This window comes from Streptomyces sp. NPDC002669 (genome assembly GCF_042889165.1).
Classification (GTDB): Bacteria; Actinomycetota; Actinomycetes; order Streptomycetales; family Streptomycetaceae; genus Streptomyces.
The window spans coordinates 114,009-169,179 of the sequence record NZ_JBIAQQ010000018.1 but is presented as its reverse complement, the minus strand read 5'-3'; the positions used below and the strand labels follow the sequence as shown (position 1 = coordinate 169,179).

Here is a 55,171-nt window from a genome sequence, read left to right as displayed (position 1 = left end):
ACGTTGGTCCTGGATCCGGCGGAGATGCGGGTGAGGCCGCCGGGGATCTGCTTCCAGTGGTTGGGGTCGCCCTGGTCGCCGGTGTAGCGGTAGATGTTTCCTGCGGAGTTGACGCCCCAGACGGTGCCGTCGGCGGCTGCGCCGATGTCGGTGAGGCCGCCGGGGATCCGGACCCAGGGGTTGGCGTCGTCGTTGGTGTAGCGGTAGATGTTTCCGGCGGAGTTGACGCCCCAGACGTTGGTCCTGGATCCGGCCGAGATTGCCGAGAGCCCTCCGGGGATCTTCTGCCAATGAGCCATGTCGCCTCGTTCCCTTCGTCGTTCCTTCCCACGCGGATGTGCATCTGATGGGTCGGCGAAAACGAGGGCGGAAAAACGAGCAGATACCCCGACCGGTTCATAAAACGGTCTGAAAACCGACGTTTTGATTTTCGGTGCACAGCGGCCCCGTCGGGGCGGTACGGGGCCGCGGGGTCATGCATGGCCCGAAGGGCAGTCACACCCACGGGGAATTGCGGACGCGGCTCACTTGACCCGGAGCCGTACGGGGGCGTCGGTCAGGCGTGGGGCGGGCCCACGACCCGCTGGAGGCGGAGCTGCCCGATCTCCGCGACGTTCTTCATCAGTTCGGCGTTGACCCAGGCGATCATGTGGGCGACGGTGTGCCGGGGGTCGTCCTGCTGCGGGAACGCGGCGGTGGCCTCCAGGTCGGCACCGGTGAGCCGGTCCAGCGCCGCCAGCCAGTCCTCGCGCAGCGCGCGCAGCCACTCGACCGCCGGCTTCCCCGGGCCGGGCCAGACGACGTCCTCCCGCTCGCGGGGCACCCGCCCCCGGGCGTGATCCGCGGCCACGCCCCACCACCAGCCGATGTGCCAGCTCAGCCAGCCGATGGTCGGTACGGGCACGGGATCGGGCTCGGCGTCCGCCCAGTCCACCGTCCACGTCCCGTCGTCGGCCGGGTGGAGCGTCCAGCACTCCGCGGCCGGTTCCCAGAGGAAGTCGTCGACTTCGAGTCGCTCCAGGTGGTACTCGAAGAGCGACCACGTCAGGTCGAACTGCCAGCGCAGCAGGCCGAGTTCGGGGAAGGGGGCATGGTGGGAAGAAGTCATCGCACGACTCTCGCACGGGGCGGCTCCGGGAGAAAACGAATACCCGACGGGCCGCGTCCGAGCGCCCGCGTGTCCGGGCATTCGGGCGCCCGGGCATCCGGACGGCGGCGCACACGATCGGGTCGTGGGGGACGCCCGTCCGACTGCGTCCACGGGAATCGGCGGCGTATGGTCAGGGACGAAAAATTGCCACAGTGACAATTCCGGGGGACGACGATGAGCGCTGGACCGGGCCCGTGGGGACCGTACGGCGGTGGCCCGCAGCCGGCCGGAGGGCAGCCCGGGTGGCCGCCGCAACCACAGGGCCCGGGAGTGCCGCCGCAGGGTTGGCCGCCCGGCGGCGGCGGTCCGCAGCCGGGGTGGGGACCGCAACCGGGATGGCCGCCGGGCGGGGGCCCGCAGCCCGGCTGGGGGCCGGGCGGTCCGCAGCCCGGTTGGGTACCGCAGCCCGTGCCGCCGCGACCGCCGTCACGGCTGCGGCGGACGTTCCGGATGCTCAACCCGATCATGGCCGGACGCCAGGTGTGCAGGCCGTCGCGGCCCGACCGGGTGGACGACCCGACGGTGCGGAAGATCCAGATCCTGCGCATGGTGGTCGGCCTCGCCGCGATGGTGTGGATCCTGGTGGCGTACCGGATCGCCTCGGACACCAAGTCCGTGGCCATGCAGCGGCTCGATCAGGTCGCGGACTCCGCCGCCCTGCTGGCGGCCACGTTCCCGGTCGTCGTCGGTGCGTTCGTCGTCGCGAGCCGTCCGCACAACCGACGCCTGTACCTGCGGCGGGCGTTGAAACCGGTCGGGGCGCTGCTGGCCCTGGGCGGCACGCTCCTGTACTTCGTCCTGCTGACCGAAGGCACCCTGACCGGCGGCCCCTTCGGGCAGATGCCCGAGCACCCGGCCGGGAGCGACTACCTGAACCTCCTGTACCAGCTCCTCCTCCTCGTCGTGGCGCTGTGGGGGTTCGTGTTCGTGCCCTATGGCGCCGCGCTGTCGCTGACGCACGTGTTCCGCACCGCCGACATCCACGAGGTCCTGCCCCCGATCATCGCGACCGTCCTGGTCTGGGAACTCGCGATCGTGGACCTGGTCTCGGGCACCTACGACGGCGCCCCCCTGCCGGTGCGGCTCGCGGCGGTCCTCGGCGGCCCGCTGTCGGTCACGGCGGTGAGCCTCTGGGAACTGCGACGCCTCAGGACCCGCCACGGCCTCACCCTGCGCGACGCCCTCGGCCGCTGACCCGGTCCCGCCCGCGCTCCCGCACCCCGGCCCGGAACCTCACCGGCCGGGGTCTGGCCAGGTCGCCACAACGGCCGCCAGGCCCGGGAAGACCGGTCCGGAGACCATCTCCCGGCTCGGCGCGCCGTTGAGCCGGCACACCTGCTCGGGCCCGCCGTCACCGGTGTCGAAGAGGCAGCACACCCCGCCCACGGCGGCGGTGAGGCCGGTGAACACCTCCCTGACCCGGGCCGACCGCGCGAACACGCGGCTCATCGCCGATGCCGCCGCCCAGAACTCCAGTGACGCGTAACGGGGATGGGGCAAGGACTCGAACCGACCCGTCCGTCCTCCTCGGGCACATGGTCGCGCGCCTCCGCGTACGCGCGCACCACGTCGTCGGCGCCGAACAACAGGGACGTGTCGAGAGGGAGCGTCCCGCCCGCGGAACGGTCGACCGGATCGCTCCTGAAGTCCGACGTGAACGGGAGGACGACCCGGTCACCCCCGGGCAGCGTGACGTCGAGCGGCGGCACGGTCCGGCCCGGCGGCGCCGACGCCGCCAACTCCCTCAGCACCCCGGCGACGTTCCGGGGCGGCAGATGGATGTCGTAGCCGTAGGCCAGCCCCATGCTTCCCCTTCGCCGGACCGAACGGGGCCTGCGCCGGGACACCCCGCCCCTGCCGCGGCAGGGGCGCCGAGCAGGACGTGCCGGAAGCCGGGAACGTCGTCGGGGTCGGCCGGTTTACTCTTTCCGACCATGCGAGCCCTCTTCCCAGGATCCTTCGACCCGGTCACCCAGGGGCACCAGGATCTCCTCCGCCGCGCCTCCCCGCTGTTCGACGAGGTCGTCGTCTGCGTGATGTTCAATTCGAACAAGACCGGCCGCTTTCCCATTGCCGAACGGCTGGACCGGCTCCGCGCGGCAGCAACCGGCCTGAGCAACGTCACGGTCGACTCCCACACCGGCGGCTTGCTGGTCGACTACTGCCGTCGAGCCGGAATCGACGTCGTCATCCGCGGAATCCGCAACGTCCACGACCTGGAATACGAAACTCCGATGGCCCGTACGAACCGCGAACTGGCCGGATTCGAAACGCTCTTCATCGCTGCGGACCCCGCCCTGGCCCACGTTTCCTCCTCACTCGTCACCGAGATGAGCCGACACGAAGACCCGGGCAGGCTTCTTCCCGCAGGCGAGGGCCGCGGCGAGGGGGAGAGAAGCGGCGAACAGGCTGCCCCGCTGTAGTCGTCCGACCTCCGGCGGGAAGCGCTCGACCTCCGTTGCGACAGGTCAGCGGTTCCCCGGGTGGGCAGGGGCAGTTTCGCGGGCCGGGAGGACAACACCCCGTGGACCCATCGGCACGCGGACGAGCGCGGGGTACGTACGGCCGTACCGTACGTACCCCGCGCCCCGGGCCTTCGCCGCTATCGCGGCAACGTCGCCGGGCTTCCGCCGTTCGCCTCGTAGCCGGCCACTGCCAGGGCGCGGTAGACCGTGTACTCGGCGGCCGGGTCGGAGTCCTGGGTCCAGGGCAGGGCGCCCACGTGGCCGTCGATGTGGACGAGCTGGTGCATCGCCTCCGACCAGCGCTCCATCCGGACCAGGAACAGCACCAGCAGATGGCGCACGTGCGCGAGCATCGGGTCGTCGGGGCGGGCCGAGTGGACCGCGAACAGGGCGCCCTCGACCGCCTTGGTCACCGTCGCGCCCCGGTAGAAGCCCTGCACCAGATTGACCTCGGGCAGGTGCTCGTACAGCGCGAAGAGCGGCAGCGCGGCCAGCAGGGACCCCTGCGGGGCGCGGGCGGCGGCCGTCGTGGCGAAGCGCTCCGCCTCCTCGCGCGAGCCGTGCCACTTCTCGCACCAGTAGTGCAGGGCGGCGATGTGCGCGCCCATGTGGGCCGGGGCCCGGTCGATCACCTTCGCCCAGAGTCGGTCGAACTCCTCCTGGGAGTAGCCGAGACCGCGCCCCACGGCCAGTTCGACGATGTACGGCACCGGGTCGCCGGGCGCCAGCAGGGCCGCCTCGCCGCAGACCGTACGGGCCTCCTCCAGGATGATCCGGAAGTCGTCCGTCCCCGCGGTCGACGAACGCCACGCCTGCTGCACCAGGAACTCGGCGTGCACCGCCGCGCCGCCCGCGTCCTTCGGCGCCTCGGCCCGCCACGCGCGCAGCCACGCGCCCCCGACGCCCGGCTGCTGCGCCAGCTCCAGCGAGGCCGCGCCGGCGAACGCCTGCACCCGCTGCCACCGCACCTCGTCCTCCTTCGGCGTACCGGCCAGCAGCTGCGAGGCCGCCCGCCAGTCCTGGGAACGCTGCACGACCTCGATCACGTCCAGCAGATCCTGGTCCGGGCCCGGCAGCCGGATGTCCAGGTCCTCCTGCCGCACGAAGCCGTACGCGTCCGGGTCGGCGGCGTCCGGGGAACCGGGCGCGACCTGCCGGACACCGCCGCGCCGGCGCAGCGCGAAGGGGCCGAAGACCGCCGCGAGCATGCACAGTGCGATCAGGAACCAGAGAATCTCCATGCCCCCATTGTCACCGGACGGCCAAGTACTCCGGCCAGGGCCCTCCCGACGAACTACGCTCGGGCCCCATGAGCGACCAGCACAGCTTCGAAACCCTCGCGATCCACGCGGGAAACACCGCCGACCCCCTCACCGGCGCCGTCGTCCCGCCCATTTACCAGGTCTCCACGTACAAACAGGACGGAGTGGGCGGCCTGCGCGGCGGCTACGAGTACAGCCGCAGCGCCAACCCGACCCGTACCGCCCTGGAGGAAAACCTCGCGGCCCTGGAGGGCGGCCGCCGCGGACTCGCCTTCGCCTCCGGCCTCGCCGCCGAGGACTGCCTGCTCCGCACCCTGCTGTCCCCCGGTGACCACGTGGTCATCCCCAACGACGCCTACGGCGGCACCTTCCGGCTGTTCGCGAAGGTCGTCTCCCGCTGGGGCGTGGACTTCTCGGTCGCCGACACCTCGGACGTGGCGGCGGTACGGGCGGCGATCACCCCGCGCACCAAGGCGATCTGGGTGGAGACCCCGTCCAACCCGCTGCTCGGCATCACCGACATCGCCGCGGTCGCCGGTGTGGCCCGTGCGGCGGGCGTGCGCCTGGTCGTCGACAACACCTTCGCCAGCCCCTACCTCCAGCAGCCGCTGGCCCTGGGGGCCGACGTGGTGGTGCACTCCATGACGAAGTACATGGGCGGCCACTCGGACGTCGTCGGCGGCGCGCTGGTCGTCGACGACCCGGACCTGGCCGAGCAGTTGACGTACCACCAGAACGCCATGGGTGCGGTCGCCGGACCGTTCGACGCCTGGCTGGTGCTGCGCGGCATCAAGACCCTCGCGGTCCGCATGGACCGGCACAGCGAGAACGCCGCGAAGGTCGTCGACCTGCTGACCCGGCACCCCAAGGTGTCCCAGGTCCTCTACCCGGGGCTGCCCGAGCACCCGGGCCACGAGATCGCCGCCAAGCAGATGAAGGCGTTCGGCGGCATGGTGTCCTTCCGGGTCGAGGGCGGCGAGGAGGCGGCGGTCCAGGTCTGCAACCGGACCCGGCTGTTCACCCTGGGTGAGTCCCTCGGCGGCGTCGAGTCGCTGGTGGAGCACCCCGGCCGCATGACGCACGCCTCCGCCGCGGGCTCCCCGCTGGAGGTGCCGGCCGACCTCGTCCGGGTCTCCGTCGGCATCGAGAACGCCGACGACCTGCTGGCCGACCTGACGCAGGCGCTCGGCTAGCCGACGGAAGCAGAGCGGAAACGGGAGCGGGTGCGGCCGGTCGTCCGGGCACGCCCGCCCCTTTCCCCCGGGGCCCGTCGGCGTGCGCCGGTCAGGCGTGGGCCTTCTCGTCCTCCAGCGACGCCCGGATCTGCTCGCGCAGCTCGGGACCGTCGGTGTGCTCGTGGACGGAGACCGCGTGTTCCGCCGCGGCCCGTACGACTTCCTCCTCCTCACCCGCGATGGTGAGCGAGCAGTGCGACACGCTCGGGTGCTTGCGGCAGTCAGCGATTTTCCTGGTCATGGCAGCCTCCTCGGCCGGTCCCGCCGGTCCGCGTACCGCAGGTTCCAGGGTAGTCCGCCCCCGTCCGGCGCCCATGGGTCCGTCTCCCGCCCCCCGTGCTCACCAGCCCCCGCTCGGTGTGGTCTCCGCCGGGGGCACCTCCCACGGATGCACGATGGACGCCCAGACCGCGAAGGCCGCCACCGCGGCACACCCCACCAGGAACAGCACCCGGCGGGCGAACAGCCGCCGGCGCAGCAGCCTGCCGCCCCGCTCCGCCGCCCGCTGCGCCAGATCGGCCGGCACCTGCGGATGCGGGCCGTCCAGCATCCGCCGGACCTCTTCCTCGCGCTCGTCGCTGCGGCTCATGGCGCCACCCCCAGCGGGCCGGGCGGCAGTCCCCACCGCTCCGTGGGCCTGCGGGTGCCGCGCATCGTGGCCACCGCGCGGTTGCAGACCGCCCGTACCCGCTCCACCGGCAGGCCGAGCAGCGCCGCGGCCTGCTCCTCCGCGACCCCCTCGTACAACCGCAGCACGAGGACGAGGCGCTCCTGCGGGGTCAGCGCGTCCAGCGGGCCGCCGCGCGGCCGGTGGTGCCGCCAGACCTCGTGGGCGAACCGGACGACCAGTTCGCGCCGGGCGCGGTCGTACGGGTCCTCGCCGCGCAGCCGTTCCCACTGGGCGTAGGTGCGCGCCAGCGCGGCCGTGAGCATCCGCCGGGCGCGGGGATTGGCGCCGGGCGGTCGCATCGGCTCGGTGGTGAGCAGCGTGGCCGTGTGCAGCAGACGGCCGGCCGCGCCCGCCACGAAGGTCTCGAATTCCTGGGCGCGGCGCCGTTCCCGGCCCGTCTGGCGCTCTCGCACAGTCCACATACGAGCCGCTGCGGGGGGCCCGGGTCAAGAGGCGTGCACGGGTCGGCCGTGCCGGTTGCGGCAGCCCCGCGGCGGAAGCGCCGCGTCCGCCACGGGACTGCCGCGATCCGGCCGGTGGTGGCCGGCCGGGCGGGGCGCGTTCAGCCGGCCGGGGGCGCCTGGTGCGCGGCCTGGCGGGCGGCCAGCGAGGAGTTGAACCGGGTGAGCAGCGTGCAGAACGTCTCGCGCTCCTCGGCCGTCCAGCCGTCCGTCACCTGAGTCATGAGTTCGCGCCGGGAGCTGCGGACCTCGTCGAGCCGGGCCTGGCCGCGCGGCGACAGCTGGAGCACCACGGCCCGGCCGTCCTCGGGGTGCGAGGTGCGCTTGACCAGGCCGGTGTCGACGAGCGGAGCGACCTGCCGGGTGACCGTCGAGGAATCGATGCCCATGCCCGCGGCGAGTGCCTTGACGCCCATCGGACCTTCCTGGTCCAGCCGGTTGAGCAGCAGGTAGGCGGCCCGGTCCATGGAGTTGCGCACCTGGCCGACACCGCCGAGGCGGGTCTGCTCGGCACGGCGGGCGAATACCGCGACCTGGTGCTGCAGCGCATCGAGGACGCGGTCGGAACCCGTGGATTCGGGGGCGGCGCCCCCGGAAGGAGACGCAGCTGTCGTCATGTCCTGAGGGGGCATGGCCGGGGGCTCTCTTCGTGCGGTGTCGGATGGGTGGGGGACAGAGTACGCGGCTCCGGGGCAACGCGTACCGGCGCTGCGCAAACCCGTGGACCGTGTACCAGCGGCACGCAAACCCGGGACAACGGACCGGAAGGGGCCGGGACATCGGGGGCGGTGCCGGGGCGAGCTGCCAGACTTGCGGTATGAACTTCCGCGTCACCGGCCACTTCCCTCCCCTGATCCTCGACGACGTCCGGGGGGCGCAGAAGATGCTCTCCGGCGTGGCCAGGACGACCCCCATGGAGGGCAGCCGCCATCTGACCGGGCTGGTGGGCGCGCCGGTCCACCTCAAGTGCGAGAACCTCCAGCGGACCGGCTCGTTCAAACTGCGGGGCGCGTACGTACGGATCGCGGGCCTGTCCCCGGTGGAACGGGCGTCCGGGGTCGTCGCCGCGAGCGCCGGAAACCATGCGCAGGGTGTCGCACTCGCGTCTTCGCTGCTCGGCGTACGGTCGACGGTCTTCATGCCGGTCGGGGCGCCGCTGCCGAAGGTGGCCGCCACCCGCCAGTACGGGGCCGAGGTCCGGCTGCACGGCCACGTCGTCGACGAGACGCTCGCGGCGGCCCAGGAGTACGCGCGGGAGAGCGGCGCGGTCTTCATCCACCCCTTCGACCACCCCGACATCATCGCCGGGCAGGGCACGGTGGGCCTGGAGATCCTCGAACAGTGCCCCGAGGTGCGCACCATCGTCGTGGGCGTCGGCGGCGGCGGTCTCGCGGCGGGCATTGCGGTGGCCGTCAAGGCGGTCCGGCCCGACGTGCGGATCGTCGGGGTGCAGGCGGCGGGTGCGGCCTGCTACCCGCCGTCGCTGGCCGCGGGCCACCCGGTGTCGATCGACGGGCCGGTCACGATGGCGGACGGCATCAAGGTGGGGCGCCCCGGCGACGTGCCGTTCGAGCTGGTCAGGGAGCTGGTCGACGAGGTCCGCACGGTCACCGAGGACGAGCTGTCCAGCGCGCTGCTGCTCTGTCTGGAGCGGGCGAAGCTGGTGGTGGAACCGGCCGGGGCGAGCCCGGTCGCGGCGCTGCTGAGCGACCCGAAGTCGTTCCACGGGCCGGTGGTCGCGCTGCTCTCCGGCGGCAACGTGGACCCGCTGCTGATGCAGCGCGTGCTGACCCACGGCATGGTGGCGGCCGGCCGCTACCTGAGCCTGCGGCTGCGGCTGGCCGACCGCCCCGGCGCCCTGGCCGCCCTGCTGGCCGCACTCACCGAGGTCGACGCCAACGTGCTCGACATCGGCCACGTACGGACCGATCCCCGGCTCGGGCTCACCGAGGTCGAAGTGGAACTGCAACTGGAGACGAAGGGGCCGGAGCACTGCGCCGAGGTCTCGACGAGGCTGCGCGACGCGGGATACCTGGTGATGGGCTGAACAGCCCGCCCCGGCAGCTGCGCCGCCCGGCCCGGAACCCTGCGCCGCACATGCGGGGAGCCCCCGGTCCGTCGTCGGACGGCCGGGGGCTCCCCGCAGGTCGGTGGATGAGGGATCAGCCGGTGTACGGCTTCGCCGCGAGGATCTTCACCATGGCCATCTTGCCGTTCGGCAGCTCGTACTCGGCGTCGTCGCCCATCCGCTTGCCGTTCACGCCGGTGCCGAGCGGCGACTGCGGGGAGTACGTCTCGATGTCCGAGCTCGCGTACTCGCGCGAGGCCAGCAGGAAGGTCAGGGTGTCGTCCGGGTCGCCGTCGAAGGCGATCGTGACCACCATGCCGGGCTCGACCACGCCGTCGTCGGCGGGCGCCTCGCCGACCTTCGCGTGCTCCAGGAGCTGGGTGAGCTGGCGCACCCGGAGCTCCATCTTGCCCTGCTCCTCCTTGGCCGCGTGGTACCCGCCGTTCTCGCGCAGGTCGCCTTCCTCACGGGCCGCCGCGATCTTTACGGCGATCTCCGTGCGCGCGGGACCAGACAGGTACTCCAGCTCGGCCTTGAGCTGGTTGTACGCCTCCTGCGTGAGCCAGGTGACGTTTTCGCTGGTCTGGGTCACAGGGTGCTCCTCGTCGGTACTGGGAATACAAAGCATCGCCCTACCCGTAAGCATGTGCCCCTACGGGTGGGCGAAACCACGAGCCTAACAATTCACCGGGGAAAGGGGGAGAAGGTAAAACGCCGGGACCGCATATCCGCAGGTCAGAGCGGTCAGAGGTGATTCGGCGCCGGTGCGCGGCGGTCAATGTGCCGCCGCCGGGGGTCAACGCGACGCCCCACCGCCGGGGGTCAGTGCGACGCCCCGCCGTCCGTGGTGCATCCGAGCAGTTCGACGCTGGTCGCCCTGGCGGTGGTGCGCAGGGACACGACGCGGTCGATGCGGTCGGTGCTCTCGTCGAACCGGAAGTCCTTGCGGGCCACGTCGCTGCCGTCCTCGTGCTGGGCGCGCAGGGTGCAGTAGCCCTTGGCGTCCTTGTCCTTGCGGATCTCCAGGTGCACGTCGACCTGCTGGTCCGAGACGACCCGGCGCTTGATCACCTCGGCGCTGATGCCCTGACCGGTCACGTAGTCGTAGCCGATCCAGCCGACCACGCCGAGCAGGACGACGCCCAGCACCGAGCCGATGATCTTGAGCTTGCGGTCCGCCCGCTGGTCCGCGGAGCGGCCGTAGCGGTTCTCCGGAAGCGGCTCGCGCACCGCAGCCATGATCGTTCCTCCCGTGCCGGGGATCGAGGAATTTTCCACCCCCCGGTTCGGTCACTATAGAAGCCTGCCCATGTGCCGAATCACTGAGGATCGAGTCTTGACCGAGCAGCTGCGACTGATGGCAGTACACGCCCACCCCGACGACGAGTCGAGCAAGGGCGCGGCCACCATGGCGAAGTATGTGTCCGAGGGGGTGGACGTGCTGGTCGTGACCTGCACGGGGGGCGAGCGCGGCTCCATCCTCAACCCGAAGCTCCAGGGCGACTCGTACATCGAGGAGAACATCCACGAGGTGCGCAGGAAGGAGATGGACGAGGCCCGGGAGATCCTGGGCGTCGGGCAGGAGTGGCTCGGCTTCGTCGACTCGGGGCTGCCCGAGGGCGACCCGCTGCCGCCGCTGCCCGAGGGCTGTTTCGCGCTGGAGGACGAGGTGAAGGCGGCGGGCCGGCTGGTCCGCAGCATCCGCGCGTTCCGCCCGCAGGTCATCACCACGTATGACGAGAACGGCGGCTACCCGCACCCCGACCACATCATGACCCACAAGATCACGATGATCGCCTTCGACGGTGCGGCGGACACCGAGAAGTTCCCCGAGCCGGAGTTCGGCCCGGCCTGGCAGCCGCAGAAGCTCTACTACAACCAGGGCTTCAACCGGCCCCGCACGGTGGCCCTGCACGAGGCGCTGCTGGCCCGCGGGCTGGAGTCCCCCTACGGCGAGTGGCTGAAGCGCTGGACGGAGTTCGAGCGCGCCGAGCGCACGCTGACCACGCACGTCCCGTGCGCCGACTTCTTCGAGATCCGCGACAAGGCGCTGATCGCGCACGCGACGCAGATCGACCCGGACGGCGGCTGGTTCCGCGTGCCGATGGACATCCAGAAGGAGGTCTGGCCGACCGAGGAGTACGAGCTGGCGAAGTCCCTCGTCGATACCTCCCTCCCCGAGAGCGACCTCTTCGCGGGCATCCGCGACAATGCCTGATATGTACGCGACCCAGGCACTGACCGACCTCGTTCCGCTTGCCGCCGAGCTCGACAAGAACAAGGTGACCCCCGGCGTTCTCGGCTTCCTCGTCTTCGCGGCACTCGCCGTGGGCGTGTGGCTGCTCATGAAGTCCATGAACCGGCACATGGGCAGGGTCGACTTCGAGGAGGCCCCGGACCCGGACGCGGTGGCGGCCGACGCCGCCGTCGGGGCGGGGACCGCGAAGCAGAAGTAGGCACGGGGCGGCGCTCCCGCACGTCCGCCGCCCCGTCGCACCGCGCGGCACCGACCGCCCGCCCCGGGCCGGCCGGTGTCGCGCACACTCCTGCCCGGGGGCGTGTCAGGGGCATGCCGCCATCCGCCCGGCTCGCGTCCGGGCCGGCCCGCGCGGAACGGAAAAGCAGGATCTGCCCGGCCGGTACGCTTCCGGCGTGACGGAGCAGACCGGGCAGGGCGGACGGCGGCCCGCGAACGGCGGGCCGAAGGCTGCCGCCCGCAACCGGGCCGCTCTGGTCGCCGCCGCCCGGGAGATCTTCGCGGAGCACGGTCTGGACGCCCCGCTGTCCGCGATCGCGCGCCGGGCCGGGGTCGGGCAGGGCGTCCTCTACCGGCACTTCCCGGACCGGACCGCCGCAGTGGCCGCGGTGCTGGAGGAGAACGTGCGGCAGATCGAGCAGGTGGCCGGGGCCGGGGACGTGCCCTTCACCGGCGTGCTCGGTGTGCTGACCTGGCATCTGACCGAGTCGGCGGCCTTCATCGGCCTTCTGCACGCCGACCGGGCGGCAGGCCGCTCCGGCATCCGTGCCCACGCCCTGGGCCTGTCCGGGCGCGTGGAGCGCGCACTGCGCGGGCGACTGCCCGCCGACCACCGGCTGAGCGCCGCGGACGACCTGATGCTCTCGGTCGCCATGGTCTCCGCCGCCGTCACCGGCCCCACCCGCCAGGAGCGGGAGGACCGGGCGCTGGCCGCCTGGCGGCTGCTCGGCGTCGAGGTGGGACCGGTGCGGGCCTTCGGCGGCCGGGTGACCACCGGGTGACCACCGGCCGGCCGGAAGTCACCCGGCAGGTCTTGGGGCGGGGCAGGTGCCGGCCGCCGTCGCTTCCCCGGGGCGGCCCGCTCCGTACCGCATCCGGTGAGGGCCGGCGCGCCGATCGTGGTGAGCACGGCAAGGGACCGGGCCGGAAATTGCCGCAGGGGGATCACTCCTCCTGTCCGCCGCGAGGTCACGCCGGCCGGGACACACAACGTGCCGAAGGTACGAAAGCCACCCGGCCGAATGCCGTCGTGCCAACCGGACTACAACCGGACAGTATTGTCCGGTACTTGTTACGGTAACGGACCGCCGCCCGCCCGGGCGGTCCCGACGCCCATGATCGAGGCCCCACATGACGACCCCTCAGGATCAGGCTCCCCATGGACCCGCCGAGCTGAGGCGGCGCTACCGCCTCGAACGCGAGCGGCGCGTCCGCCCCGACGGAGCGGCCCAGTACCGCGACGCCGACGCCGAGTTCGGTTACTACGCCGCAGACCCGTACACGACCGGGCCGGACGGGCGCGAGCCCCTCCGCGATACCGTCGACGTCGCCGTGATCGGCGGCGGATTCGGCGGCATCCTCGCCGGGGCGCACGCACGGCGACAGGGTGTGGAGCGCATCCGGATCGTCGAACGGGGCGGCGACTTCGGGGGCACCTGGTACTGGAACCGGTACCCGGGCGTCCACTGCGACATCGAGTCCCACGTATACCTGCCGATGCTCGACGAGACCGGCTACGTACCGGAGTGGAAGTACGCCCCCGGCGACGAGACACGCCGCCACGCGGTGCGGATCGCGCGAAAGTTCGACCTCTACGCGGACGCGCTCTTCTCCACCGGGGTCACCTCCCTGACCTGGGACGAGGCATTCGGGACATGGATCGTGGCCACGGACCGCGGGGACGCCTTCAGGGCCACGTACGTCATCAACGCCACCGGCACCCTGACCGACCCGAAGCTCCCCGGAATTCCCGGGATCGAGGATTTCAAGGGCCACACGTTCCACACCTCGCGGTGGGACTACGCCTACACCGGCGGCACCCCGGAAGGAGGCATGACCGGCCTCGCGGACAAACGGGTGGGCATCGTCGGCACCGGTGCCACCGGCATCCAGGTCATCCCGATGCTGGCCGAGGACGCCGCGCACCTCTACGTCTTCCAGCGCACCCCCTCCACCGTGGACGTACGGGCCAACCGCCGCACCACCGCCCGGGACGTCGGCGCCGACCGTGAGGGCTGGGCCCGGAGGCGGCGCGAGAACTACCTCCGCATCGTCTCCGGCGAGCACGCCGAACAGGACCTCGTGGCGGACCGGTGGACCGAGTCGGCGGGCCTCCTGGAGAAGCTGCTGCCCAGCTTCCGGCGCGAGGGCGACCGGGAGGCGTTCGAAGCCGCCTACGAGGCCGCCGACGCCGCCAGGATGAACGAGCTCCGTGCCCGCGTCGACCGGACGGTCACCGACCCGGAGACGGCGCGGAAGCTCAAGCCCTGGTACCGCTACGCCTGCAAGCGCCCCACCTTTTCCGACCTGTACTACCCGGCGTTCAACCGTGACGACGTCACCCTGGTCGACACCGCGGACACCCATGGCATCGAGCGCGTCACCGCACACGGCGTCACGGTCGGTGGCATCACGTACGAACTCGACTGCCTGATCTTCGCCACCGGATTCAACGTCGGGACCTCCGGCATCCTCTCGGGCAAGCTCCCCGTCCACGGCCGGGACGGCGTCCAGCTGCTGGACCGGTGGGCCCGGCGGGGCCCGCGCACCCTCCACGGCTTCACCACCCACGGCTTTCCGAACCTGATCCAGATGGGCTCCCTCCAGAACGCCAGCAGCGTCAACTACACCCACATCCTGGACGAGCAGGCCGTCCACGCCGCCGCCCTCGTCGCAGCCGCCGAGGCCGGGGACGCCCTCATCGAACCGTCCCCCGAGACAGAGGACGCCTGGCTCGCCGTCCTGGCGGAGGGCGCCCCCGACCACGAGTGGTTCCACGCCGAGTGCACCCCCGGCTACTACAACCGCGAGGGAAGGGGCCGGCCCAACGGCCCGTCCGCCTACCCGCACGGGGCCGTCGCCTTCCACGAACTCCTGGGCCGGTGGCGCGACGAGTCCATGGGCGAAGTCCTCCGGGCCAGGACCGGACCCTCCCGGGCCGGATCCGCACGACCACCGCACCGGCCGCACGAGCACTGAGCCGGCAGGAACGCCCCGTTCGCACCCCACCCCGTGGCGCGCGGGTGTCGTGGGGGAGGGTGCGCGAGGATTGGACCCATGGCCAACCGACTCGCGCACGCCACGTCCCCCTACCTCCTCCAGCACGCCGACAACCCGGTCGACTGGTGGCCCTGAGCCCGAGCACGGTCGTCCGGGTTGAAGAACGACAGGCCGATTCGATCGAGTGGGCACCTGACCAGTACGTCGACATTCGCCAGAGCCTTGGTCAGGCCACTGCACGTGGGAGTGCCCGATAAGGGTGTGCGCTTTCCCGCCCTGCGGCCGAAGGTGTCGTACGCGTGCCTGGCGGAGGCTGGTGCTACCGCTCCGTACGACGCAGGAACTGCCAGCCCAATACGGCCAGGGCGAGTGTCTGCGCGCAAGAAGTGAGTACGAGCAGGGGCTGAACGGCGGGCGAGCACCAGAACGCGGCCGTACAGACCATGGGCAGGACCAGGTACGTGAACAGGTCCACCGCGGTTTGAAGTCGCTTGCGCGTGGTGCGGCCCGCAACGTTGCGGTGGTAGACCTCCCAGCCGAAGACCGGGGCGTGGGCGGAGGCGAGTTCCCCGAGGCGTGGTCCCAGTCGGTCGCGGACGTAGTAGCCGATCGTGGAGATCTTCTCGTCGTTGACCAGGTAGGTCCAGCCCAGGATCAGGCAGATCGCAGGAGCGGAGAGCAGCAGTCGGGACTGTCCGCTCTGGACGGTGACCGTCACGACAGCGGTGACAGCTGCGAGTGTGAAGTAGAGGAGATTGTCGCGGAACCCTATACGGGTCTTCTGTTCCTCCTTGAGGCGGTCGTACTCGGCCAGCAGTACCTTGCTCTCGGTGACGTCATCCATGGAGGTCACAGCCATTCCCCCTCTGTCTCGGGATCAGCCGGCGGTCTGGAAGGGCGCCAGGATGTCGGGGCTGTGCCGTTCGATCCAACCCTTCCCGTCTGCCGCGATTCCCTCCAGGAGACGGAAGGTGTGGGTGAACCCGGCCGCGCTGAGGCTGATCTCGGAAATCTCCTGAGCGTTCTCGTCCGGTGCCAGTTGATGGGCATCGGCATCCTTGACACGGATCTTGCGGGCCGGGCCGTTGGTGAGGACGAGTTCCAGGTCATAGCCGACGTCGGTGTTCTCCGTCACTTGCACGGAGGACAGCGCGTCGTACCGGTAGTTGCTCCGATGCTCGTTCTTGCGCGTTGCGTCGGAGAACGTGAATTCGGAGCTGATCTCACGGATGCCGTCCCGGGTGAACAGAAACAGGCGGATGACGTAGCGCGAGTACCTCCATGGGCCGCCCCGGACCCGGCCCCGTTTATAGGGAGCGGCCGGAGCCACCAGGATGGTGTGGGTGATCAGGTCGCGCCAGCTGAGCCGGTGGTGCCGGAGCGCCTCATCGACGAACGAAGTCCTGTCGCAGGTGAGCCAGGTCTCCATTTCCAGCTCGCTGGGGCGCGTCATCTCCAGGTGCGCCTTCCAGCGCTCGTGGGCGATCTGCCGTGCGGTCAGCTGTTCCTGATACTCCTGCGTTTCCCGGGCCACTCGGTACTTCTCACGCTGGACCTCCAGCCACAGGAAGGCGGCCGCCTGTCCGGACCAGGCCACACCGAGCAGGGCCAGGAATGCCCACAGCGGTCGCGGCTGAGCAGCGCCCGAGAGCGCCGTTCCGAAGATGTGCAGAGCCGCAGCGGCGAGAACGGCGAGGGCTACCACGGTCAGGGCCTTCGTACTTGCCGGGGCCCGATCCTGGCGGTGCTGATCGAACAGGGTGCCGTCGTTGTGGCGGTTCCGGGCGTCCTCGGCGAGGTACCGGATCAGCCAGGTGACCCGATCCACCCTGATCCGGCTCTCCCGGTAGAGGTCCGCGATCTCGGCGGCGAGGTCGCCGCGGATCTCAGTGGTGTGTGCGAGCCACTCATCCGCGGTGAACCCGTGGGGCGTGCGGACGCTGAAGTAGTGATCAAACTTGTTGCGGACCTGGTTGGTGAACCCGTCCTCGGCGGGTGCGGGATCCCGCGGACGCGGGACGCGGGCCTCGACCGCGAGACCCGGCCGGCGATCCCGCCCCCACCACTGGAGGCCGTATCGAGCCGCAGTACTGCCCGCGCCGAGTGCCACGAGTAACGCCACGATCGCCCGGCCCGGATCCGCGATCAGCGCCAGGGCCCCGAGGACCACGCTGCCGACTACGAACAGGACCACTCGAACCGGGAGGGCCGCCTGGGCAGCGGCAGCCTCGGCGCTGCTCGGGCGGGGCGGTACGGCCCGTGCCCCGATGGGGGTGGGCTCGAAGTAGGCCCAGACCCGTCGGCCCCGGTCGTTGCCGAAGCGCTCCGCCCCGGCCCGTTCCAGGGTCTCCGCCCACAGGTCGTCCTTCAGCCCTCCGGTGAGCATGAGGTCGAGGTGGCGGAGGATCGCGTTGTGCTGGCGGGGTGGCAGATCGTGCAGCTGCTTCAGCACGGGGCCGGTCTCTCCGCTCGCTGCGCTGAGCACTGCCAGCAGGTCGAAGGTGACGTGCAGGGCCTCCTTCCACTCGTCCTCGGCGTAGTTCCGTACGAGACCGGAGACGTGGTGCAGCCGCTGGACTTCTTCGGCGCTGAGGTCGTGGTAGGTGCGCGCGCTGAGCATGGCGAGCACCCAGTGGAAACGGACCTCTGCGAGGTCGTAGCCGTGAGCGATCGCATCAGTGATCATTTCGCGGGCCCGGCTGGGGACGCCGTCCTCCAGCAGCTGTACGCCGACTCGGTACTTCTCCTGCGGCGAGGCGTCCGGGTGGACGAAGTAGATGTTGGAGTCGTGTACGGTCTCGGCCTGGATTCCGATGGTGGAGTTGTACGCGGCCGAGCTGTACGCGGCACCTTCGTTGTGGCTCATGCCAGGTCACCGGCCGCAGCAACCATGGGAGCCAACATGGCTACCAGCGCGGGGCACTCCGCGACCAGTCCGCGCAGCCTCTTGAGCGTCATGACCGTCCGCTTCGACGATTCAGGGGTGCGTTCCCCGGCCGACCGGAGGGCGGAGTCCAGATCGGTCAGGGCTTCCCGGTAGCTGTCCTCGTCGAGGACGCCCTCGGTGCGGTGCCATCCCAGCTGATCGCGGAAACCGTTCAGCTCCGTGATCAGGTCCGTCGGGCCGGATGCCTTCGAGGCCGTGTTCATGTGGACACTGCTGCCCGTGACCGAAACGGCCATGATGCCCACAGTGCTGTTGTGGGCGGTGTTGCTGACGTGCCGGTCGAACCGGTCGGTCGAACGGGCCCTGTCGTCCTGGGGCATTGCGGCCTCCTCCTGCTCCAGTTCCACTGCCAACCGGATGGCGAACGCCGCCGCGTTCGCCGCTGCCCGCGGCTGCCAGTTGCGGTCCTCCGAACTGTTCTTCGTGCCGTCCGCCCGGTCGCTGATTCCTCGGACGATGGCCACCGGCGCTCCGCTGAGATGGCCGGCCTGGGCCACGCCGGCCGCCTCCATCTCGATGGCGAGCGCGTCGTTGTAGTGCTGCCGGATCCACTTCGCCTCGGCCGAGATCCTTGAGTTCTGGACGATCTCGCCGGCGGCGATCGCACCGAAACGCACCTGAGGCCCGTCCTCGTGACCGGGGGTGGGGTCCGCCCAGTCGTTCAAGCGGGCCAGGTGCGAGGCGAGCTGGCTGATGCCGTGCGGCGCTTCCCACACCCGGGGACGGGCTTTGAGCCCGTCGTCCTCGCTGGTCCCGCCGTGGTAGGCGTACACGTGTGACGCCATCACCACGTCACCCAGCCTGGTGGCGTCCCACAGGGCGCCGGCGACCCCGACGAACAGCACGGCCACCGGCGAGAACTCCTGGATCGCACGTTCGGCGATCACCGCGGCGGAATGATTCCCCTTGTTCGTCAGACCGAGCGCGACGCGGCACGATGTGCCCCGTACGGTTCCCACCTCGAACCGGGTACCGCGCTCATGGCGATGCACCAGAAGGTCCGCCAGCCTCTGGCGCACGGATTGATATTCAAGATTGAGGGCGGTGAGAATCACCACCGGGCCCTTCGGCATCTACTCCTCTTCCCCTCTCGTGTTTTCTTCCGTCGCAGAGGGCGCGGGCCGGATCAGCGGTGGGAACAGCACGGTTCTCGGGCCGGCCCGGTACAGCCGTGCGGGCCGTCCTCCCGTGGTCCTGCGGTCCGTGCCGACGGGGACGATGAATCCCTTCGCGGCCTGGACCTTCCGGTAGAAATTGCGGGTGTCGAGTGTGGTGCCCCAGACGGCCTCGTACACCTGCTGCAGCTCTGCGATGGTGAAGCTCTCCCCGCAGAACGCGGTGGCCAGTGCCGAGAATTCGATCTTGGTGCGTGCGCGTTCTATCCCGTCCGTGGCGATCCGATGGTGGTCGAAGGCGAGGACCACCTCGCCGGACAGGACAGCTTCTGCGGGAATCCACGCGGCATCGGTGGCATCCGTCCCCGCGACAGGGTCGGGCAGTCCCGGGGCGATCGCCAGGTGAGCCACGGAGACGACTCGGCCCCGCGGGTCGCGGCCCGAGCTTCCGTACACGGCCAGCTGCTCAAGGTGTACCCAACCTGAGGTCAGGGCTGTTTCCTCACTCAGTTCGCGGTGAGCGGCGTCCAGGATCTCCTCACCGTCGTGGCTCAGGAATCCTCCGGGCAGCGCGAGCATGCCCCGGAAGGGGTCTTCGCCCCGCTCCACCAGGAGGACGTGCAGACGACTGTCGCGCAGCGTCAGGATCACGAGATCGACCGTCAATAGGACAGAAGGTGGTGACCATTCGTCATCTTGCATGTCCTGCAAGGTACTTCAGTTACTGTCACTTGCACAAGAAGTAGGGTTTTGGGATCGGCGTACCGCCCGACCTCATGGCCGTGGTGTGTAGGGATGGTCAGCTGGTGGCCGAACATGTCGGCTTGCGCCTGCCCGCAATGCCGCGGTTCTTCAGCCCGCGACTGGCGCGCTCGGCGTCCTCGGTGTTCTCTTCTCCGAACGGCTCGCGACAAGCTGCTTCGGCTTCATGCTTCGCGAACGCGCCGTGCTGTTCCTCATGGGGCGCGATGATCTCGGCGAGTTCATGGCGAGCTGTGCCTGATGGCCTTGATGATTCCGACCCAGGGTGACTTCACTGCCACAGCGCAAGGCGGTCTCCATGGTGTGAAGGTGGCGTCTTGGCTTCCGCGCTCGCTCCGAAGCCGCCACCCTTGCGGTGACCTGCGTCACATGCCCCCTTGTTGCTGATGTCCTGTCGCAGTGGTTCCGCCAAGCGGGGCGACGGCCAGAGCTGCGGCTTGTACCGAGATAATTTGCGCAGTGATGCTGCGCATGTCGCCATTCCGGTGCTGTCGATGAGTTCCGCCCCTCCTGCTCTCGGGGCTTTGGCGGCTAATCTGGAGGCTACGCCGAACCCCGTGATGTTGGGGCCGGTAACTGGCGAGATGAGTAAATGATGCGCAGCAAGTCTGCGCAATGATATCTGCTGCGCGAACTTCATCAGTCAGGTGAGGGAGTGCGAGAAGAACTTCGAGGAAGAGACGCTCGATGATCGAAAAAACTGTGGATCCTGCGGCAGAGGTCGCCGACCGGCTGTGGCGGGCGTACGCGCCCTACCGGCGCGGCCGGGGCACGGTCGGTGACCTCGACGCGATGCTGACGATCCTGGTGATCGCCACCTTCGCGGAGGAGGAAGGCCAAGCCCAGGACGATTTTGTCAAGCGATGGAAACGTGCCTTGGCGGAGGCCGTAGTCGGCTTCTCCCCAGTGACCGAACTGCGGGGGGCCCTGCGAGAGGCGGCCCAGCGTCCGGGCTTTCCGCTCCTCTGGTCGGCCGACCTCGACCTCGACCTCGGGGGCGGGCTGGACGATGCCGCCTGGATGACGGCTTTCGTTGCGGCGCTGGGCCGGGGCCCCGGCCTCGGGGAGGTCGCCGTGGCCGACGTCTGCGAGCTGTTGCTCCAACGGCACGCAGAAGAAGAGGCTTTGCCGGGAGGAGAGTTCTACACGCCGCGCGGGGTCGCTGATCTGCTCGTGCGTCTGGCCGCCCCCCGTCCGGGAGACCGGATCATGGACCCGGCCTGTGGTGCCGGAAGCGTGCTCGGGGCCGCCGCTCGGTATCTGGCCGAGCAGGGGCCGGTCGGTGACAACTCGTTCGAGGCGTACGCGACGGATCGGGGCAATGTGCGCCCGGCGATGTTGAACCTGGCCCTGCACGGGGTGAGGGTGCCGCAGGTGGAATTGGCGGACCCGGCCAAGCTGCTGCGGGACCGGAACCTGGGACGCGTCGACCGGGTGCTGAGCAATCCGCCGTTCAATCAGCTGATCGATGGGTGGGGGCAGCGGCAGTTCATCGCACCACGGGAGTCAAGTGCCGCCTTCGCGTGGTTGCAGCTTGCCTGGTCCCAACTGAAGGAAGGCGGAATCGCGGCGGTCGTGATGCCCGCGCGGGCGGCCTGGGTGGGAGGAGCGGAGGCGCTGATCCGCCGGGAGATGGTGGCTCTTGGCGCGGTTCTCTCGGTGATCGCCCTACCGGCGTACCTCTTCGAGGGAACCAACATCGCCGTGCACATCTGGGTACTCGGCCGGGGGCGCCGGTCACGTCCGGCGCAGCGAGGCGAGTCCGTGATCCTCATGGATGCGCGCGGTGTGGGACGTCGGCCGTCGGAGCAGTCTCGTGTGTTGTCGAGCGAGGACGTTGGTCACATCGCGGAACGCTTTCGGCTCTGGTCCGAAACCTCGGAGGAGGTGGACGAGCCGGGATTCTCCCGATCGGTTGCCTACGCCGAACTCATCGAAAACGCCGGCAACCTGGATCCGCGGACCTACCTCAGGACGGAGAGCGGGCCGAGTGGATCCACGGACCTGAGTGCCATGCTGGCCGATTTCGAGCGGTGCAACCGCGAAACATCGGAGTTCGGAGCGGAACTGGCGCAGGTTGTCGGCGCACAGAACCAACTGGCGCAGGACGGCATCCGACACCAGAGCCTGGTGCTGAGGGACGTGGTGAGCGGAGAGGCGACGGTCGATGGTCGTCCCGTACGCCTGCTCGCGGGGCCTTCGGGAAGTCTGATCCGGGCTCAGGACTACGTGGAGGCCGACGGGGTGCCTGTGGTGATGCCGAAGGACATCACGGACATCGGCTTCACCGTGGACGGCATCAAGCAGATCTCCGAGCGGCATGCCGAACGGCTTGACCGCTTTCGGCTGCACCGGGGTGACGTCGTGGTCGCCCGCCGGGGTGACCTCGGGCGATGTGCCGTGGTCGGAGAAGAACAGCAGGGCTGGGTCTGCGGCACCGGCTGTTTCGTGATCAGCCCTCCCGGCAGCGTCGACTCCCGTTACTTGGCGGCGTTCCTGCGCAGTCCCGAAGCTCGGGAGTGGCTCGACAGCCATTCGACGGGGAGCCTGGCGCTGCGGACCATCTCGCTCGATGTGCTCGGGATGCTGCCGGTCATCCTTCCCGATCTCGACACCCAGCGGTCCATCGGTGAAGTCATGGTGAGCTTCGATGCCCATGAGCGTCGGCTACTGGACCAGTTGGCGACGACACGGGACATCCGCAGCAAGTCGCTGAACAGCTTCCTGGCGAGATGAGACGGCCGGACCCGCGTCCGCACGGGGCCCGGCAGGCGGCGCCGCTCCGGGCTCTTGCCGAACAGCTGCGGCGCCTGCAGGTCCCGAGTTCTGTCGGTGGTTCGCCGCCGCCTGTGTCGCAGGACAGCCAACCGGCGCCCAGCACCTCCAAAACTTCTCCTTAATCGCTCGTAAAGAGAGTTGAAGCAAGCTGCTCACAGTGCTTATAGTCGAAGCTAATCCAAGGTTTCCCTTTGGGGGCCGCCTACGTCAGGAGCGAACATGGCTACGCTGAGTATTCACTTCGACCCCGCCGTCATCGCCCGCCTCGTGAGCGCGAGCGGTGACGACACCATTCATGTCACCCTGTCCCTTGGTGAAGGGGCTGTCTCCGCGCAGGCCGCTCCGGTGATCCCCCGGGGCCCCCTGGCCGGACTGATGCGTGCCGGCCTGCTCGAACCAGGGACGGTGCTCACGTTCCGTCAGCGTCGCGCCAACAGGTCGGGCCGTGCTGTCGTCACTGCCGACGGCCAGCTCGTCGTCGACGGGAACTCCTCGCCCTTTCCTTCGCCCTCGAAGGCCGCGGAGGCCGTGACCGGCAACATCATCAACGGTTGGACCCTCTGGCAGACGCCTGAGGGGTCCACGCTGGATCAGCTGCGACAGAAGCTGGATGCCGAGCAGCCGTCCACATAGCCCCGAGTGCGGGGCTTCGAACTCTTCCTTGAATCAAGCCGTTTGCCTGTGCCTGCCGTCGAGGCGTCTCGTTCCGGCGGCGGGCTTCGAACCCGGGGGGCTCCTTGTACGTAACCTTTGACCTGATCACTGCCCTCGTCGTTTCCGGGGCTTCAACGGCCGGGGTGCTCGTTTACCGCCGGACCGCGCCGCCGGATGGTGCGGCGACCGCTCTGTCGAGAGGCGAACGGCTGGCGGTCGCCCTTGGCGCGGCGGCGACCGTCATCGTGATCGGCAGCTACCTCGGGAGCGGATTCCGGGGCATCGAGCACACCGTGAACACGCGGTCGGCGGGAGCCGTGGAAGCCCTGCCCCCCGGGGTCGGCCGGTAGACGGTGCTGCGACTGGAGGCGCTTTCGGGCGGAAAGCTTGCCCGGGGCCCCTCCGGCCGTCGTTTCGGCGGTTCTCCCGTTGCCCCGTCGTGAGCAGGGTGGCGTCACATGACCTCAAGGCCGTCCGTGACGGAAGGGTGCGGTGGCCTTCACCGTGCCGGTGAACATCTCGCCGTCCCTGTAAGCCTTGGTGGCGGGATCGAGAACGTAGGTGTAGATGATCGGGACCCCGGTGGCGGCCTGCTCGCCCCGTCAGTAGAAGGGGATGTCGGCCTTGGCGTTCCGGCCAGGGCCCACGGCGGCGTCCAGGGCATTGGCCAGTGCTCGAACCGGCCGGTCGTGCCGTTTGGAGGCGCTCGGGCTCACGACGGCCATCCCATCCACGATCTCGATGCCGACGCGCTGATTCTCGCCCAGAAGTCGTACTGCTCCGTTCTGATCCGGGTGTGCATCCATGCGGGCGCCACCATCTCGGCGGCATGGTGCACCTTCTTCGTGGTGCCTCGGCAGCACGGGCGCTGCCGGGCTCGGCCCGTTGTTCGGTGAAGTCGGGGCGTCCGGCTTCTTCGGAAGGGCGCACCTGTCCCACCTGCCCATACGCGCCGCACTGTGGGGTGCGGGCGTGGGCCTGTCGGGTGCGCGAGGATTGGACCCATGGCCAACCGACTCGCGCACGCCACGTCCCCCTACCTCCTCCAGCACGCCGACAACCCGGTCGACTGGTGGCAGTGGGAACCCGCAGCCTTCGAGGAGGCCCGGCGGCGTGATGTGCCGGTGTTCCTGAGCGTGGGGTACAGCGCCTGCCACTGGTGTCACGTCCTCGCGCACGAGTCCTTCGAGGACGAGGTCACCGCCGCGTTCATGAACGAGCACTTCGTCAACGTCAAGGTGGACCGCGAGGAGCGTCCCGACGTGGACGCGGTCTACATGGAGGCGGTGCAGGCGGCGACCGGGCAGGGCGGCTGGCCGATGTCCGTCTTCCTGACCGCCGACGCCGAACCCTTCTACTTCGGCACGTACTTCCCGCCCGAGCCGCGTCACGGCATGCCGTCCTTCCGGCAGGTGCTCGAAGGGGTCGCGGCGGCCTGGACCGAGCGGCGCGACGAGGTGGGCGAGGTCGCCGGGCGCATCGTCCAGGACCTCTCCCGGCGCTCCCTGGTGCACGAGGGCCAGGGGCTGCCGGGGGAGTCGGAGCCGGCGCAGGCGCTGCTCGGGCTCGCCCGCGAGTACGACGGGAAGCACGGCGGGTTCGGCGGGGCGCCCAAGTTCCCGCCGTCCATGATCATCGAGTTCCTGCTGCGCCACCACGCCCGCACCGGCGCGGAGGGCGCCCTCCAGATGGCCGCCGACACCTGCGACGCGATGGCCCGGGGCGGGATGTACGACCAACTCGGCGGCGGGTTCGCCCGCTACTCGGTGGACCGGGAGTGGGTGGTGCCCCACTTCGAGAAGATGCTCTACGACAACGCGCTGCTCTGCCGGGTGTACGCACACCTGTGGCGGGCCACCGGCTCGGACTCGGCCCGGCGGACCGCGTTGGAGACCGCCGACTTCATGGTCCGCGAACTGCGCACCGCCGAAGGGGGGTTCGCCTCCGCGCTCGACGCCGACAGCGAGGACGGGACCGGGCGGCACGTGGAGGGCGCGTACTACGTGTGGACGCCCGGACAGCTGCGGGAGGTGCTCGGCGAGCAGGACGCGGCCTTCGCCGCCGAGTACTTCGGCGTGACCGAGGAGGGCACCTTCGAGGAGGGGGCCTCAGTCCTGCGGCTGCCGGGCACGGGCGTGGCGGACGCGGCCCGGGTCGCCGAGGTGCGGGCCCGGCTGCTGGCCGCCCGCGAGCTGCGCCCGAGGCCCGGCCGGGACGACAAGGTGGTCGCCGCCTGGAACGGTCTGGCGATCGCCGCGCTCGCCGAGACCGGGGCGTATTTCGACCGGCCCGACCTGATCGAGCGCGCCACCGAGGCGGCCGACCTGCTGGTCCGGGTCCACATGGGGGACGTCGCCCGGCTGGCCCGCACCTCGAAGGACGGACGTGCCGGTGCCAACGCCGGGGTGCTGGAGGACTACGGCGACGTCGCCGAGGGCTTCCTCGCCCTGGCCTCGGTCACCGGCGAGGGCGTCTGGCTGGAGTTCGCCGGCTTCCTCCTCGACATCGTGCTCCAGCACTTCACCGGCGAGGGCGGGCAGCTGTACGACACGGCGGACGACGCCGAGCAGCTCATCCGCCGCCCGCAGGACCCCACCGACAACGCGACCCCGGCCGGCTGGACGGCGGCGGCCGGGGCACTGCTCTCGTACGCCGCGCACACCGGCTCCGAGGCCCACCGCACCGCCGCGGAGGGGGCGCTGGGCGTGGTGAAGGCGCTCGGTCCGCGGGCTCCCCGGTTCACCGGCTGGGGGCTCGCGGTCGCGGAGGCGCTGCTCGACGGGCCGCGCGAGGTCGCGGTCGCCGGGCCGGTCGGCGGGGAGCTGCACCGCACGGCGCTGCTGGGCACGGCGCCGGGCGCGGTGGTGGCCGCGGGGGAGACGGGCGGGAGCGAGTTCCCCCTGCTGGCGGACCGGACGATGACGGACGGGGCGCCGACGGCGTACGTGTGCCGGAACTTCGTGTGCGACGTCCCGACGACGGACGCGCAGGAGCTGGCGCGACGGCTCGGGGCTCGGGGCGCGGGTGAGGTGAGCGGCCGGTAGGGCGGCGAAGCCGCGGGGCCGTGGTCGAATTTCCTGCGGTCCTGCGGGGCGCCGTCACGGGGTCAGAGCGACAGGCCGTTCTCCAGGTCGTCCAGTGCCCGGCCGATCATCGCGACGAGGTCGCCCTCCCGGTCGTGCTCGCACCAGTACAGCGTCACCTCGCGCAGTGCGCCCAGGACCGCCGCCACGGACACCCGGACGGTCAGGTCGTCGGGGGCGCGGCCGGCCCGGGAGGCGAGGGCGGCGGCCAGAGTTCCGGCCGTGTCCGACATGCTCTCCGTCATCCGGGCCCGGACCGCGGGGACCTCCACGATCAGCCGGGCGCGCTGCCGGAGCTCCTCCTCATCGGTCGCCAGGACCGCCGCGAAGGTCTCGGTCAGGACGTGCCGGAGCGACTTCAGCGGCGGTTCGCCGGCCGGGCGGCGGAGCAGGGCGGCCTCCAGGACCGGGCCGTACTCGTCGGCGAGGACGATGTCCTCCTTGGCCGGGAAGTACCGGAAGACGGTGCTGGGCGACACCTCGGCCGCCTCCGCGATCTGCTCGACCGTCGTCGCCTCGTAGCCCTGCTCGGCGATCAGCCGGCAGGCGGCCTGCCGGATCGCGATCCGGGTCCGGAGTTTCTTCCGTTCGCGCAGGCCCAGCCGCGGCGGCGTTCCCGGGGCGGAAGCGGAGGAGATGGGGGAGGTGGCGGCCATGGTCGTCATTGTCGGTCATCGGCGGGCCGCCGGCACCGGTCGGGACGCAGCTCAGCCGTGGTTGTAGGCCACCAGCGAGATGCCGACGTAATGCACCACGAAGGCGGCCAGGGTCAGCGAGTGGAAGACCTCGTGGAAGCCGAACCAGCGCGGGGAGGGGTTGGGCCGCTTGATGCCGTAGATGACGCCGCCCGCGCTGTAGAGCAGGCCGCCGACGACGACCAGCACCAGCACGGCGATCCCGCCGGTCCGCAGGAAGTCCGGGAGGAAGAAGACCGCGGCCCAGCCCATGGCGAGGTAGCAGGGCGTGTAGAGCCAGCGCGGGGCGCCGACCCAGAACACCCGGAAGGCGATCCCGGCCGTCGCGGCCGCCCAGACCGCCCACAGCAGCGGGGTGCCGGTGGACTCGGGCAGCAGGAGCAGGGTCAGCGGGGTGTAGGTGCCCGCGATGATCAGGAAGATGTTGGCGTGGTCGAGGCGGCGGAGCACCGCCTCGCCGCGCGGGCCCCAGGTGCCCCGGTGGTAGAGCGCACTGATCCCGAACAGCAGGCACGCGGTCAGCGTGTAGATCCCGCAGGCGATCCGGCCGCGGGCGCTGTCCGTGAACGCGATCAGGGCGATCCCCGCGACGATCACGGCGGGGAACATCCCGGCATGCAGCCAGCCGCGCATCCGCGGTTTCACCGGAAGGGGATCCGCCGGGAGGGGGTTCGCCGGCAGGGGGAGGGACTCGGCTGGTTCCAGCCCGGTGGGCCCGGGCGCGGCGGCGGCAGTCATTCCCGCATCGTACCTACGCGACCGTAAGTAACGGATGTGAGTGGCAATGCTCACGTGTGAGGCCCCCTGGACATATGGGCGAAACGGTCGGATGATCAAATGAGTGCGGTCGGCACCGGATGAGCGCCAGCCAGATTCGAAGGGGTCGAAGCATCCGGGTCGCAGCCCCCACGGGGCAACTACCAAACAGACACCCTCAACAAGGAGCGATCGTGGCGCGCGACATCGCGGCTCCCCTCACTGCCCCCACTCAGCACCAGGAGCTCATCTCCTGGGTGAACGAGATCACGGCGATCACCGAGCCGGACCGGGTGGTCTGGTGCGACGGTTCCGAGGCCGAGTACGAGCGCCTGTGCGGGGAGCTCGTGGCCAAGGGCACCTTCACGAAGCTGGACGAGGCCAAGCGCCCGAACTCCTACTACGCCGCGTCCGACCCGAGCGACGTCGCCCGCGTCGAGGACCGTACGTTCATCTGCTCCGAGAAGGAGGAGGACGCCGGCCCGACGAACCACTGGAAGGCCCCCGCCGAGATGCGGGAGATCTTCACCGGTGAGAACGGCGTCTTCCGCGGCTCCATGCGCGGTCGCACCATGTACGTCGTGCCCTTCTGCATGGGCCCCGTCGGCTCCCCGCTCTCCGCGATCGGCGTCGAGATCACCGACTCCGCGTACGTCGCCGTCTCCATGCGCACCATGACCCGCATGGGCCAGGCCGTGCTGGACGAGCTCGGTTCCGACGGCTTCTTCGTCAAGGCCGTCCACACCCTGGGCGCCCCGCTGGAGGAGGGTCAGGAGGACGTTCCGTGGCCGTGCAACTCCACCAAGTACATCTCGCACTTCCCCGAGGACCGCGAGATCTGGTCCTACGGCTCCGGCTACGGCGGCAACGCCCTGCTCGGCAAGAAGTGCTACGCGCTGCGCATCGCCTCCGTCATGGCGCGTGACGAGGGCTGGCTCGCCGAGCACATGCTGATCCTCAAGCTCACCCCGCCGCAGGGCGAGGCGAAGTATGTCGCCGCGGCCTTCCCGAGCGCCTGCGGCAAGACCAACCTCGCCATGCTGGAGCCCACGATCCCCGGCTGGACCGTGGAGACCATCGGTGACGACATCGCCTGGATGCGGTTCGGCGAGGACGGCCGCCTCTACGCGATCAACCCCGAGGCCGGCTTCTTCGGCGTAGCGCCCGGCACCGGCGAGCACACCAACGCCAACGCGATGAAGACCATGTGGGGCAACTCCGTCTTCACCAACGTGGCGCTCACCGACGACGGCGACGTCTGGTGGGAGGGTATGACGGAGACCGCTCCGGCCCACCTCACCGACTGGAAGGGCAACGACTGGACGCCCGCGTCCGACACCCCGGCCGCCCACCCCAACGCCCGCTTCACCGTCCCGGCCGGACAGTGCCCGATCATCGCGCCCGAGTGGGAGGACCCGAAGGGCGTGCCGATCTCGGCGATCCTCTTCGGCGGCCGCCGCGCCTCCGCCGTGCCGCTGGTCACCGAGTCCTTCACCTGGCAGCACGGTGTCTTCCTCGGGGCCAACGTCGCCTCCGAGAAGACCGCCGCCGCCGAGGGCAAGGTCGGCGAGCTGCGCCGCGACCCGTTCGCCATGCTGCCGTTCTGCGGCTACAACATGGGCGACTACATGAACCACTGGATCAAGGTCGGCGCGGACAAGGACCAGTCCAAGCTCCCGAAGATCTACTACGTGAACTGGTTCCGCAAGAACGACGCGGGCAAGTTCGTGTGGCCCGGCTTCGGCGAGAACAGCCGCGTCCTGAAGTGGATCGTCGAGCGCCTGGACGGTGCGGCCGAGGGCGTCGAGACGCCGATCGGCATCCTGCCGGCCAAGGGCGCGCTGGACACCGACGGCCTGGACCTCTCCGACGCCGACCTGGACTTCCTGCTCGACGTCGACAAGGAGATCTGGCGCGAGGAGGCGTCGCTGGTGCCCGAGCACCTCAACACCTTCGGCGACCACACGCCGAAGGAGCTGTGGGACGAGTACCGCGCGCTGGTCCAGCGCCTGGGCTGATCGATCCCCGCAGGCCCCCGGGGCGCACCCCGCGCGGGTGCGCCCCGCACGCCCCGCGCCCGGGTCCCGGACATCCGCCCTGACCTGTGGGGTCTCACCGACCCGGCCGCGGTACGGCCCCCGGAACCCCCTCACGGTTCCGGGGGCCGCCCCCTTTTCCGGTGTTTCACGGCGAACGTCCCAAGATCGCCCGGGGCTTGCGCACACAACCTCCACAACGCTTCGATGTTCCTTCACATCACCTCCGGCCCGGTCGGCCGGAGGCCAACAGAGCTCGTGGGGGACTCAGTTGAGCAAGAACCGGCACCATGTACGCATCGCGGCGACGCTCGCCGCGCTGACCCTCGGCACCGCGGGCCTCACCGCGCTCGCACCACCGGCCGCCCGCGCGGCGGACGGCGTCGTTCCCGGCGACAACGTGGCCAAGCTGCCGATCTCCTCGTACGCGGCGATGGTCGTCGACTCGGTGCACGAGCGGGTCTACATCACGGACGATCGCCGCAGCAGTTACGCGAATCAGGTCCACGTCTACAACTTCCAGGGCCAGAAGGTGGGTTCGCTCCCCACCGCCTCCGCGCCGTCCGGGATGGCCCTGAGCGCGGACAGCAGGACGCTCCACGTCTCGCAGTCCTCGGGCATCCTCGCCTTCGACACCGAGACCCAGCAGCGCATCGGCCTCACGTACACCGCGTACGACGTGCCCTGCCCGCGCGACGTCGCCTTCGCGGGCGGCAAGGAGTGGCACACCGAGACGCCGTACCTCACCACCGAGTGCGACAACCGCCAGACCTGGCTGTACGGAACGGCCGGCGACCGTTCCGTCAGCACCGGCTGGAACGCGACGGGCCGGCTGCGGCTGACGAGCGGCCCCGAGGTCCCGGACCGGATCGTGATGGCGCAGGACCGCAACACCGGCGAGGCCAATCCCTTCCTCACCACCCTCGACGCGAGCGGCGACACGCTCGTGCGCGGCCCCGAGCGCCGGTTCGCGGACGCCGAGGGGCGGGGCGCCCTCGACATGAAGGACGTGGCGCAGTCCCCCGACGGGCAGCGGATCGCGGTCGCCGATGCCGCGTACGGCACCCGGCTCCTGGAGGCCGCCGACCTGTCCGACGCGCCCGTCCCCTACCAGCCGCTGCCCGAGGGCGCCAAGGCGTCCGCGGTCGCGTTCAGCGGCGACGGCACGTACATCGCCCGGGGCGCCGCCGCGACCGGTGGCACGCCCGACCTGCTGGTGCAGCCCGCCGACCCGGCGTCCGGCCGGGCCCCGCTGGAGTTCGCCTTCGAGGGCGCGCTCGACGGGGACCGGGTCGCCTCGCGCGGGCTCGGCTGGTCCAAGGACGGCTCGCGGCTGTTCGCCGTCACCACCAACACCGCCGGCACCGAGTACTGGCTGCACGTCATCCAGCCCCCGGCCGCCCAGTACGACTCCCGGTTCACCGGCGGCCTCTCCACCACGCCGGGCCGCCCCGTCGTCGGCGAACCGGTCGGGATCAGGGGCCGGCTGGAGCTGGACGGACCCGCCCCCGCCGAACCGGCCAGGGTGACGGCGGTGCGGCACGACGCGAACGGCGACCGCAGGCTCGCCGCCGTCGAGGTCGAGGCCGACGGCTCGTTCACCGTCCTCGACGTCCCGTCCCTGGTCGGCGACGCCACCTACACCGTCTCCTTCACCGGCGACGTCACCCACCGCCCGGCCGAGGACGTCACGCTCGCCGTCACCGTCGACAAGGCCCCGACCGCCCTCGCGCTCCGGGCCCCGGCGGAGGCGACCAAGAGCGTCGGCCTGACCATCACCGGCACCCTGACCGGGCAGGGCAGGGCGCTGCCCGCCGGGATCACGCTGTCCGTGGTGCGCACCGACCGGAAGGGCACCGGCACGCTGACCTCGGCCGCCGTCGCCGCCGACGGCACCTTCACCGTCAACGACCTGCCCCGGGCCACCGGAGAGGTGACGTACGAGATCGGCTACGCGGGCGACGACCTGCACAGCGGATCGACGGCGTCGGCGACGGTACGGGTCCGCCGCTGACGAAGCCCGCCCCGGGGCCGGGACGGGTGCTACCCGTTCCGGCCCCGGTCCTCCAGATAGCGGGTGTGGATCTGCTGCCGCCGCGCCTCGGCCTCCCGCAGCCCGGCGGCGAGCGCCTCCGTCTCCCGGTGCAGCAGCGTCAGCTGCTGTTCCAGATGGCGTTCGGGCGGCTCCGTGCCGGGCGTGATCCGCGTCCACCAACGGGTCCGTACGAAGGTGTCGACCGACTCCGGGATGTCCTGGTGCACGGCGCGGGACAGGGCGTGGACGCCCTCCGGGTCGGCGGCCAGGGCCTCGGACACCCAGCCGGGGGCCAGCAGCCCGTCGAGGAGTCCGGTCAGCTCGGCGAGCCGGCCGGACGCGGCGGGCGGCAGCTCCACCTCGTCCAGGTAGGCCCGCAGCGTCCCGAAGTCGTCCCGCAGCGCGTCCAGGCGTGACGAGGTGTCCGGGAACTCCGGGGCGGGCGGCCGCTCGGGCGGGGCGATCAGGGCGCCCGCCCCGTACAGCCCGGCGACCACCACCGGCCAGTACGTCCCCGCGAGTCCGGTGAAGGTGAGGACGAGACCGGCGATCCCGCAGGCGCTCCCAACGAGGTTCTTCCGCGACTCGACATAGGCCAGCACCCGGTTCGCCGGCCCGCCGCCGGAGGACCCGCCGCCGGAAGTCCCGCCACGGCTGCCGGAAGACCCGCCGCCGGGCGCCCCGGCCGGGCCGCGCCGGGATCTACTGGTAGCCACGGATCTCCTCGAAGGCCCCGTCCAGGGAACCCGGTCCCCGGTCCCCGGTCGCGTCGAAGAGCCGGCCACCGGTCAGCCCGGCGATCCGGTCCAGCTCGCCGCGGTCCGAGTCGCCGAAGACGATCGGGAAGACCGGGGTGACCCGGTGCGCGGCCGGCAGCGACCGGTAGTAGGAGGCGAACCCCTCGGCCGTGTCGCCCGTCGTGTTCTCGCCGTCCGTCATCAGCACGATCGAGGTGAACGCCGAATCGCTGCCGCCGCCGATCCGCTCGTAGGCCGACTTCAGGCTCGAATAGATCGCCGTCTCGCCGCCCGCCGTCAGGGCGGCGGTGTCCGCCTCGATCGCGGCCGCTCCGCGCCGCGGGTCGGCCGGGTCGACGGTGTGCGTGCGCACCTGCTTCACCGACGAGCCGAACGGCAGCAGCGTGACCTCCTCCCGCTCCCGGAAGTCCCCGGTCAGCCCGGTCAGTGCCGCCTTCAGCCGCTTCAGCCGGTCCCCCTTCATCGAGCCGGACGTGTCCAGCACGTACACGGTGCGCGAGGGGCGCCGCAGCTTGTTCTCGTAACTGTGGAGCAGCCCGTCGGCCACCGAACGCGAGCCGGGGAAGGGCAGTTCGCGCCGCGCGTCGGCGGCGAGCGGCGCCGCGGGCCGCACCGAGGGCACGACCGGGCGCCGGAAGGTCTCCCGGGTCAGCCCCCGCTGCGCGTCGGGGGTGCGGAAGTACGCCGTCAGGACGCGCACCGCGTCCTTCGCGTCGGGGGAGGCGTCGGCGAGCGTGCTGAGCGGGTAGTCGGCCGTCACCACCCCGTCGCGGGGGCGGATCACGGTCAGTCCGGTGCGGCCGTCGCGGTTCAGGGACAGCAGCACGGACTCGTAGTTGATCAGCGCGTCCACGTTGCCGCGCCGGGTGTACGCGGTGGCCAGCCAGCCCGAGGAACCGGACGTCAGCCGCTGCCCGCCGAAGAACTCCTTCAGCTTCCCGCTCGCGCCGCGCACATCGGCGTCACTCAGCGCGGACTGGGCGCCGGAGAGCCCGGAGGCGACCGAGACGAGCGCGGAGAAACCGGAGTTGGAACGGGCCGGGTCGGTCATCCCGTACGTCAGCCGGCCCTCGGCGACCGCCCGGTGCACCTGCGACCAGGTCACGTCCGAGGGCCGCCAGCCCAGTCGTCGCACGGTCGCCGGACGGATCCCGAGCGCGACCGGCGACGTCATCAACGGGGTCTCCGACGTGATGCGCCGCGCCGCCTCCGGGCGCAGCCGCAGATAGTCGTTGGACGACAGCCACACCGCGTCGTACGCCCCGTCCGCCTTCCCGGAGGCGAGCCGCTCGACGGCGTCCAGCGTGCCGGTCCAGGTGGGGCGCACGGTGATCCCGGTGGCCTGCCGGGCCTTCGCCAACAGCGGTTCCATGTCGGAGAGTTCGCTGGAGGCGAGGACGCGCAGCGTGCCGGCCCGGGGCCGGCCGTCGTCCCGCCCGGATCCGCCGGAGGAGCCGGACGCGCCGGTGTCCGGGGCGGAGCACGCGGCGAGGGGGGCGAGCACGGCGGCGGACAGCAGCGCGACGAGCGAACGGGTCACCCGGCGTCTCAGTCTCCGCAGCCTCCTGCGGGGGCGGTTCGTCATGCGGGACCACCGCCCTCCAGCACCCCCGCCGACCGGCTGCGCTCCAGGTGGGCGCCGGCCTGCCGGAGTTCGGCGGTCAGCGACTCCACGGTCGCGGCCATCGACTCGGTGGCCTGCACCTTGTACGTGTCGATGGCGTCGAGCGTCCGGTAGATCTGCTGGAACGCGGTGCGCAGCGTCTCCGCCCCCACCGCCGGGTCGGCGGCGATGCGCTGGATCTCGCCGCTCTGCCCGGCGAGCATCTCCGCGTTGCCGCGGATCAGGTCCTCGGTCGTGGAGCGCAACACCTGGACCTGCTCGGTCACCTTGCGCTGGCTCTCCAGCGCCGAGGCCAGCATCACGGCGATCCGCAGGGCGGAGACGGTGGTGGTCGCGGCCCGGTCGACGCCCCTGATGAGCTCGTCGTTGTTGCGGCGCACCACGTCCATCGCGAGGTAGCCCTGGGCGCAGACCGCGAGCTGGGTCAGCAGGTCCTGGTGCTTCTGCCGCACGGGGAAGAGGACGTCGGCGCGGAGCGCGTCCGCCTGCGCCGGGTCGGTGGCCGCGGCGATGCGCTGCTCGACGGCGCCGTCCAGTGCCTCGGTGAGGACCACGTACTCCTGGAGCTTGCCCATGGTCTCCCAGAGCCGGGTGCGCTCGGTGTGCAGGGCGGCGTTGTCGCGGCGCAGTTCGTCCTGGCCGCCGCGCAGCGAGCCCACGATCCGGTTCAGGGTGGACTGGGCCGACGCGTACGCGGCGACGTGGTCGCGCAGCCGGTTGCCGCCCGGCAGCCGGGACAGCAGCCGGCGCGCGCCCCTGGCGGGGGCGTCGCGCGGGTCGAGGTCCTCGACGGTGCGGCGCAGTTCGACCAGGGAGGAGCCGACCCGGGCCTGGGCGTCGCCGCCCCCGGAGCCGTTCCCGGAACCCTTTCCGGACGCGGACAGCGAACGGACGGTGCGGTCCAGCATCCGGTTGGACTGCTGGGCGGCGCTGCGGATGTCGCCCTGCCCCAGGGCGGCGATCTCCCCGATCCGGGTGGTGAACTCGGGCGACCGGGCGTCCAGGCCGGCGAGACCGCCGACGTACTCGGCGGCGCGGCGGGTCATCTCCGTGCGCACCGACTCGTCGACCGGCACGAGACCGGCGGCCTGCTCGGTGCGGACCGGGGCGACCGGCTCCGGCGGGGTGAGGACGAGCGGCGGGGCGTCGCCGGGCGGGGCGAGGGTGATCGGTTGCGGTTCTTCGGCCATGAGCGGGTCTCCAGGAACGGGAGGGCGGGAAGGCGTACGGGGCGGGGTCCGCCGGGTGGCCGCAGGTCGGGCACGGTCGCCCGGCGGACCCTCAGCCGAGGGTCCGCCGGGCCATCGCGCGCAGCACCGCGGCGGTGGGCACGGGCGCCTGACGGACGCCGGTCAGCTTCTGGTCGATGTAGTCGGTGTGGCCGGCGGTGGCGGCGGTGAACTCGGCCGCGGCGCCCTGGGGCCGGAAGCCGTGCCGCACGGCCAGCTCGCGCAGGCGCGGATCGGAGGAGAGCAGCTCGCCGAGCCGCCGGCCGGTGCCGGTCAGCGGTACGAGGGTGTGGTCGCTGGACACGGTGGTGTCGGGGTAGAGGAGCACCAGGTCCCCGGTCTCCTGACCCTGCATCAGCAACGAGGCGACCTGCGACTCGTAGACCAGGACGAGCGGGTTGCCGACCCCGCTGATGAAGTCGCGGAACGGGGCGTCGGAGCTGGTCTGCTGCGCGCCCTGGACCCGGATCAGCTTCTTCAGCAGGGGAGCGGTGCGGTCGACCGCGGTCTCGTCCGCGGCGACCCGGCCGCCGTCGGCGACATAGGAGGCGGCGGCGAGGTAGAGCGCGCCGGAGTTGGACGAGACGGGGTCGGTGCTGGTGATGAACACCGTCCCGGACAGCTCGGCGTGCCGGTCGGCGCCCCTGAGCCGCTGCCAGGTCCGGTCCGCCCGCGCGGCGTCGAGGTACGGCTTCATGAGCAGTTTGCCGCTGGACTTCCCGCCCAGCGTCGCGAGCCCGTTGTCCGCCAGCACCTGGGCGGCGGCGCGGTGCGCGACGACGACGAGCGGCGAGTAGAACGGCCTGATCGGTCCGCCCTTGACGGGGGACTTGCGCCGGAGCTCGTCGGCCGGGGCCTTCGAGCCGGGGAAGGCGAAGTCGTAACCCTTGAGGGGGAACTGGTCCATGGCCCACGACCCGGACGTCTCCGCCTTGACGGTGAGCCCCTTGGCGGCGAGGGCCTTCACCACGTCGGGATCGGCGAAGAACTCGGCCTTCTCCGACCCGATCACTCCACGCACGGTCTTCGTTGCCGTGCTCGTGTCCTTGCCGGCGCGTCCTGCTGCGACGGCTGCTGCCACTCCGCCGATCAGCAGCACCGCCAGGATGATTCCCACGATGCGTCTCACACCCGAAGCCTGCTCCCGGAACCCCACATTCCAGGCGGAGTCGGGTGGACGGCAGGTGAAGTGAGTATCCCAGTACGCAACGGGGGCGGCCGATTCTCCCCGGCGATCCGGTCACAGGTGGAACTTGGGCTGCGCCGTACGGCGCACACACGTGTGCCGTGCCCGCGGCGATCCGGGGCACGGCACACTTCAGAGGGATCCTGACGAGGTCAGGACCGCATCTGGCTCTTCGAGAGTCCCTTCTCGATTGCGTCCTGCGTGCTGGGCTTCATCCCCCTGTTGAAGCCGAGGCTGTTCAGCAGCTCATCCATCGCGTCCAGGTAGCTGGACTGCTGACTCTCGGTCATCGGCTCCTCGCTCGCGAGCGGCGGCTCGCCGGTCCGGATCGCGAGGGGCGGCTGCGGATTGGCCGGTGTCCATGTCTGGCCGGCGCAATTGAACGTCGAAGGTTCGCCCATGACCGTCGGGCATTCGAGGTCGAAGACATCCCCGTCGGTGGTGACCACCTCGAACCTGACGGAGTTGGCGTGCGTGGTGATCGCGATGCCACAGGGGTTGTCCGGGAAGCCGGATCCGGCGCCGTTGGGGAGGGGCTGCCACGTGTACGACGGGGTCGTGTTGAAGTCCACAGAAGCCCCGAACGGGGTCCCGTCGGGGGCCAGCACGGCCTTGACTTCTCTCTCGTTGGCGGTCTGGAAGGAGTCGATGGAGATGCACGGCCCAGCGGCTCCGGTGGCTCCGGTCGCTCCGGTGGGTCCGGTGGGTCCGGTGGGGCCGGTCGGTCCCGTGGCTCCGGTGGCTCCGTTCCCGCCGTTCTCACCCGGAGCGCCGGTGGGTCCGGTGGGGCCGGTCGGTCCCGTGGCACCGCGCGGCCCCGTCGGTCCGGTGGGCCCGGTGGGTCCGCGCTTGCCCTTCTCCTCCTTGCACTTGTCCCTGTCGTACTTGTTCTTGTGGTTGTCGCAGCACTCGTTTTTGTCGTGCTTGTCCTTCTGCTTCTCGCACTTGTCACCGCCCATAAGCACAGGCCGGTTCATCTCGCCCGGAGAGAAGATGCTCTGGGCCCCTGCCACCGTGGGGCTGGAAAAGCCCAGCATGACGAGGCCCAGCGTTGCCACTGCGCCGCTGGCCAGCCACCTGCGACCGCGGGGCACCGGGCCAAGACGTGAGGGGGTCCTGTTCTCAGGACTCATGAGTTTGCTCCTTGGGGAACCGAATGGAGTGGTCTCGACGAGGCATACAGAGCCTCCGACGCAACACTCGGGCGCATGCGCAAGAAAGCGGGTGAGGCGCACCAGATATTCAGGCGATCGGCAGAATGCGGGAGAGGCCGAAAGAGAATGAGCCCGGAAGGTTCGGGCCATGTGGCCTCGTAGTGGCTTTAGTTCCGGATGAGTGTCGGTGTGGCTGATGCCCGGACGGATGGATACGCTCTGCATGCTTCATCAGCTCTCACTTGCCAAATCGAGGCTCGGATGTCCGCCAGGGATTTACAAGGAAAGATGAATTTCTTCACCGGGGTCAGGAAGCGCGTGGCCGAGGTGGCGATGGTCGCGCTCGCCGCAACTGCGACGTGTTCAGGTCTGACATGGGCGGCGGTCTCCCTGACGGGAAACGACGTCGATGTGAAGGTGTCGGCCGTCTGCTCATACAAACTCACCAATGGTGTAAAGCCCGTGGGAATTCCCACTTTCAATGAATCGGCCGCTGCTCGGCCCTATACGGCAGAAATCGTGACCAACCGGGGAACCGTCACCTTTGAGGCCCTGACCGACAAGGCGCCCTGCACCACCAACTCCTTCTCCTTCCTGGCGCGGAAGGGGTATTACGACGGCAGCACGTGTCACCGCGTCACGACCCGGGGGATCTACGTGCTGGACTGCGGTGACCCCGAGGGGAGGGGTGCGGCAGATCCGGGATATTTCTTCCAGGATGAAAATCTGGATGGAGCCGAATACTCGGCCGGCACCTTGGCGATGTCCAAGGCGGCTCCCGGCAGGAACGGCAGTCAGTTCTTCATCAGCTATGCCGATCCTGATTTCCCCATGTCGTCCGAATGGACTCCCTTCGGGAAAGTCGTGAGCGGATTGGGTGTACTGAAGGAGATCGCTGGCAACGGGACTCGGGACGGATCCGCCGACGGAAGGCCGAAGAAGGACGTTGTCATCAATTCGGTAACGGTGCGACAGGCATCGGTCAATGCTTCTCGCGAGAAGCGCGGGTGATTCCATCCAGCCTCAGGTGTGCCGCTGTTCGGGGTATTCCGCGCACGTATATGGCGGCTCAGGGCCGGCCCTCGAAGGGTGCTGGCGTTTTGAGGTCCTCAGGGTCAGTTTTCCGGAAGGGACAGGTCATGCAAGCCCCACCCGCCGAAAGTTCCATGCTCCCGGTGCAACAAAAATCGACCGTGGACGAAGGGTCGGTGGCCGAGCCGTCTCGGGGGAGCCGCTCCGACAGCCCGTGGTGGATCTGGGCCCTGTCGGGAGCACTGTTCTTCACGTACGCGACGTTGTCCTTGCGCATCCATCAGCGCATGCTCTCCCACGGTTTCGACCTGGGAATCTTCGAACAGGTCGTCCGCTCCTACGCACATGGGCACCTGCCCGTCTCCGAGGTCAAGGGGCCGGACTTTCCCATCCTGGGAGACCACTTCTCTCCCATTCTGATCCTGGTGGTACCCGTCTACTGGCTGTGGCCCTCGGCGATGGCCCTGCTCGTGGTGCAGGCGGCACTGATCGCCGCGAGCGTTCTGCCCCTGACCTTCTGGGCGCGCCGGGCGCTGGGCTCCCCCGCCGCCGCGGTCATCGGGGTCTGCTACGGCCTCTCCTGGGGTCTCGCGAGCGGGGTCGGCTCCGACTTCCATGAATGGGCCTTCGCCGTCCCCCTCCTCGCGTGCTCGCTCACCGCTCTCGCGACGGGCCGGATGCGTGCCGCGGTCTGCTGGGCTCTGCCCCTGCTGCTGGTGAAGGAGGACCTCGGGCTCACCGTGGTCGTGATCGGCCTCGTCGTCGCCTGGCGCGGCGACCGCAAGCTCGGGATCACGACCGCCGCAGTCGGCCTGGCCGGAGCGCTGCTGGCGACGATGGTCATTCTGCCGGCCTTCAGTCCGAGCGGGTCCTACGACTACTGGGGCTTCCTGAACGGCTCGGAAGGCGGCGAGGGCGGGCTGACGGATCTGCTGTACAAGAGCACGATCGGTCTCATCACCCCCGAGACCAAGATCACGACGCTCCTGCTCGTGCTGGCCCCGACCCTGTTCCTGGCCCTGCGGTCCCCGTTGATGTGGATCGCGGTGCCGACCCTGATGTGGCGGGCTGCCTCGGAGCTCAGCACCCACTGGGGCACCGCCTACCACTATTCGCTCTCTCTGATGCCAATCGTCTTCGCCGCCTTCGTCGACGCCCTGGTCCGACGGAACCCGAGCAGGAGCAGCCTGCGCCGGTACCTCGCCGGCTCCGCCGCGGTCACACTCCTGGTCCTTCCGCAGTATCCGTTCTGGCAGCTGGTCCAGCCGGCCACCTGGCGGGACGATCCCCGCATCGCTGTAGCCCACCGTCTGATGGACCGGATTCCTGACGGCGCCACGGTGCAGGCGTCCAATGAGCTCGTGCCCCAGCTCACGAACCGTACGAGTGCCAGCCTCTACGGCTGGCCCGACAGCCGTCCCGACCCTCAGTGGATCATGGTGGACACCAAGGTGCCGCTCAGCCGACGGTGGCCGCTGAACGCCTTTCAGGAACACCAGGCCCTGGGCGCCGCGCGGGCACAGGGGTATCTCACCGTGAGCAAAGAACAGGGCTTCGTACTGCTCAAGCGTCCGAGCTGACGTCGCGTCGTCGGCCTTTCCGCCTCACCGAGTTGGAGGTGACCCGTGAAACCAACGGTCTGCCTGAACATGATCGTCAAGAACGAGGCTCCGGTCATCGGACGCTGCCTCGAATCCGTGCGCCCTCTGATCGACACGTGGGTCATCCTGGACACGGGATCGACCGACGGCACCCAGGACGTCATCCGTGACGTCTTCAGCGATCTGCCCGGCACCCTGCACGAAAGTCCTTGGAAGGGATACGACGGGAGCCGCAGCGAGGCGATCGACCTGGCGCGTGCCGAGGCGGACTATCTGCTGTTCATCGACGCCGACGACGAGATGGAGGTGGAGCCCGGCTTCCGCATGCCGGAGCTGACCCACGACGCCTACCGAGTCGCACTGCACGACGGACCCATCATCCACTGGCGCCCCGCTCTGGTCTCGACCCGGTTGCCCTGGCGCTATGTCGGCGTCCTGCACGAGTACATCGACTGCGGAACGCCGTACACCCTCGGGACATTCGAAGGCGCCAACATCCTCTCGGTGGGCGGCGGCGCACGCCTGAGAGGAGAAGGAACGCGGAAGAAGTACCTGCGCGACGCCAAGGTCCTTCAACAGGGTCTGATCAAGGAACCCGACAACTCCCGCTACGTCTTCTATCTCGCCCAGAGCTGGCGGGACGCCGGAGAGCCGAAGAGGTCACTCGCCGCCTACGACCGCAGGGCAGGCATGGGAGGCTTCGCAGAGGAAGTCTTCTGTTCCCACCTCTACGCCGCACGGCTTGCGGCAGAGCTCGGCAGGCCGTCGGCCGAGGTGATCGACCGCTACCTCCGCGCGCACGAAAGCCGTCCTTCTCGCGCCGAAGCGCTCGGTGAACTCGCGCGCTACTGCCGTACGAACGGCCAACGCTGGCCACTTGCTCACATGTTCGCGCAGCAAGCGGCGCAGATCCCGTACCCGGAAGACATTCTGTTCGTCGAGTTCGAGTGGTACGACTGGTGCTCGCTCGACGAACTCGCCGTAGCCGCTTACTGGACCGGGAACTACGAGGAGTCGGAGCGCTGCGGCCAACGCCTCCTCAAGAGCGGCAAGGTGCCTCCCGAGCACCACGACCGGGTGGTCGGCAACCTCGAATTCGCCCGGCAGAAGCTGGGTTCGAGGCAACTCGTGAACGCCTGACCGGGGCCGGCCCGGGGCTGCGCGGCCGGTCGTGTGCGGCAATTGGGTGGCGCCCGGTCCACGCGCCTCGACGGCGCGCGGACCGGGGCCGTCAGTGGGCGCCGACCAGCCGCGTGGTGGCGGCGGGTGCGGCGGTGGCCGCCGCGTGGGCGTCCATGCGCTCGGCCGCGAGGATCGCCGCGGCGGTGTCGGCGCGGGACGCGGCCACCACCAGCGCACGGCCCGCGAGGGCGTGGGCGCGACGGTGCAGCGCGGGTGCGGGCGCCTCGGTCCGGCCGGCGTGCCGGGCGGGCGGGGCGCCGCGCAGCCTGGCGACCTGTTCGGCGATGCGGTCGCCCGCCTCGCCGAGGCCCAGCTCGTCGGTGACCGCGAGAAGTGCGGCCAGGTGCCCGGCGAGCTGGATGTCCAGCTCCTCCTCGCGGGAACGATGCGGGAAGTCGTCGGCGTGGTCGGCCGGTGTGTGGACCGATTTGGTGCGGATCGGTTCGTACATGGATGGCCTCCTGGTGTTGCTGTGGAACCATCCTACATTGGATTAAGTCTAAAGTTGTCTACGATCGATCCAAAAAACTGCCCACGGGCCCGGAGCCGGACCGGCCCGGCACAGGGCGGGCCCGGCACAGGGGCGTCCCGGGGCCGGTCGTCAGGGCTGGCCGTATCCGTCCAGGAAGTGGGCGATCCGGTGGACCGCGTCCGTCAGGTCCTCGGTCGAGGGCAGCGTCACGACCCGGAAGTGATCGGGCTCCGGCCAGTTGAACCCGGTGCCGTGCACCACCATGATCTTCTCGGCCCGCAGCAGGTCGAGGACCATCTGCCGGTCGTCCTTGATCTTGTAGACCTTGGGGTCCAGGCGCGGGAAGAGGTACAGGGCCCCCTTCGGCTTCACGCAGGTCACGCCCGGGATCCGGGTCAGCAGCTCGTACGCGGTGTCGCGCTGCTCCAGCATCCGCCCGCCCGGCAGGACCAGGTCGTCGATCGACTGCCGCCCGCCGAGCGCGGTGGCCACGGCGTGCTGCGAGGGCATGTTGGCGCAGAGCCGCATGTTGGCGAGGATCGTCAGCCCCTCGATGTACGAGGAGGCGTGCGCCTTCGGGCCGCAGACGGCCAGCCAGCCCGATCGGTAGCCGGCCACCCGGTAGTTCTTGGAGAGCCCGTTGAAGGTGAGCACCATCAGATCGGGCGCGATGGTCGCGGTCGGGACGTGGACCGCGCCGTCGTACAGGATCCGGTCGTAGATCTCGTCGGAGCAGACGACCAGGTTGTGGCGCCGGGCGATCTCGGTCAGCCCGCGCAGCATCTCCTCGTCGTACACCGCGCCCGTCGGATTGTTCGGGTTGATGATCACCAGCGCCTTGGTGCGGTCGGTGATCTTCCGCTCGATGTCGGCGAGGTCCGGCATCCAGTCGGACTGCTCGTCGCACCGGTAGTGCACGGCCGTGCCGCCGGCCAGCGACACCGAGGCGGTCCACAGCGGGTAGTCCGGGGCGGGTACGAGCACCTCGTCGCCGTCGTCGAGCAGCGCCTGCATCGACATCTGGATCAGCTCGGACACGCCGTTGCCCAGGTAGACGTCCTCGACGTCGAGCTCGATGTCCTTGGTCTGGTAGTGCTGCACCACCGCCCGCCGCGCGGACAGCAGGCCCTTCGCGTCGCCGTAGCCGTGCGCCCCGGCGAGGTTGCGCAGGATGTCCTCAAGGATTTCGGGCGGGCACTCGAAGCCGAACGCGGCGGGGTTGCCGGTGTTCAGCTTGAGGATGCGGTGACCGGCTGCCTCCAGCCGCATCGCTTCCTCCAGGACGGGGCCCCGGATTTCGTAACAGACGTTGGCGAGCTTCGTGGACTGGATGACCTGCATGTCCGGGAGCTTACGACCGTGCCCCGCGCGCCGCCGGGGCTTTCCCGCCGGGGTGCCCCACCCGGGTGGTGCGGTCCCCCGGACGCATCTTCCATAGCCATGCCTCCCCCCGCCCCGGACCGTGGGAACGCCGGGCGGGGGCGGGGGCGGGGCTTCGAATGGGGTGGAACGGGGACGTGACGAACACGGACGGGTGAGATGGGCCACGTGGCCGGGCGTTCGTGGTCGTGAGGGCGTGACACGGGGGCTCGTCGCCGGGTTGGGCGTCGTATGAACAACCCGTACGACTTCGAGATCGAGCCGGAGGTGCGCACGTGGCTGGAGGGCCTGAGCGACCACGACTTCAAGAGGGTCGATGAAGTGGCGGGGATACTTGCCGCCCTCGGGCCGGAGTTGGGGGGTCCTTGGGCCGACCACCTCGAAGGGCCGGTCTGGGAGCTCCGGCTCAGGCTCCGAGACGTGGCGCCTCGGGTGACCTACTGGATCACCCCGGCGCGCACCATTGTGCTGCTGACGGTGTTCCGCAAGACCAGGCAACACGAGCAGGGGCAGATCGACCGTGCCGTGCGCGCCCAGAAAGTCTGCGAAAGCACGCATCATGAACCGGTGACCGCGACGTATGAGAGGAAGGCGTGATGGTCGGACAGCACAGTCGCTGGACTCCCTCGGATGCCGGGACGGACGATCCGGAACGGATCGCCATTCGAGAGGCCCTGGTTTTCGGCAAGGCTCTCTACGACCGTCGAACCGCGCTCGGGCTCAGCGTGGCCGATCTGGCCGAACGCACCGGCATGGAGGAGGACGACATCGAGTGCATCGAGGAGGGCGGGACAGCGCCGACGATCGAACTTCTCCGGAGCCTCGCGGCCGCTCTGGATGCTGATGTGCGTCTCACGCCCGGCCATGATCTCGACTCCCTCTGGTTCGAGGCGCACGCGGCCTGACCGGGGGCGTGCGGGTGCGGAGGCGGGGGGGTCTCCGCGCCTTCGCAAGGCCCGGGGTCCGGCCGCCTCCGTCCCGGGGCGGAGAAGCCCTGCTCCCCGGGACGCAGGTCCGGCGCGGCGCACCCCCGGGCCCGACCCGACCGCACCGGGCACAGGATGTCGGGTCGGAGCGGGTGCGCCGTTCCTACCGTGGTGACCCGCAAGGGAAGGAGTCCGGGGTGCTGGAGCGGCTGAACCAGGCCATGGAACACATCGAGGGCCGGCTCGACCGGCGGATCGAGGTGACCGAGCTGGCGCGGATCGCCATGACGTCGGAGTACCACTTCCGGCGGATGTTCTCCGCGCTGGCCGGGATGCCGCTGTCGGAGTACGTCCGGCGCAGGCGGCTGACGCTCGCGGGGGCCGAGGTGCTCACGGGGGAGCGGACGCTGCTGGAGATCGCCGTCCGGTACGGCTACTCCTCGGGGGAGGCGTTCGCGCGGGCGTTCCGGGCCATGCACGGCGTCGGTCCGGGCGAGGCCCGGCGGGTCGGTGCGGCACTGCGCTCGCAGCCCCGGATGTCCTTCCGCCTCGTGGTCGAAGGGAGCAGCAGCATGCGGTACCGGATCGTGGAGAAGGGGGAGTTCCGTGTGGTCGGCAAGAGGGCGAGGGTCCCCTTGGTGCACGAGGGGATGAATCCGGCCATCGCCGAGTTCATCCGGAGCATCGGCAAGGAGACGACGGGGCGCATCGCGGCCCTGTCCGACCAGCAGCCGGAAGGCATCGTCGGGGTGAGCGACAAGCTCGACGAGAGCCGGGCGGAGGGGACCGAACTCGACTACTACCACGGCGTGGTGACCGGTGCGGAGGTTCCCGACGACCTGGACGCGCTGGTGGTCCCGGCGGGGGCCTGGGCCGTGTTCGAGAACTCCGGCCCCTTCCCGCAGGCGCTCCAGTACCTGTGGCGGGACGTGTTCACCCAGTGGTTCCCGTCCAACCCGTACCGGAGCCGGCCCGGTCCCGAGATCCTGCGCACCAGGCTCTCGCCGGACGGTGCGCGGGCCGAGGCGGAACTCTGGATACCGGTGGAACCGGCCGCCTCCTGAGACCGGGACCGGGAGCCGGCGCCGTTCCCGGGGCCGGGCGCGACAGTTCGAGGATGGCCGGAAACCGCCCCTTGTGGGGCCCCCTCCAGTACGCAAACATGCGCATGTCAAAACCGAAGGAACTTCGGTTGCAGGGGCCAATCGGACCCTGCACATCCGCCTGGAGGGGACCCCCACATGAAAAAGCCTCTCGTCGGTGCGCTGTTCGCCGTTCTGCTCCTCGGAGCGGGTGTCGCCCCGGCGACCGCGGCCACCGCCCATGGAACGACGTCGCCCGGCACGGTCAAGGAGAAGGCCGTGCCCAAGGCGGTCAACTTCGCCGGAACCGTGGCGCTGAGCAACTGTTCCGGCTCCGTCGTCCGCACGCCCGACTCCCAGCCCGGTGACCCCGCGCTCGTGCTCTCCAACGGGCACTGCATGGAGACGGGATTCCCCGGGCCGGGCGAGGTCGTGGTCGACCAGCCGTCCACCCGGAGCTTCACCCTGCTGAACGCCTCGGGCAGCGGCGTCGGCACCCTGCGCGCGAGCAAGATCTCGTACGGGACGATGACCGACACCGACATATCGGTGTACCAGCTCACCCGCACCTACGCCCAGATCGAGAGCACCTACGGCATCAAGGCGCTGGAGCTCAACGCCGCGCACCCGGTCCAGGGCACCGCGATCACGGTCGTGTCCGGCTACTGGAAGCGCACGTACGCCTGCAACGTCGACGGCTTCGTCTACCGCCTCAAGGAGGGGGCGTGGACCTGGAAGGACTCGGTCCGCTACACCTCCGCCTGCCAGACCATCGGCGGCACGTCCGGCTCCCCGGTGATCGACAACGCGACCGGCAAGGTCGTCGCCGTCAACAACACCGGCAACGAGGACGGCCTGGAGTGCGCGGACAACAACCCGTGCGAGGTCGACGAGAGCGGCAATGTGACGGTGCGCGAGGGCATCAACTACGCCCAGCAGACCTATGGTCTCGTGCCGTGCATCGGTGCCGGCAACAAGTTCGACCTCGACCGGCCGGGATGCGAACTGCCCAAGCCGTGAACGGACGAACGTCCGGGCGTGACCGCCCGCACGTGAAGGTCCGTGGGTGAACGTACGTGTGTGACCGCCGCGATGCCCGACGGGGTGTCGCGGCGGTCGCGTTTCCGCCGCGCGCGCCCACGTCCCCACGCACCCGCGCATTCGCGTGCCCGTGCGGCCTGAGTGCGCCCCGCCCCGCCGTGCTCAGTGCGCCCCGGCGCGGCGGACCGCCGCCTCGATCCCGTCCAGCAGCACGTCGAGCCCCGCCTCGAACGTCCTTCGCGCCTCGCGCTCCAGGTACGGCACATCCGCCGGGGACGGGTCCGGGGGCTGCGGGGCGGAGGCGTGCTCCATCGCGCTCAGGCTCGGGTAGCGCTCCGCGAAGTCGGGCGCCACCTCGCCCAGCAGCGCCGAGCGGGCGAACCACCACTCCTCGTCCGGCTCGCCCGTCGCCGCCGCGGCCTGCCGCGCCTCGGCGGCCGTCCCGGCACAGCCCCGGACGAAGTGGGACAGCGTCCCGACCAGGCGCCGCAGCACGGCCGCGTCGAGCCCGGTCCGGTTCAACAGGCCCACCAGGGTGTCCAGTGCCGCGTACTCGTGCGGGCCGAGGACCGGGCGGGCCTGGGAGACCCGGAGCACCCAGGGGTGGCGCAACTGGAACGCGAGGGTGTCCCGTGCCCAGTCGGTGAGCCCCGCGCGCCAGTTGCCGGTGTCCGGGTAGTGGGCGGGCAGTTCGGCGTGGACGGCGTCGTACATCAGGTCCAGCAGTTCGTCCTTGCCGGGGACGTGGGTGTAGAGCGCCATCGCCGTACGGCCCAGCCGCTCGCCCACCGCCCGCATCGAGAGCGCGGCCATGCCCTTCTCGTCCGCGACGGCGACGGCGGCGGCCACGATCGCGTCGACGCTCAGCGCGGGCCGGGGGCCGGGGCGCCGGTCCCGTTCCTCCGGCCGGTCCGCACGCCACAGCAGGGACATCGACCGGCGGGCGTCGCCCTGCCCGGCAAAGACCACCACTTGCGACTCCTTACGCCGTAAAGTAACTTCCCCCGGGTAATTCCTTACGCTGTAAAGTATCAGCCGGAGAGGGTGGGATCCGCGATGGGGCAGGCGTTGGCGGTGTCGTACGTACGAGTCGTGGGCGTGGAGCGGGTCACCCCGCGCACGGCGCGCGTCGCCTTCGCCGGGGACGCGCTGGCCGGGCTCATGGAGGACCGGCCGGACCAGCAGATGAAGCTCTGCTTCCCGCGGGAAGGGCAGGACGTCCCCCGGCTGCCGGAGCCGGACGCCGACGACACGTACGGCATGCGCTGGTACGAGGCGTACCTGGCGATCCCGGAGCCCGAGCGTCCGCTGATGCGGAGCTTCACCGTCCGCGGGTACGACCCCGGCTCCGGCCTGATGACGGTCGACTTCGTGCTCCACGGCGAGGAGGGACCGGCCGCCCGCTGGGGCCGGCGAGCCCGCCCCGGCGACGTGCTCGGCATGGTCGGCCCGTCGTCCGCGTACGCCCGTCCGCTGCCCGCCGCCGACTGGCTGCTGCTGGCCGGGGACGAGACGGCGCTGCCCGCGATCGGGACGATCCTGGAGGCCCTGCCGGCGGGGGCGCGGGCGCTGGTCCGGGTCGAGGTGGCCGACGCGGCGGAGGAGGTGCCGCTCGACTCGCCCGGCGACGTGACCGTCCGGTGGGTGCACCGGGACCGGGGCGGGTCGCTGCCGGACGCGGTGCGGGACACCCCGCTGCCCGCCGGGGCCGGGGCCGCGTGGCTGGCCGGTGAGGCGTCGGCGGTGCGGGCCCTGCGCCGCCACCTGGTCGAGGAGCGCGGCATGGACCGCGGGGCCGTGGAGTTCAGCGGCTACTGGCGCCGCAGCCTCACCCAGGACGATGCCCCGACCGAGGAGGACCTGGCCTGGGCGGGGGAGCGGGCGGCGGAGTAGACGAGGGGGAGGGGGCTCACGGGGCGTTCCGGGTGCGCCCCGCCCCCCGTACGGCCCGGCCCGCGAGGACCTGGGTGCGGCGGCCGTCCTCGATGACGAACCGGCCGTCGATCAGTACGTGCGGGATCCCGACCGGCAGGGTGCGCGGCTCCTCGAAGGTCGAGCCCGCCGCCACCGTCGCCGGGTCGAGGAGCACCAGGTCGGCCCGGTAGCCCTCGCGGACGTACCCGCGGTCGGTCAGCCGCAGCCGCCTCGCCGGGCGCGAGGTGAGGTGGGCGACGCACTCCTCCAGGGTGAGGATGCCCAACTCCCTGACGTACCGCCCGAGGTACTGGGGGAACGTGCCGTAGGCGCGCGGGTGCGGCTTGTCGCCCTGGAGGATGCCGTCGCTGCCGCCGGTGTGCACCCGGTGGCGCATGATCTGCCGCACGTTCTCCTCGTGGCCCACGTGCTGGAGGATCGTCGAGCCGAGCCGGTCCTCGACGAGCAGCCTGCGGGCGGTCGCCCAGGGCGCCTCGCCGCGGGCCCTCGCCGAGTCCGCCACCGTACGGCCCACGTACTCGCCCAGATGGGGCGCGCCGACGCCCGAGATCTCGATGGTGTCCCACTCGATTGGCACCCCGTGGCAGCCGTCCGAGCCCACCACCTCCAGGTGGTGTCGGACGCGCTCGGCCGTCGCGTCGTCCGCGAGGCGGGCGAGCACCGCGTCCGGCCCGCCCTCGCCCGCCCAGCTCGGCAGCATCGCGACGAGGGTCGTGCAGCCGGGGGTGTACGGGTAGGTGTCGAGGGAGATGTCCGCGCCCGCGTCGAGGGCGTCGTCGAGCAGGGCGAGCAGTTCGGGCGCCCGGCCCTCGTTCACTCCGAAGTTCATGGTGGCGTGGGCGAGGTGGAGGGCGCAGCCCGCGTTCCGGGTGAGCCGCACCATTTCCTCGTACGCTTCGAGCGCGCCCGCCCCGTACGAGCGGTGGTGCGGGCAGTAGTAGCCGCCGTACTCGGCCACCACCCGGCACAGTTCGGTGAGTTCGGCGTCGTCCGCGTACATGCCGGGGGTGTACGTGAGCCCGGAGGACATGCCGACCGCGCCCTCCGCCATGCCCCGGGCGACGAGTTCCCTCATCCGGGCCAGTTCGGCGCCGGTGGCGGGGCGGTCCTCCCAGCCCATCGCGTACATCCGGACCGTGCCCTGCGGAATCAGGTAGGCGGCGTTGACCGCGATGCCGCGGCCGTCGGGGCCGCGGTCCAGCCGGTCGAGGTACTCGCCGACCGTGCGCCAATCGAAGTCGATGTCGTCGCCGTCGCCGTTCCAGCCGGCGATGGAGCGCCGGACCTCGGCGAGCGTCCGGTCGTCGACCGGCGCGTACGACAGCCCGTCCTGGCCGAGGACTTCGAGGGTGACGCCCTGCGCGGCCTTCGCGCCGTGGTCCGGGTCGCGGAGCAGCGCGAGGTCGCTGTGCGCGTGCATGTCGACGAAGCCGGGGGAGAGCACGAGGCCGTCGGCGTCGAGGACGCGGCGGGCGGCGGGGCGCGGGCCGGGGGCGCCCTCGGGATGGATCACGGCGATCCGGCCGCCGGCGATGGCCACGTCGGCCCGGCGGCCGGGGCTGCCGGTGCCGTCGACGACGTGGGCGTTGCGGATGACGAGGTCCATGGAGCGGCTCCTGACGACTGGCGGAACCCGGTCCTTCCGACGTGCGGGGAGCGGGGGAATGCGGCCCCTCCGGCGACCGGGGGGCGGGGGGCCGGGGCGGGTCCTCGGCCCCGGCGGGGTCAGAAGAACGTGCGGATGAAGTCGACGACCGTCCCGTCCTCCGCGACCAGCGGAATCAGCTGCCACTTGTCGAAGCTCGTGCACGGGTGGGACAGCCCCATCCCCACCCAGTCGCCGACCTCCAGCTCCGCCCCCGGCCCCGTGCGCACCCAGGTGTGCTGGTCCGACAGTCCGCTGACCGTGATGCCGGTCGCGGGCCGTACCGTGCCGTCGCGGCCGGAGCGCACGACCTGTGCCTCGGGGAGGTCGAGGTCGTACGCCGCGTCCCGCTTGCCCGCGTTCAGGAACGCCTGCTCGGGGGAGGGGCGGGAGACCACCTGCGCCCACAGCCGGAAGGCGGGTTGCAGGGCTCCCTCCTCGGGGACGCGGTTGAACGGGGTGAGGTGGCGGTAGTGGCCGTCGTCGTGCGAGACGTACGCCCCCGAGCGCAGCAGCTTCAGCACCGGCGCGGAGAGCTTCGGGATCTGCGCGAACACGTCCGCCACCGCGTCGAACCAGGCGCTGCCGCCCGCGCTGATCACGATGTCCCCGCCGGCCGCCGTCACGTCCGCGAACCGCCCCGCCCGGTCGAGGTCGACGGCCAGCGCGACCAGCCGGTGCAGCCACTGGCGCACCCGCTCGCCGGACGCGGCCGGCACCTCGCCCTCGTAACCGGCCACGCCCACCAGCCGCAGCGTCCCGGTCGCGGCCACCGCGTCGGCGACCGCCGCGCACTCGGCCTCGGTGCGGGCGCCGGTGCGCGCGCCCTCGCCCGCGCCCAGCTCCACGACGACGTCGACGGGGCGGGAGGCGCCCGCCGCCCGCAGCGCCTCGTCCATCAGCTCGACGCCGCGCACCGAGTCGACGTAGCAGACGAAGCGGAACTCCGGGTCGGCGTCCAGCTCGCCGGCCAGCCAGCGCAGGGCGGCCGCGTCGACCAGTTCGTTGGCGAGGAAGATCCGCCCGATCCCGTACGCCCGGTAGACCCGTGCCTGGTGCGGCACCGCCGCGGTGATGCCCCAGGCGCCGCGCTCCAGCTGGCGGGCGAAGAGCTGCGGGGCCATGGAGGTCTTGCCGTGCGGGGCGAAGGCGAGCCCGTGGCGCTCCGCGTACGTCTCCAGGAGGGCGAGGTTGTGCTCGACCGACTCGGCGGACAGGGCGAGCACCGGGGTGGTGAAGCCGCCCGTGAAGAGGTCGCGCCGCTCGGCGGCGAGGGCGCCCACGGTCAGGCCCTCCGCGTCGGGCGGCAGCGCCTTGAAGCGGTGGTCGACCGGCTCGTCGGCGAGTCCGGCCACGTAACGGTCGGCGGCCAAGGGGGCCTCCTCGATCGAAGTAGTCGTTGCATCATGTGCAACACCCATTGCGTATATCGCTTAACGCTGTCTAACATCCGAGCCGACGCCGGGTCAATGGCGGACACCACCGCCGCGCCCCGGGCCACTGCCCACCGTGCCCCGAACCGAACCACCGAACCCGCGAGGAGCCCCCGAGTGTCCGGAACCCCGGCCAGGACCGCCGACGCCGTCACGGCCGCCGAAGTCGTGTGCCTCGGTGAGTCCATGGTGACGTTCCTGCCGTCGCAGCCCGGACGCCTCGCCGACGTGCCCTCCTTCGGCCGCGGCATCGGGGGCGCCGAGTCCAACGTCGCCTGTGCGCTGGCCGCCGCCGGGCACCGGGCGGCCTGGGTGAGCCGGGTCGGCGCGGACGGCTTCGGGGACCACCTCGTCGAGGCGATCGCCGGATACGGGGTGGACACCTCCGCCGTGCGGCGCGACCCGGCGCGGCCCACCGGGATCTACTTCCGCACGGCCACGGACCGGGCCGCCGACGTGCACGAGGTCGCCTACTACCGGGCCGGGTCCGCCGCCTCCGCGATGTCCCCGGACAACGTCCCGTACGAGGCGCTGCTCGCCGGCCGGGTCCTGCACCTGTCCGGCATCACCGCCGCGCTCTCCGCCGACTGCCTGGCCCTGCTGCGCGACCTGACCGCCCCCCGGCCCGGCCGCCCGCTCGTCTCCTTCGACGTCAACCACCGGCCGGGCCTGTGGCGGGACGGGGCGGAGCCGTCCGTCCTGCTCGACCTGGCGCGCGGCGCCGACCTCGTCTTCGTCGGCGAGGACGAGGCGGAGGAGGCATGGGGCGTGCGGGGGGCCGAGGCGATCCGCGCGGCCCTGCCGGAGCCGGAGGTACTGGTCGTGAAGCGGGGACCGGAGGGCGCCACCGTCTTCTCGCGCCCCCTCTCCTCCCGCACCGGGGGGACCGATTCCCCCGCCGGCTCCGAATCCGGCACCCGTAGCGACCACGGCTCCGATTCCCGTACCGACCACGGCTCCGGCGCCCGCACCGACGCCGTCACCGACGTCCCCGCGCTCCGGGTCGACGTCGTCGCCCCCGTCGGCGCCGGTGACGCCTTCGCCGCCGGGTTCCTCTCCGCCACCCTCCGCGGCCTGCCGGTGCGCGACCGGGTCCGGCACGGCCACCTCATGGCCGCCGCCGTCCTCACCGTCCCCGGCGACCTCACCGATCCGCCGGCCCGCGCGCACGCCGACGCCCTTGCCGCCCTGGACGACGGGGCCTGGGGGAGACTTCGTCTCGGCCCCGGCTGGACGGGGGAGGACCAGGAGGTACGTACGACATGAGTCAGACCGTCGACCGGGCGCTGAGCATCCTGCCGCTGCTCGCCCGGGGACCCGCCGACCTCGGGCAGGTCGCCGAGCGGCTCGACGTCCACAAGTCCACCGCGCTGCGCCTGCTCCGCACGCTCCACGAGCACGGACTCGTCTACCGCCAGCAGGACCAGCGCTACCGCCTCGGCGCCCGGCTCTTCGCCCTGGCGCAGGAGGCCGTCGAGAACCTCGATGTACGGGAGATCGCCCACCCCCACCTCGTCGAACTCAACGAGAACTGCGGTCACACCGTCCACCTCGCGGTGTACGAGGAGCAGGAGGTCCTCTACATCGACAAGGTCGAGAGCCGCTACCCGGTCCGGATGTACTCGCGGATCGGCAAGCCCGTCGCGATCACCGTCGCCGCCGTGGCGAAACTGCTGCTCGCCGACCTCACCGAGCCCGAGCGGCGCGCCGTCGCCGAGAAGCTCGACTACCCCATGTACACGTCCCGTTCGACCCCGAACGCCGGTGCCTTCCTCAAGGAGCTCGCCGTCGTCCGCGAACAGGGCTGGGCCACCGACCTCGGCGGCCACGAGGAGTCCATCAACTGCATCGGCGCCCCCATCCGGGGGGCGGACGGGCGGGTCGTCGCAGCGATGTCGGTCTCCGCGCCCAACGTCGTCGTCACGGCCGAGGAACTCCTCACCCTGCTCCCCCTGGTGCGGCGCACCGCCGAAACCGTCAGCCGGGAGTACTCCGGTACCGACAACCGACCCAAGAAAGTCTGAACAGCCATGACCGAGAAGATCGCCCTCACCCCGAGCACCCACACCACGCCCCCCGCGAAGTTCTCGCACGGGGTGAAGAAGGGGAACATCCTCCAGGTCGCCGGCCAGGTCGGCTTCCTGCCCGCCGTCGAGGGCCGGGCCCCGACCCCCGCCGGCCCGACCCTGCGCGAGCAGACCCTCCAGACCTTCGCCAACGTCAAGGCGATCCTGGAGGAGGGCGGCGCGAGCTGGGACGACGTGATGATGATGCGCGTCTACCTCACGGACGTGGACCACTTCGCCGAGATGAACGAGATCTACAACGCCTACTTCGCCGAGCAGAACCTGACGCAGCCCCCCGCCGCCCGCACCACGGTCTACGTCGGCCTCCCCAAGGGGCTGCTCATCGAGATCGACGCCCTCGCGGTCCTCGGCTGATCCGACCCATCGGGTCCCTCGGACCGGTCGGACCGGTCAGGTCGATCAGGTCCCTCCGACCGGTCCCCTTGCCGCCCTCGCCCCGCCTCCCCCTCGCGCACGGCACGGCGCTTCACCCCACGAAAGCGCCGTGCCGCGCCCCGCCGCACCCAAAAGCCGTCTCCGAACACGGAGTTGCCCATGTTGCTCGCCGCTTCCCCACAACCGGTCGAGACGCCACCCCACACCGGTGGTCTCCTCCTGCTCGTCGACGGCACCGCCGGCCTGCTGACCGTCGCCGCCCTCGGCATCGCGCTCCTCCTCTTCCTGATCATCAAGGTCAGGCTGCAGCCGTTCGTCGCGCTGCTGGCCGTCTCCATAGCCGTCGGCCTCGGCGCCGGCCTCTCCGTCACGGAACTCTTCGGCACGATCCAGAAGTCCGCCGCCGTCTCCGTCATCGAGTCCGGCATGGGCGGCATCCTCGGCCACGTCGCCATCATCATCGGCCTCGGCACGATGCTCGGCGCGATCCTGGAGGTCTCCGGCGGGGCCGAGGTGCTGAGCTCCCGCCTGCTGAACCTCTTCGGCGAGAAGCGGGCCCCGCTCGCCATGGGACTGACCGGCCTCATCTTCGGCATCCCGGTCTTCTTCGACGTCGGCATCTTCGTCCTCGCGCCGATCGTCTACGCCGCCGCCAAACGATCCGGCAAGTCGATCCTGCTCTACGCGATGCCGCTGCTGGCGGGCCTCTCCATGACCCACGCGTTCCTGCCGCCGCACCCCGGCCCGGTCGCCGCCGCCGGACTCTTCCAGGTCTCCCTCGGCTGGGTCATCCTGATGGGCGCCGTCGTCGGCATCCCGTCCGTCCTCGCCGCCTGGGGCTACGCCGCCTGGATCGGGAAGCGGATCTTCGTCGCGGTCCCGCAGGACATGGTCGAGGCCGCCGAGGAGGCGAAGGCCGCGGTCGCCGCCGAACAGCGGGCCGCCGGGGTCACCCCGCGCGAGGAACCGGTCGCGCTCACCACCGTGCTCACGATCATCGGCACCCCGCTGGTGCTGATCCTCGCCGCGACGTTCTCCTCCATCGCGCTGGACCCCTCCACCCCGCGCTCGGTCATCGAGTTCTTCGGCAACCCCTTCGTCGCCCTGACGATCGCGCTGCTGCTCGCCTACTACCTGCTCGGCATCCGGCGCGGCTGGTCCCGCAAGTCCCTGGAGTCGGTGTCCACCTCCTCCCTCAAGCCGGTCGGCAACATCCTGCTGGTCGTCGGTGCGGGCGGGGTCTTCGGCGCCGTCCTCAAGGGCAGCGGCATCGCGAACGCGCTCGCGGACACCTTCAACGACGTGGGCCTGCCCGTCATCCTGCTCGCCTGGCTGATCTCCGTGGTGCTGCGCGTCGCCCAGGGCTCGGCGACGGTCGCCA

General features: G+C 70.9%; 52 protein-coding genes and 2 pseudogenes (2 of these 54 only partly in view). 26 read left to right on the top strand and 28 right to left on the bottom strand.

Annotated features, from left to right (window positions below; all coding sequences use genetic code 11):
* Positions 1-299, bottom strand: the 5' portion of a protein-coding gene (locus ACFYW1_RS25430) for a tectonin domain-containing protein (protein ID WP_388997506.1). It extends 172 nt beyond the left edge of the window; 299 of the gene's 471 nt are visible here — the first part of the coding sequence; it begins with the start codon at positions 297-299; the stop codon falls past the left edge of the window.
* Between the two features lie 257 nt (positions 300-556).
* Complete coding sequence (locus ACFYW1_RS25425; RefSeq protein ID WP_388997503.1) at positions 557-1,108, bottom strand: DinB family protein; 552 nt, start codon at positions 1,106-1,108, stop codon at positions 557-559.
* 492 nt (positions 1,109-1,600) lie between these two features.
* On the opposite strand from ACFYW1_RS25425, the gene ACFYW1_RS25420 reads away from it, so the two are divergent.
* Positions 1,601-2,344: a hypothetical protein gene (locus ACFYW1_RS25420; protein ID WP_388997500.1), complete on the top strand. Its 744-nt coding sequence runs from the start codon at positions 1,601-1,603 to the stop codon at positions 2,342-2,344.
* A gap of 39 nt (positions 2,345-2,383) precedes the next feature.
* Here the strand turns inward: ACFYW1_RS25420 and ACFYW1_RS25415 are convergent, their stop codons facing one another.
* On the bottom strand, positions 2,384-2,599 hold the full coding sequence (locus ACFYW1_RS25415) for a hypothetical protein (RefSeq protein ID WP_388997497.1): 216 nt from the start codon (positions 2,597-2,599) through the stop codon (positions 2,384-2,386).
* On the bottom strand, positions 2,596-2,955 hold the full coding sequence (locus ACFYW1_RS25410) for a hypothetical protein (protein ID WP_388997494.1): 360 nt from the start codon (positions 2,953-2,955) through the stop codon (positions 2,596-2,598). The genes ACFYW1_RS25415 and ACFYW1_RS25410 overlap by 4 nt, the downstream gene beginning before the upstream one ends.
* A 129-nt stretch (positions 2,956-3,084) precedes the next feature.
* Between ACFYW1_RS25410 and coaD the strand changes: the two genes are divergently transcribed.
* Positions 3,085-3,573 carry a pantetheine-phosphate adenylyltransferase gene (gene coaD, locus ACFYW1_RS25405; RefSeq protein ID WP_388997491.1) on the top strand — a complete coding sequence of 163 codons (489 nt, stop codon included), beginning with the start codon at positions 3,085-3,087 and terminating at the stop codon, positions 3,571-3,573.
* A 179-nt stretch (positions 3,574-3,752) separates the two neighbouring features.
* Here coaD and ACFYW1_RS25400 read toward each other — a convergent pair whose 3' ends face one another.
* On the bottom strand, positions 3,753-4,856 hold the full coding sequence (locus tag ACFYW1_RS25400) for a hypothetical protein (RefSeq protein WP_388997488.1): 1,104 nt from the start codon (positions 4,854-4,856) through the stop codon (positions 3,753-3,755).
* A 68-nt stretch (positions 4,857-4,924) separates the two neighbouring features.
* On the opposite strand from ACFYW1_RS25400, the gene ACFYW1_RS25395 reads away from it, so the two are divergent.
* Positions 4,925-6,070 carry a cystathionine gamma-synthase gene (locus ACFYW1_RS25395; RefSeq protein ID WP_388997485.1) on the top strand — a complete coding sequence of 382 codons (1,146 nt, stop codon included), beginning with the start codon at positions 4,925-4,927 and terminating at the stop codon, positions 6,068-6,070.
* Between the two features lie 91 nt (positions 6,071-6,161).
* Here ACFYW1_RS25395 and ACFYW1_RS25390 read toward each other — a convergent pair whose 3' ends face one another.
* The 4 genes from ACFYW1_RS25390 to ACFYW1_RS25375 all read right to left on the bottom strand — a co-directional run bounded on the left by ACFYW1_RS25390 (position 6,162) and on the right by ACFYW1_RS25375 (position 7,875).
* Complete coding sequence (locus ACFYW1_RS25390) at positions 6,162-6,353, bottom strand: DUF1059 domain-containing protein (RefSeq protein WP_388997482.1); 192 nt, start codon at positions 6,351-6,353, stop codon at positions 6,162-6,164.
* A gap of 99 nt (positions 6,354-6,452) precedes the next feature.
* Positions 6,453-6,701 carry a hypothetical protein gene (locus ACFYW1_RS25385; protein WP_388997478.1) on the bottom strand — a complete coding sequence of 83 codons (249 nt, stop codon included), beginning with the start codon at positions 6,699-6,701 and terminating at the stop codon, positions 6,453-6,455.
* On the bottom strand, positions 6,698-7,195 hold the full coding sequence (locus ACFYW1_RS25380) for a sigma factor-like helix-turn-helix DNA-binding protein (protein ID WP_388997475.1): 498 nt from the start codon (positions 7,193-7,195) through the stop codon (positions 6,698-6,700). The genes ACFYW1_RS25385 and ACFYW1_RS25380 overlap by 4 nt, the downstream gene beginning before the upstream one ends.
* Positions 7,196-7,344: 149 nt before the next feature.
* Entirely contained in the window at positions 7,345-7,875 is a 531-nt protein-coding gene (locus tag ACFYW1_RS25375) for a MarR family winged helix-turn-helix transcriptional regulator (protein WP_388997472.1), read from the bottom strand.
* Positions 7,876-8,060: 185 nt separating this feature from the next.
* Here ACFYW1_RS25375 and ilvA point away from each other — a divergent pair, with 185 nt between their 5' ends.
* Positions 8,061-9,290 (top strand): threonine ammonia-lyase, encoded by a 1,230-nt coding sequence (gene ilvA / locus ACFYW1_RS25370; protein ID WP_388997469.1) that lies wholly within the window; start codon positions 8,061-8,063, stop codon positions 9,288-9,290.
* A gap of 115 nt (positions 9,291-9,405) precedes the next feature.
* Here ilvA and greA read toward each other — a convergent pair whose 3' ends face one another.
* Positions 9,406-9,903, bottom strand: a complete 498-nt coding sequence (greA, locus tag ACFYW1_RS25365; protein ID WP_283853623.1) for a transcription elongation factor GreA — start codon at positions 9,901-9,903, stop codon at positions 9,406-9,408.
* Between the two features lie 230 nt (positions 9,904-10,133).
* The gene (locus ACFYW1_RS25360) at positions 10,134-10,550 is read right to left on the bottom strand and encodes a DUF4307 domain-containing protein (protein ID WP_388997465.1); all 417 of its coding nucleotides are present in this window, start codon (positions 10,548-10,550) and stop codon (positions 10,134-10,136) included.
* Between the two features lie 97 nt (positions 10,551-10,647).
* Between ACFYW1_RS25360 and mca the strand changes: the two genes are divergently transcribed.
* From mca to ACFYW1_RS25335, 5 genes and pseudogenes are all read left to right on the top strand, one after another.
* A complete protein-coding gene (mca, locus tag ACFYW1_RS25355) occupies positions 10,648-11,529 on the top strand; it encodes a mycothiol conjugate amidase Mca (protein WP_388997462.1) in 882 nt (293 codons plus the stop codon).
* A gap of 1 nt (position 11,530) precedes the next feature.
* A complete protein-coding gene (locus ACFYW1_RS25350; protein WP_148838900.1) occupies positions 11,531-11,767 on the top strand; it encodes a hypothetical protein in 237 nt (78 codons plus the stop codon).
* Between the two features lie 196 nt (positions 11,768-11,963).
* Positions 11,964-12,569, top strand: a complete 606-nt coding sequence (locus ACFYW1_RS25345; RefSeq protein WP_388997459.1) for a TetR/AcrR family transcriptional regulator — start codon at positions 11,964-11,966, stop codon at positions 12,567-12,569.
* Positions 12,570-12,918: 349 nt separating this feature from the next.
* On the top strand, positions 12,919-14,766 hold the full coding sequence (locus tag ACFYW1_RS25340; protein ID WP_388997457.1) for a flavin-containing monooxygenase: 1,848 nt from the start codon (positions 12,919-12,921) through the stop codon (positions 14,764-14,766).
* A 78-nt stretch (positions 14,767-14,844) separates the two neighbouring features.
* Positions 14,845-14,919, top strand: a pseudogene (locus tag ACFYW1_RS25335) (DUF255 domain-containing protein); the annotation flags it as partial.
* A 187-nt stretch (positions 14,920-15,106) separates the two neighbouring features.
* Here ACFYW1_RS25335 and ACFYW1_RS25330 read toward each other — a convergent pair.
* From ACFYW1_RS25330 to ACFYW1_RS25315, 4 genes are read right to left on the bottom strand one after another with little or no spacing between them, the layout of a single operon-like run.
* On the bottom strand, positions 15,107-15,646 hold the full coding sequence (locus tag ACFYW1_RS25330) for a hypothetical protein (protein ID WP_388997455.1): 540 nt from the start codon (positions 15,644-15,646) through the stop codon (positions 15,107-15,109).
* An 18-nt stretch (positions 15,647-15,664) separates the two neighbouring features.
* Positions 15,665-17,653, bottom strand: coding sequence for a hypothetical protein (locus ACFYW1_RS25325; protein WP_388997453.1), 1,989 nt, complete (start codon positions 17,651-17,653; stop codon positions 15,665-15,667).
* Positions 17,650-18,807, bottom strand: a complete 1,158-nt coding sequence (locus ACFYW1_RS25320) for a purine phosphorylase (RefSeq protein WP_388997451.1) — start codon at positions 18,805-18,807, stop codon at positions 17,650-17,652. Before ACFYW1_RS25320 ends, ACFYW1_RS25325 begins: the two co-directional genes overlap by 4 nt.
* Entirely contained in the window at positions 18,808-19,551 is a 744-nt protein-coding gene (locus ACFYW1_RS25315) for an NUDIX domain-containing protein (protein ID WP_388997449.1), read from the bottom strand.
* Between the two features lie 747 nt (positions 19,552-20,298).
* Between ACFYW1_RS25315 and ACFYW1_RS25310 the strand changes: the two genes are divergently transcribed.
* Positions 20,299-22,347 carry an N-6 DNA methylase gene (locus ACFYW1_RS25310; RefSeq protein ID WP_388997447.1) on the top strand — a complete coding sequence of 683 codons (2,049 nt, stop codon included), beginning with the start codon at positions 20,299-20,301 and terminating at the stop codon, positions 22,345-22,347.
* Positions 22,348-22,608: 261 nt separating this feature from the next.
* The gene (locus ACFYW1_RS25305) at positions 22,609-23,022 is read left to right on the top strand and encodes a DUF4357 domain-containing protein (RefSeq protein ID WP_388997444.1); all 414 of its coding nucleotides are present in this window, start codon (positions 22,609-22,611) and stop codon (positions 23,020-23,022) included.
* Positions 23,023-23,507: 485 nt separating this feature from the next.
* On the opposite strand, the pseudogene ACFYW1_RS25300 reads toward ACFYW1_RS25305, so the two are convergent.
* Positions 23,508-23,863: pseudogene (locus tag ACFYW1_RS25300) on the bottom strand (hypothetical protein).
* Between the two features lie 184 nt (positions 23,864-24,047).
* Here ACFYW1_RS25300 and ACFYW1_RS25295 point away from each other — a divergent pair.
* Positions 24,048-26,087, top strand: coding sequence for a thioredoxin domain-containing protein (locus tag ACFYW1_RS25295; protein ID WP_388997441.1), 2,040 nt, complete (start codon positions 24,048-24,050; stop codon positions 26,085-26,087).
* Positions 26,088-26,149: 62 nt separating this feature from the next.
* On the opposite strand, the gene ACFYW1_RS25290 is transcribed toward ACFYW1_RS25295, so the two are convergent.
* Both ACFYW1_RS25290 and ACFYW1_RS25285 read right to left on the bottom strand, forming a co-directional pair.
* On the bottom strand, positions 26,150-26,782 hold the full coding sequence (locus ACFYW1_RS25290; protein WP_388997438.1) for a TetR/AcrR family transcriptional regulator: 633 nt from the start codon (positions 26,780-26,782) through the stop codon (positions 26,150-26,152).
* A 51-nt stretch (positions 26,783-26,833) separates the two neighbouring features.
* On the bottom strand, positions 26,834-27,559 hold the full coding sequence (locus ACFYW1_RS25285; RefSeq protein WP_388997435.1) for a hemolysin III family protein: 726 nt from the start codon (positions 27,557-27,559) through the stop codon (positions 26,834-26,836).
* A gap of 212 nt (positions 27,560-27,771) precedes the next feature.
* Between ACFYW1_RS25285 and ACFYW1_RS25280 the strand changes: the two genes are divergently transcribed.
* A complete protein-coding gene (locus ACFYW1_RS25280; protein WP_388997432.1) occupies positions 27,772-29,595 on the top strand; it encodes a phosphoenolpyruvate carboxykinase (GTP) in 1,824 nt (607 codons plus the stop codon).
* 289 nt (positions 29,596-29,884) lie between these two features.
* The gene (locus ACFYW1_RS25275) at positions 29,885-31,627 is read left to right on the top strand and encodes an Ig-like domain repeat protein (RefSeq protein WP_388997429.1); all 1,743 of its coding nucleotides are present in this window, start codon (positions 29,885-29,887) and stop codon (positions 31,625-31,627) included.
* A 29-nt stretch (positions 31,628-31,656) separates the two neighbouring features.
* Here ACFYW1_RS25275 and ACFYW1_RS25270 read toward each other — a convergent pair whose 3' ends face one another.
* The 5 genes from ACFYW1_RS25270 to ACFYW1_RS25250 form a co-directional block, all read right to left on the bottom strand.
* Positions 31,657-32,247 carry a hypothetical protein gene (locus tag ACFYW1_RS25270; protein ID WP_388997577.1) on the bottom strand — a complete coding sequence of 197 codons (591 nt, stop codon included), beginning with the start codon at positions 32,245-32,247 and terminating at the stop codon, positions 31,657-31,659.
* A gap of 103 nt (positions 32,248-32,350) precedes the next feature.
* Positions 32,351-33,991, bottom strand: a complete 1,641-nt coding sequence (locus ACFYW1_RS25265; RefSeq protein WP_388997426.1) for a substrate-binding domain-containing protein — start codon at positions 33,989-33,991, stop codon at positions 32,351-32,353.
* Complete coding sequence (locus ACFYW1_RS25260) at positions 33,988-35,220, bottom strand: toxic anion resistance protein (RefSeq protein ID WP_388997423.1); 1,233 nt, start codon at positions 35,218-35,220, stop codon at positions 33,988-33,990. The genes ACFYW1_RS25265 and ACFYW1_RS25260 overlap by 4 nt, the downstream gene beginning before the upstream one ends.
* A 91-nt stretch (positions 35,221-35,311) precedes the next feature.
* Complete coding sequence (locus ACFYW1_RS25255; protein ID WP_388997420.1) at positions 35,312-36,415, bottom strand: hypothetical protein; 1,104 nt, start codon at positions 36,413-36,415, stop codon at positions 35,312-35,314.
* A 182-nt stretch (positions 36,416-36,597) separates the two neighbouring features.
* The gene (locus tag ACFYW1_RS25250; RefSeq protein ID WP_388997417.1) at positions 36,598-37,422 is read right to left on the bottom strand and encodes a hypothetical protein; all 825 of its coding nucleotides are present in this window, start codon (positions 37,420-37,422) and stop codon (positions 36,598-36,600) included.
* Between the two features lie 465 nt (positions 37,423-37,887).
* Here ACFYW1_RS25250 and ACFYW1_RS25245 point away from each other — a divergent pair, with 465 nt between their 5' ends.
* From ACFYW1_RS25245 to ACFYW1_RS25235, 3 genes are all read left to right on the top strand, one after another.
* Complete coding sequence (locus tag ACFYW1_RS25245) at positions 37,888-38,610, top strand: peptidylprolyl isomerase (protein WP_388997414.1); 723 nt, start codon at positions 37,888-37,890, stop codon at positions 38,608-38,610.
* Positions 38,611-38,807: 197 nt separating this feature from the next.
* Positions 38,808-40,211 (top strand): DUF2079 domain-containing protein, encoded by a 1,404-nt coding sequence (locus ACFYW1_RS25240; RefSeq protein ID WP_388997411.1) that lies wholly within the window; start codon positions 38,808-38,810, stop codon positions 40,209-40,211.
* 45 nt (positions 40,212-40,256) lie between these two features.
* Complete coding sequence (locus tag ACFYW1_RS25235; RefSeq protein ID WP_388997408.1) at positions 40,257-41,372, top strand: glycosyltransferase; 1,116 nt, start codon at positions 40,257-40,259, stop codon at positions 41,370-41,372.
* Positions 41,373-41,463: 91 nt separating this feature from the next.
* On the opposite strand, the gene ACFYW1_RS25230 is transcribed toward ACFYW1_RS25235, so the two are convergent.
* Together ACFYW1_RS25230 and ACFYW1_RS25225 are read right to left on the bottom strand one after the other, a co-directional pair.
* A complete protein-coding gene (locus ACFYW1_RS25230; RefSeq protein WP_388997405.1) occupies positions 41,464-41,865 on the bottom strand; it encodes a hypothetical protein in 402 nt (133 codons plus the stop codon).
* Positions 41,866-42,015: 150 nt separating this feature from the next.
* On the bottom strand, positions 42,016-43,227 hold the full coding sequence (locus ACFYW1_RS25225) for a pyridoxal phosphate-dependent aminotransferase (protein WP_388997402.1): 1,212 nt from the start codon (positions 43,225-43,227) through the stop codon (positions 42,016-42,018).
* 270 nt (positions 43,228-43,497) lie between these two features.
* On the opposite strand from ACFYW1_RS25225, the gene ACFYW1_RS25220 reads away from it, so the two are divergent.
* From ACFYW1_RS25220 to ACFYW1_RS25205, 4 genes are all read left to right on the top strand, one after another.
* Entirely contained in the window at positions 43,498-43,863 is a 366-nt protein-coding gene (locus tag ACFYW1_RS25220; RefSeq protein WP_388997399.1) for a type II toxin-antitoxin system RelE/ParE family toxin, read from the top strand.
* Positions 43,863-44,171, top strand: a complete 309-nt coding sequence (locus ACFYW1_RS25215) for a helix-turn-helix domain-containing protein (protein WP_388997396.1) — start codon at positions 43,863-43,865, stop codon at positions 44,169-44,171. Before ACFYW1_RS25220 ends, ACFYW1_RS25215 begins: the two co-directional genes overlap by 1 nt.
* A 218-nt stretch (positions 44,172-44,389) precedes the next feature.
* Positions 44,390-45,256 (top strand): GyrI-like domain-containing protein, encoded by an 867-nt coding sequence (locus tag ACFYW1_RS25210; RefSeq protein WP_388997393.1) that lies wholly within the window; start codon positions 44,390-44,392, stop codon positions 45,254-45,256.
* Between the two features lie 177 nt (positions 45,257-45,433).
* Positions 45,434-46,294 carry a serine protease gene (locus ACFYW1_RS25205; RefSeq protein WP_388997390.1) on the top strand — a complete coding sequence of 287 codons (861 nt, stop codon included), beginning with the start codon at positions 45,434-45,436 and terminating at the stop codon, positions 46,292-46,294.
* A 183-nt stretch (positions 46,295-46,477) separates the two neighbouring features.
* On the opposite strand, the gene ACFYW1_RS25200 is transcribed toward ACFYW1_RS25205, so the two are convergent.
* Entirely contained in the window at positions 46,478-47,287 is an 810-nt protein-coding gene (locus tag ACFYW1_RS25200; protein ID WP_388997387.1) for a TetR/AcrR family transcriptional regulator, read from the bottom strand.
* 84 nt (positions 47,288-47,371) lie between these two features.
* On the opposite strand from ACFYW1_RS25200, the gene ACFYW1_RS25195 reads away from it, so the two are divergent.
* Complete coding sequence (locus ACFYW1_RS25195) at positions 47,372-48,208, top strand: siderophore-interacting protein (protein WP_388997384.1); 837 nt, start codon at positions 47,372-47,374, stop codon at positions 48,206-48,208.
* A gap of 16 nt (positions 48,209-48,224) precedes the next feature.
* Here ACFYW1_RS25195 and ACFYW1_RS25190 read toward each other — a convergent pair whose 3' ends face one another.
* Positions 48,225-49,856 carry an amidohydrolase family protein gene (locus tag ACFYW1_RS25190; protein ID WP_388997381.1) on the bottom strand — a complete coding sequence of 544 codons (1,632 nt, stop codon included), beginning with the start codon at positions 49,854-49,856 and terminating at the stop codon, positions 48,225-48,227.
* 119 nt (positions 49,857-49,975) lie between these two features.
* The gene (locus ACFYW1_RS25185) at positions 49,976-51,316 is read right to left on the bottom strand and encodes an alanine racemase (protein ID WP_388997378.1); all 1,341 of its coding nucleotides are present in this window, start codon (positions 51,314-51,316) and stop codon (positions 49,976-49,978) included.
* 129 nt (positions 51,317-51,445) lie between these two features.
* Between ACFYW1_RS25185 and ACFYW1_RS25180 the strand changes: the two genes are divergently transcribed.
* The 4 genes from ACFYW1_RS25180 to ACFYW1_RS25165 form a co-directional block, all read left to right on the top strand.
* Positions 51,446-52,594: a sugar kinase gene (locus tag ACFYW1_RS25180; protein ID WP_388997375.1), complete on the top strand. Its 1,149-nt coding sequence runs from the start codon at positions 51,446-51,448 to the stop codon at positions 52,592-52,594.
* Positions 52,591-53,352 carry an IclR family transcriptional regulator gene (locus ACFYW1_RS25175; RefSeq protein WP_388997372.1) on the top strand — a complete coding sequence of 254 codons (762 nt, stop codon included), beginning with the start codon at positions 52,591-52,593 and terminating at the stop codon, positions 53,350-53,352. The genes ACFYW1_RS25180 and ACFYW1_RS25175 overlap by 4 nt, the downstream gene beginning before the upstream one ends.
* Before the next feature lie 6 nt (positions 53,353-53,358).
* A complete protein-coding gene (locus tag ACFYW1_RS25170) occupies positions 53,359-53,769 on the top strand; it encodes a RidA family protein (RefSeq protein WP_148838926.1) in 411 nt (136 codons plus the stop codon).
* A 180-nt stretch (positions 53,770-53,949) separates the two neighbouring features.
* Positions 53,950-55,171, top strand: partial view of a GntP family permease gene (locus tag ACFYW1_RS25165; RefSeq protein WP_388997368.1) — the 5' portion only. 254 nt of this gene lie beyond the right edge of the window; the window shows 1,222 of its 1,476 coding nt (coding positions 1-1,222); its start codon is at positions 53,950-53,952; its stop codon lies off the right edge, out of view.

Excerpts from the sequence above, each read along its gene's own strand:
- ACFYW1_RS25265 (WP_388997426.1), bottom strand. The coding sequence starts at position 33,991 with ATGACGAACCGCCCCCGCAGGAGGCTGCGGAGACTGAGACGCCGGGTG.
- ACFYW1_RS25295 (WP_388997441.1), top strand. The coding sequence starts at position 24,048 with ATGGCCAACCGACTCGCGCACGCCACGTCCCCCTACCTCCTCCAGCAC.
- ACFYW1_RS25385 (WP_388997478.1), bottom strand. The coding sequence starts at position 6,701 with ATGAGCCGCAGCGACGAGCGCGAGGAAGAGGTCCGGCGGATGCTGGAC.
- ACFYW1_RS25260 (WP_388997423.1), bottom strand. The coding sequence starts at position 35,220 with ATGGCCGAAGAACCGCAACCGATCACCCTCGCCCCGCCCGGCGACGCC.
- ACFYW1_RS25215 (WP_388997396.1), top strand. The coding sequence starts at position 43,863 with ATGGTCGGACAGCACAGTCGCTGGACTCCCTCGGATGCCGGGACGGAC.
- ACFYW1_RS25410 (WP_388997494.1), bottom strand. The coding sequence starts at position 2,955 with ATGGGGCTGGCCTACGGCTACGACATCCATCTGCCGCCCCGGAACGTC.
- ACFYW1_RS25350 (WP_148838900.1), top strand. The coding sequence starts at position 11,531 with ATGTACGCGACCCAGGCACTGACCGACCTCGTTCCGCTTGCCGCCGAG.
- ACFYW1_RS25230 (WP_388997405.1), bottom strand. The coding sequence starts at position 41,865 with ATGTACGAACCGATCCGCACCAAATCGGTCCACACACCGGCCGACCAC.
- ACFYW1_RS25330 (WP_388997455.1), bottom strand. The coding sequence starts at position 15,646 with ATGGCTGTGACCTCCATGGATGACGTCACCGAGAGCAAGGTACTGCTG.
- ACFYW1_RS25205 (WP_388997390.1), top strand. The coding sequence starts at position 45,434 with ATGAAAAAGCCTCTCGTCGGTGCGCTGTTCGCCGTTCTGCTCCTCGGA.
- ACFYW1_RS25310 (WP_388997447.1), top strand. The coding sequence starts at position 20,299 with ATGATCGAAAAAACTGTGGATCCTGCGGCAGAGGTCGCCGACCGGCTG.
- coaD (WP_388997491.1), top strand. The coding sequence starts at position 3,085 with ATGCGAGCCCTCTTCCCAGGATCCTTCGACCCGGTCACCCAGGGGCAC.
- ACFYW1_RS25250 (WP_388997417.1), bottom strand. The coding sequence starts at position 37,422 with ATGAACCGGCCTGTGCTTATGGGCGGTGACAAGTGCGAGAAGCAGAAG.
- ACFYW1_RS25195 (WP_388997384.1), top strand. The coding sequence starts at position 47,372 with ATGGGGCAGGCGTTGGCGGTGTCGTACGTACGAGTCGTGGGCGTGGAG.
- ACFYW1_RS25245 (WP_388997414.1), top strand. The coding sequence starts at position 37,888 with ATGAATTTCTTCACCGGGGTCAGGAAGCGCGTGGCCGAGGTGGCGATG.
- ACFYW1_RS25425 (WP_388997503.1), bottom strand. The coding sequence starts at position 1,108 with ATGACTTCTTCCCACCATGCCCCCTTCCCCGAACTCGGCCTGCTGCGC.
- ACFYW1_RS25390 (WP_388997482.1), bottom strand. The coding sequence starts at position 6,353 with ATGACCAGGAAAATCGCTGACTGCCGCAAGCACCCGAGCGTGTCGCAC.
- ilvA (WP_388997469.1), top strand. The coding sequence starts at position 8,061 with ATGAACTTCCGCGTCACCGGCCACTTCCCTCCCCTGATCCTCGACGAC.
- ACFYW1_RS25305 (WP_388997444.1), top strand. The coding sequence starts at position 22,609 with ATGGCTACGCTGAGTATTCACTTCGACCCCGCCGTCATCGCCCGCCTC.
- ACFYW1_RS25170 (WP_148838926.1), top strand. The coding sequence starts at position 53,359 with ATGACCGAGAAGATCGCCCTCACCCCGAGCACCCACACCACGCCCCCC.
- ACFYW1_RS25360 (WP_388997465.1), bottom strand. The coding sequence starts at position 10,550 with ATGGCTGCGGTGCGCGAGCCGCTTCCGGAGAACCGCTACGGCCGCTCC.
- ACFYW1_RS25325 (WP_388997453.1), bottom strand. The coding sequence starts at position 17,653 with ATGAGCCACAACGAAGGTGCCGCGTACAGCTCGGCCGCGTACAACTCC.
- ACFYW1_RS25185 (WP_388997378.1), bottom strand. The coding sequence starts at position 51,316 with ATGGGTGTTGCACATGATGCAACGACTACTTCGATCGAGGAGGCCCCC.
- ACFYW1_RS25400 (WP_388997488.1), bottom strand. The coding sequence starts at position 4,856 with ATGGAGATTCTCTGGTTCCTGATCGCACTGTGCATGCTCGCGGCGGTC.
- ACFYW1_RS25395 (WP_388997485.1), top strand. The coding sequence starts at position 4,925 with ATGAGCGACCAGCACAGCTTCGAAACCCTCGCGATCCACGCGGGAAAC.
- ACFYW1_RS25190 (WP_388997381.1), bottom strand. The coding sequence starts at position 49,856 with ATGGACCTCGTCATCCGCAACGCCCACGTCGTCGACGGCACCGGCAGC.
- ACFYW1_RS25415 (WP_388997497.1), bottom strand. The coding sequence starts at position 2,599 with ATGAGCCGCGTGTTCGCGCGGTCGGCCCGGGTCAGGGAGGTGTTCACC.
- ACFYW1_RS25285 (WP_388997435.1), bottom strand. The coding sequence starts at position 27,559 with ATGACTGCCGCCGCCGCGCCCGGGCCCACCGGGCTGGAACCAGCCGAG.
- ACFYW1_RS25340 (WP_388997457.1), top strand. The coding sequence starts at position 12,919 with ATGACGACCCCTCAGGATCAGGCTCCCCATGGACCCGCCGAGCTGAGG.
- ACFYW1_RS25220 (WP_388997399.1), top strand. The coding sequence starts at position 43,498 with ATGAACAACCCGTACGACTTCGAGATCGAGCCGGAGGTGCGCACGTGG.
- ACFYW1_RS25225 (WP_388997402.1), bottom strand. The coding sequence starts at position 43,227 with ATGCAGGTCATCCAGTCCACGAAGCTCGCCAACGTCTGTTACGAAATC.
- ACFYW1_RS25420 (WP_388997500.1), top strand. The coding sequence starts at position 1,601 with ATGCTCAACCCGATCATGGCCGGACGCCAGGTGTGCAGGCCGTCGCGG.
- ACFYW1_RS25375 (WP_388997472.1), bottom strand. The coding sequence starts at position 7,875 with ATGCCCCCTCAGGACATGACGACAGCTGCGTCTCCTTCCGGGGGCGCC.
- ACFYW1_RS25315 (WP_388997449.1), bottom strand. The coding sequence starts at position 19,551 with ATGCAAGATGACGAATGGTCACCACCTTCTGTCCTATTGACGGTCGAT.
- ACFYW1_RS25175 (WP_388997372.1), top strand. The coding sequence starts at position 52,591 with ATGAGTCAGACCGTCGACCGGGCGCTGAGCATCCTGCCGCTGCTCGCC.
- ACFYW1_RS25290 (WP_388997438.1), bottom strand. The coding sequence starts at position 26,782 with ATGGCCGCCACCTCCCCCATCTCCTCCGCTTCCGCCCCGGGAACGCCG.
- ACFYW1_RS25320 (WP_388997451.1), bottom strand. The coding sequence starts at position 18,807 with ATGCCGAAGGGCCCGGTGGTGATTCTCACCGCCCTCAATCTTGAATAT.